Annotated in this window: 56 protein-coding genes and 2 tRNA genes (1 of these 58 running past the window's edge); 20 read left to right on the top strand and 38 right to left on the bottom strand. The window is 43.4% G+C overall.

Annotated elements, in window-relative coordinates; translation table 11 throughout:
• From Q0230_RS18030 to Q0230_RS18005, 6 genes are all read left to right on the top strand, one after another.
• A protein-coding gene (locus Q0230_RS18030) for a glycosyltransferase family 2 protein (RefSeq protein ID WP_298612611.1) crosses the window boundary here: on the top strand, positions 1–633 show its 3' portion. The gene continues 207 nt to the left of window position 1, outside the view; only the last 633 of its 840 coding nucleotides appear in the window; the start codon falls outside the window, past its left edge; its stop codon occupies positions 631–633.
• A gap of 294 nt (positions 634–927) precedes the next feature.
• Positions 928–2,313, top strand: a complete 1,386-nt coding sequence (locus Q0230_RS18025) for an undecaprenyl-phosphate glucose phosphotransferase (protein ID WP_298612609.1) — start codon at positions 928–930, stop codon at positions 2,311–2,313.
• 23 nt (positions 2,314–2,336) lie between these two features.
• Positions 2,337–3,434: an acyltransferase gene (locus tag Q0230_RS18020; protein WP_298612607.1), complete on the top strand. Its 1,098-nt coding sequence runs from the start codon at positions 2,337–2,339 to the stop codon at positions 3,432–3,434.
• Positions 3,435–3,544: 110 nt separating this feature from the next.
• Complete coding sequence (locus Q0230_RS18015) at positions 3,545–5,473, top strand: polysaccharide biosynthesis tyrosine autokinase (protein ID WP_298612605.1); 1,929 nt, start codon at positions 3,545–3,547, stop codon at positions 5,471–5,473.
• A gap of 27 nt (positions 5,474–5,500) precedes the next feature.
• Positions 5,501–5,959, top strand: a complete 459-nt coding sequence (locus Q0230_RS18010; protein WP_298612603.1) for a CopD family protein — start codon at positions 5,501–5,503, stop codon at positions 5,957–5,959.
• The gene (locus Q0230_RS18005; protein ID WP_298612600.1) at positions 5,956–6,456 is read left to right on the top strand and encodes a hypothetical protein; all 501 of its coding nucleotides are present in this window, start codon (positions 5,956–5,958) and stop codon (positions 6,454–6,456) included. The genes Q0230_RS18010 and Q0230_RS18005 overlap by 4 nt, the downstream gene beginning before the upstream one ends.
• A gap of 65 nt (positions 6,457–6,521) precedes the next feature.
• Here Q0230_RS18005 and ilvN read toward each other — a convergent pair whose 3' ends face one another.
• The 12 genes from ilvN to Q0230_RS17945 form a co-directional block, all read right to left on the bottom strand.
• Entirely contained in the window at positions 6,522–7,028 is a 507-nt protein-coding gene (gene ilvN, locus Q0230_RS18000) for an acetolactate synthase small subunit (RefSeq protein ID WP_298612597.1), read from the bottom strand.
• A 3-nt stretch (positions 7,029–7,031) separates the two neighbouring features.
• On the bottom strand, positions 7,032–8,726 hold the full coding sequence (gene ilvB, locus Q0230_RS17995) for a biosynthetic-type acetolactate synthase large subunit (protein ID WP_298612594.1): 1,695 nt from the start codon (positions 8,724–8,726) through the stop codon (positions 7,032–7,034).
• A 102-nt stretch (positions 8,727–8,828) separates the two neighbouring features.
• Positions 8,829–9,740, bottom strand: coding sequence for an AEC family transporter (locus Q0230_RS17990; protein WP_298612591.1), 912 nt, complete (start codon positions 9,738–9,740; stop codon positions 8,829–8,831).
• 53 nt (positions 9,741–9,793) lie between these two features.
• Positions 9,794–9,870, bottom strand: a tRNA-Met gene (locus tag Q0230_RS17985).
• Positions 9,871–9,918: 48 nt separating this feature from the next.
• Positions 9,919–11,010: a redox-regulated ATPase YchF gene (gene ychF / locus Q0230_RS17980; RefSeq protein ID WP_298612587.1), complete on the bottom strand. Its 1,092-nt coding sequence runs from the start codon at positions 11,008–11,010 to the stop codon at positions 9,919–9,921.
• A 20-nt stretch (positions 11,011–11,030) separates the two neighbouring features.
• A complete protein-coding gene (gene pth, locus Q0230_RS17975; protein WP_298612584.1) occupies positions 11,031–11,606 on the bottom strand; it encodes an aminoacyl-tRNA hydrolase in 576 nt (191 codons plus the stop codon).
• A 17-nt stretch (positions 11,607–11,623) separates the two neighbouring features.
• Positions 11,624–12,196, bottom strand: a complete 573-nt coding sequence (locus Q0230_RS17970) for a 50S ribosomal protein L25/general stress protein Ctc (RefSeq protein ID WP_298612581.1) — start codon at positions 12,194–12,196, stop codon at positions 11,624–11,626.
• Positions 12,197–12,266: 70 nt separating this feature from the next.
• Positions 12,267–13,208 (bottom strand): ribose-phosphate pyrophosphokinase, encoded by a 942-nt coding sequence (locus Q0230_RS17965; protein ID WP_298612741.1) that lies wholly within the window; start codon positions 13,206–13,208, stop codon positions 12,267–12,269.
• A 48-nt stretch (positions 13,209–13,256) separates the two neighbouring features.
• Positions 13,257–13,331, bottom strand: a tRNA-Gln gene (locus Q0230_RS17960).
• 12 nt (positions 13,332–13,343) lie between these two features.
• On the bottom strand, positions 13,344–14,201 hold the full coding sequence (ispE, locus tag Q0230_RS17955; RefSeq protein WP_298612578.1) for a 4-(cytidine 5'-diphospho)-2-C-methyl-D-erythritol kinase: 858 nt from the start codon (positions 14,199–14,201) through the stop codon (positions 13,344–13,346).
• On the bottom strand, positions 14,183–14,827 hold the full coding sequence (lolB, locus tag Q0230_RS17950; protein ID WP_298612575.1) for a lipoprotein insertase outer membrane protein LolB: 645 nt from the start codon (positions 14,825–14,827) through the stop codon (positions 14,183–14,185). The genes ispE and lolB overlap by 19 nt, the downstream gene beginning before the upstream one ends.
• Positions 14,828–14,845: 18 nt before the next feature.
• Positions 14,846–16,606 (bottom strand): tetratricopeptide repeat protein, encoded by a 1,761-nt coding sequence (locus tag Q0230_RS17945; RefSeq protein WP_298612572.1) that lies wholly within the window; start codon positions 16,604–16,606, stop codon positions 14,846–14,848.
• A gap of 149 nt (positions 16,607–16,755) precedes the next feature.
• Between Q0230_RS17945 and hemA the strand changes: the two genes are divergently transcribed.
• The 3 genes from hemA to prmC are packed head-to-tail and all read left to right on the top strand — an operon-like array spanning position 16,756 to position 19,940.
• Positions 16,756–18,009, top strand: coding sequence for a glutamyl-tRNA reductase (gene hemA / locus Q0230_RS17940; protein ID WP_298612569.1), 1,254 nt, complete (start codon positions 16,756–16,758; stop codon positions 18,007–18,009).
• A 3-nt stretch (positions 18,010–18,012) separates the two neighbouring features.
• Positions 18,013–19,092 carry a peptide chain release factor 1 gene (prfA, locus tag Q0230_RS17935; protein ID WP_298612567.1) on the top strand — a complete coding sequence of 360 codons (1,080 nt, stop codon included), beginning with the start codon at positions 18,013–18,015 and terminating at the stop codon, positions 19,090–19,092.
• An 8-nt stretch (positions 19,093–19,100) separates the two neighbouring features.
• A complete protein-coding gene (gene prmC, locus Q0230_RS17930) occupies positions 19,101–19,940 on the top strand; it encodes a peptide chain release factor N(5)-glutamine methyltransferase (protein WP_298612565.1) in 840 nt (279 codons plus the stop codon).
• Between the two features lie 5 nt (positions 19,941–19,945).
• On the opposite strand, the gene Q0230_RS17925 is transcribed toward prmC, so the two are convergent.
• The 10 genes from Q0230_RS17925 to Q0230_RS17880 form a co-directional block, all read right to left on the bottom strand.
• Positions 19,946–23,620, bottom strand: a complete 3,675-nt coding sequence (locus tag Q0230_RS17925; RefSeq protein WP_298612561.1) for a PilC/PilY family type IV pilus protein — start codon at positions 23,618–23,620, stop codon at positions 19,946–19,948.
• Positions 23,621–23,647: 27 nt separating this feature from the next.
• On the bottom strand, positions 23,648–24,160 hold the full coding sequence (locus Q0230_RS17920) for a hypothetical protein (RefSeq protein ID WP_298612557.1): 513 nt from the start codon (positions 24,158–24,160) through the stop codon (positions 23,648–23,650).
• Positions 24,161–24,163: 3 nt separating this feature from the next.
• The gene (locus tag Q0230_RS17915) at positions 24,164–25,030 is read right to left on the bottom strand and encodes a PilW family protein (protein ID WP_298612553.1); all 867 of its coding nucleotides are present in this window, start codon (positions 25,028–25,030) and stop codon (positions 24,164–24,166) included.
• An 11-nt stretch (positions 25,031–25,041) separates the two neighbouring features.
• A complete protein-coding gene (pilV, locus tag Q0230_RS17910) occupies positions 25,042–25,548 on the bottom strand; it encodes a type IV pilus modification protein PilV (RefSeq protein ID WP_298612550.1) in 507 nt (168 codons plus the stop codon).
• Positions 25,548–29,219, bottom strand: coding sequence for a PilC/PilY family type IV pilus protein (locus Q0230_RS17905; protein ID WP_298612548.1), 3,672 nt, complete (start codon positions 29,217–29,219; stop codon positions 25,548–25,550). The genes pilV (Q0230_RS17910) and Q0230_RS17905 overlap by 1 nt, the downstream gene beginning before the upstream one ends.
• 34 nt (positions 29,220–29,253) lie before the next feature.
• Complete coding sequence (locus tag Q0230_RS17900; protein ID WP_298612545.1) at positions 29,254–29,688, bottom strand: type IV pilin protein; 435 nt, start codon at positions 29,686–29,688, stop codon at positions 29,254–29,256.
• Positions 29,689–29,758: 70 nt separating this feature from the next.
• On the bottom strand, positions 29,759–30,298 hold the full coding sequence (locus Q0230_RS17895) for a PilX N-terminal domain-containing pilus assembly protein (RefSeq protein WP_298612542.1): 540 nt from the start codon (positions 30,296–30,298) through the stop codon (positions 29,759–29,761).
• A 2-nt stretch (positions 30,299–30,300) separates the two neighbouring features.
• On the bottom strand, positions 30,301–31,245 hold the full coding sequence (locus Q0230_RS17890; RefSeq protein WP_298612539.1) for a PilW family protein: 945 nt from the start codon (positions 31,243–31,245) through the stop codon (positions 30,301–30,303).
• A gap of 17 nt (positions 31,246–31,262) precedes the next feature.
• Positions 31,263–31,790 carry a type IV pilus modification protein PilV gene (gene pilV / locus Q0230_RS17885; RefSeq protein WP_298612536.1) on the bottom strand — a complete coding sequence of 176 codons (528 nt, stop codon included), beginning with the start codon at positions 31,788–31,790 and terminating at the stop codon, positions 31,263–31,265.
• Positions 31,791–31,907: 117 nt separating this feature from the next.
• Positions 31,908–32,099, bottom strand: coding sequence for a hypothetical protein (locus tag Q0230_RS17880; RefSeq protein WP_298612533.1), 192 nt, complete (start codon positions 32,097–32,099; stop codon positions 31,908–31,910).
• A gap of 120 nt (positions 32,100–32,219) precedes the next feature.
• On the opposite strand from Q0230_RS17880, the gene Q0230_RS17875 reads away from it, so the two are divergent.
• Complete coding sequence (locus Q0230_RS17875; protein WP_298612530.1) at positions 32,220–33,110, top strand: formylglycine-generating enzyme family protein; 891 nt, start codon at positions 32,220–32,222, stop codon at positions 33,108–33,110.
• A gap of 2 nt (positions 33,111–33,112) precedes the next feature.
• On the opposite strand, the gene Q0230_RS17870 is transcribed toward Q0230_RS17875, so the two are convergent.
• The 9 genes from Q0230_RS17870 to hisC all read right to left on the bottom strand — a co-directional run bounded on the left by Q0230_RS17870 (position 33,113) and on the right by hisC (position 41,025).
• Positions 33,113–34,450, bottom strand: coding sequence for a dihydroorotase (locus tag Q0230_RS17870; protein WP_298612527.1), 1,338 nt, complete (start codon positions 34,448–34,450; stop codon positions 33,113–33,115).
• Positions 34,447–34,932, bottom strand: coding sequence for a type 3 dihydrofolate reductase (folA, locus tag Q0230_RS17865; RefSeq protein ID WP_298612524.1), 486 nt, complete (start codon positions 34,930–34,932; stop codon positions 34,447–34,449). Before folA ends, Q0230_RS17870 begins: the two co-directional genes overlap by 4 nt.
• A gap of 14 nt (positions 34,933–34,946) precedes the next feature.
• Positions 34,947–35,435, bottom strand: coding sequence for a ClpXP protease specificity-enhancing factor (locus Q0230_RS17860; RefSeq protein ID WP_298612521.1), 489 nt, complete (start codon positions 35,433–35,435; stop codon positions 34,947–34,949).
• The gene (locus Q0230_RS17855) at positions 35,432–36,061 is read right to left on the bottom strand and encodes a glutathione S-transferase N-terminal domain-containing protein (RefSeq protein ID WP_298612518.1); all 630 of its coding nucleotides are present in this window, start codon (positions 36,059–36,061) and stop codon (positions 35,432–35,434) included. The genes Q0230_RS17860 and Q0230_RS17855 overlap by 4 nt, the downstream gene beginning before the upstream one ends.
• An 85-nt stretch (positions 36,062–36,146) precedes the next feature.
• Entirely contained in the window at positions 36,147–36,917 is a 771-nt protein-coding gene (locus Q0230_RS17850) for a cytochrome c1 (RefSeq protein WP_298612515.1), read from the bottom strand.
• A gap of 11 nt (positions 36,918–36,928) precedes the next feature.
• Complete coding sequence (locus Q0230_RS17845; protein WP_298612512.1) at positions 36,929–38,356, bottom strand: cytochrome b N-terminal domain-containing protein; 1,428 nt, start codon at positions 38,354–38,356, stop codon at positions 36,929–36,931.
• Positions 38,356–38,952: a ubiquinol-cytochrome c reductase iron-sulfur subunit gene (gene petA / locus Q0230_RS17840; RefSeq protein ID WP_298612509.1), complete on the bottom strand. Its 597-nt coding sequence runs from the start codon at positions 38,950–38,952 to the stop codon at positions 38,356–38,358. Before petA ends, Q0230_RS17845 begins: the two co-directional genes overlap by 1 nt.
• Positions 38,953–39,210: 258 nt before the next feature.
• The gene (locus Q0230_RS17835; RefSeq protein ID WP_298612506.1) at positions 39,211–39,960 is read right to left on the bottom strand and encodes a Nif3-like dinuclear metal center hexameric protein; all 750 of its coding nucleotides are present in this window, start codon (positions 39,958–39,960) and stop codon (positions 39,211–39,213) included.
• Positions 39,961–39,966: 6 nt separating this feature from the next.
• A complete protein-coding gene (gene hisC / locus Q0230_RS17830; RefSeq protein WP_298612503.1) occupies positions 39,967–41,025 on the bottom strand; it encodes a histidinol-phosphate transaminase in 1,059 nt (352 codons plus the stop codon).
• 218 nt (positions 41,026–41,243) lie between these two features.
• Between hisC and Q0230_RS17825 the strand changes: the two genes are divergently transcribed.
• The 10 genes from Q0230_RS17825 (at position 41,244) to Q0230_RS17780 (ending at position 51,048) form a co-directional block, all read left to right on the top strand.
• Entirely contained in the window at positions 41,244–41,612 is a 369-nt protein-coding gene (locus tag Q0230_RS17825) for a hypothetical protein (RefSeq protein WP_298612499.1), read from the top strand.
• Positions 41,613–41,836: 224 nt separating this feature from the next.
• Complete coding sequence (locus Q0230_RS17820) at positions 41,837–42,700, top strand: peptidoglycan-binding protein (RefSeq protein WP_298612496.1); 864 nt, start codon at positions 41,837–41,839, stop codon at positions 42,698–42,700.
• A 69-nt stretch (positions 42,701–42,769) separates the two neighbouring features.
• On the top strand, positions 42,770–44,260 hold the full coding sequence (locus tag Q0230_RS17815; protein WP_298612493.1) for a helicase HerA-like C-terminal domain-containing protein: 1,491 nt from the start codon (positions 42,770–42,772) through the stop codon (positions 44,258–44,260).
• 225 nt (positions 44,261–44,485) lie between these two features.
• Positions 44,486–44,953, top strand: a complete 468-nt coding sequence (accB, locus tag Q0230_RS17810) for an acetyl-CoA carboxylase biotin carboxyl carrier protein (RefSeq protein WP_298612736.1) — start codon at positions 44,486–44,488, stop codon at positions 44,951–44,953.
• 13 nt (positions 44,954–44,966) lie between these two features.
• Complete coding sequence (accC, locus tag Q0230_RS17805; protein ID WP_298612490.1) at positions 44,967–46,310, top strand: acetyl-CoA carboxylase biotin carboxylase subunit; 1,344 nt, start codon at positions 44,967–44,969, stop codon at positions 46,308–46,310.
• Positions 46,307–47,203, top strand: coding sequence for a 50S ribosomal protein L11 methyltransferase (gene prmA / locus Q0230_RS17800; protein WP_298612487.1), 897 nt, complete (start codon positions 46,307–46,309; stop codon positions 47,201–47,203). The genes accC and prmA overlap by 4 nt, the downstream gene beginning before the upstream one ends.
• Before the next feature lie 163 nt (positions 47,204–47,366).
• On the top strand, positions 47,367–48,116 hold the full coding sequence (locus tag Q0230_RS17795) for a zinc-ribbon and DUF3426 domain-containing protein (protein WP_298612484.1): 750 nt from the start codon (positions 47,367–47,369) through the stop codon (positions 48,114–48,116).
• A gap of 203 nt (positions 48,117–48,319) precedes the next feature.
• Complete coding sequence (gene dksA, locus Q0230_RS17790) at positions 48,320–48,775, top strand: RNA polymerase-binding protein DksA (protein ID WP_298612481.1); 456 nt, start codon at positions 48,320–48,322, stop codon at positions 48,773–48,775.
• A gap of 3 nt (positions 48,776–48,778) precedes the next feature.
• Positions 48,779–49,678, top strand: coding sequence for a tRNA glutamyl-Q(34) synthetase GluQRS (gene gluQRS / locus Q0230_RS17785; RefSeq protein WP_298612478.1), 900 nt, complete (start codon positions 48,779–48,781; stop codon positions 49,676–49,678).
• Positions 49,679–49,773: 95 nt separating this feature from the next.
• Entirely contained in the window at positions 49,774–51,048 is a 1,275-nt protein-coding gene (locus Q0230_RS17780) for a hypothetical protein (protein WP_298612475.1), read from the top strand.
• A 9-nt stretch (positions 51,049–51,057) separates the two neighbouring features.
• Here the strand turns inward: Q0230_RS17780 and ispF are convergent, their stop codons facing one another.
• From ispF to Q0230_RS17745, 7 genes are all read right to left on the bottom strand, one after another.
• The gene (gene ispF, locus Q0230_RS17775) at positions 51,058–51,531 is read right to left on the bottom strand and encodes a 2-C-methyl-D-erythritol 2,4-cyclodiphosphate synthase (protein WP_298612472.1); all 474 of its coding nucleotides are present in this window, start codon (positions 51,529–51,531) and stop codon (positions 51,058–51,060) included.
• Complete coding sequence (gene ispD / locus Q0230_RS17770; protein WP_298612469.1) at positions 51,531–52,232, bottom strand: 2-C-methyl-D-erythritol 4-phosphate cytidylyltransferase; 702 nt, start codon at positions 52,230–52,232, stop codon at positions 51,531–51,533. Before ispD ends, ispF begins: the two co-directional genes overlap by 1 nt.
• On the bottom strand, positions 52,222–52,587 hold the full coding sequence (locus Q0230_RS17765) for a septum formation initiator family protein (RefSeq protein WP_298612465.1): 366 nt from the start codon (positions 52,585–52,587) through the stop codon (positions 52,222–52,224). The genes ispD and Q0230_RS17765 overlap by 11 nt, the downstream gene beginning before the upstream one ends.
• 116 nt (positions 52,588–52,703) lie before the next feature.
• Positions 52,704–53,081 (bottom strand): hypothetical protein, encoded by a 378-nt coding sequence (locus Q0230_RS17760; RefSeq protein ID WP_298612462.1) that lies wholly within the window; start codon positions 53,079–53,081, stop codon positions 52,704–52,706.
• Positions 53,082–53,940: 859 nt separating this feature from the next.
• Positions 53,941–55,218 carry a phosphopyruvate hydratase gene (eno, locus tag Q0230_RS17755; protein ID WP_298612459.1) on the bottom strand — a complete coding sequence of 426 codons (1,278 nt, stop codon included), beginning with the start codon at positions 55,216–55,218 and terminating at the stop codon, positions 53,941–53,943.
• Positions 55,219–55,239: 21 nt separating this feature from the next.
• A complete protein-coding gene (gene kdsA, locus Q0230_RS17750) occupies positions 55,240–56,073 on the bottom strand; it encodes a 3-deoxy-8-phosphooctulonate synthase (RefSeq protein ID WP_298612455.1) in 834 nt (277 codons plus the stop codon).
• A 2-nt stretch (positions 56,074–56,075) separates the two neighbouring features.
• Positions 56,076–57,671, bottom strand: a 1,596-nt coding sequence (locus tag Q0230_RS17745; protein WP_298612452.1) for a CTP synthase, incomplete at its 5' end; no start/stop codon positions are given.

Raw genomic sequence — 57,671 nt, 5'->3', positions numbered from 1 at the left:
GCTGAAAAACATGTCCTTTCCTGGCCAGTTTTTTACATTGATGCAGATACAAAACTCTCAACTGGAGCGATTGAGAAAATTACTGAAGTCATGGCGCAAGGTAAGCTGCTCTTGGCTGCGCCTGAGCCAGTCATTGATACTTCACACTCCTCTTGGCTAGTTAAGCAATACTACAAAGTTTGGTTATCCTTACCTTACATTCGCGAAGGGGTAGTAGCGACTTGTAGCTTTGTAATTTCTGCTGAAGGCCGAAAGCGCTTTATTAATTTTCCTAATGTAATCAATGATGATGGCTTTGTTCGCTGCCAATTTTCGCCTGATGAGCGTGGTAACGTGCCAGGTACTCAAGTTTTTATTACTGCCCCAAAAAACATCAAATCCCTGATTAAAATTAAGACCCGTGCACGCTTAGGCAATATGCAATTAGCCGCCGCGAACTTATGTACTAAAGCGCAAGAAAAACCTTACTCACAAATCATGCGTGCTAAATTACTTAGCAAAGATTTTTTCTCAGTGAGTCTGTATATAGGGATCGCTACAGTCATCCGTCTACGGGCTAAGCAACAATTAAAACATTTAGCTAGCTATCGTTGGGAGACTGATCATAGCTCCCGTCAAACACAATCCCACTAAAACCTAACGATTGTCCTGAAAAATCTTACATTTGTATTTTTTTTACGACACAAGTTACTGAATTAAGCTATATTTAGTGGCAGAATAGCGGCCGATTTGAGTGTCTAGATGCCGCGAAAATCGAGTTTTGCTTACAGAACAGCTGTTTAAGAGAAACAGGCTAAAAATTCACATTTAGTTACAATGTGGGATTAGTGTTGTTTTTTTGTCAGAATAGCTAAAATATAAGCAATGTGACAATAAAGCCCTGCGCCCTACGGTATCAGGACAAGACTATGTGGATGGAATATATCGATGGTCGGTAAAAAAATCAGTTCTGAACTCGTCTACCGCAGTACAGATACCCTGGTTATTTTAAGCATTGTACTCATAGCCTCTGTTTATGATCCTAATTACGATTTCCTTAATGGCTATTTAGCAGCGGGCTTAGGCGCCTCTCTTATCTTTGGCTTAGTAGGGCGCTTTACCGATATTTATACCTCTTGGAGTGGCCGCCCTTTCTTCCGCGATGAGGCCATGCGTACTGTTGTTACCTGGCTCACCACCTTTTTCCTACTGGTTTTTATTATTTTCATTGCCAAAAGCTCTGAACAGTTTTCACGAGTGGTCTTAGTGGGTTGGTTAGTCACCACACCCTTTCTCCTAGTACTCACCCGCTATATCTTACGGGTTTTACTGTCGCATCTTAAGCGTATTGGGATTCGTAATCGGAACATTGCAATTGTAGGGATTACTGAAACCGGTTTACGCTTTGCAGACTCGATTAATACCCAGCCTGAGTCAGGTTTGCAAGTTGCTGGTTTTTATAGTGTTGACCTCGATACTGCAAACTTACCCAGTAATTATGCCAAGATTGGTAATACTGAAGATTTACTAGAGGCAGCACGTAATGGTACTTGGGATCAAATTTACCTTGCATTACCAACTCAAAATCAAAATCTCTCTAGCCAACTTATTAGTCAATTAGCTGACACTATTACTCCTGTACGCTTAATCCCTGATAACTTTACGCACGCACTTCTACATAATAAATACTTGGAAATTGCTGATACGCCAGTACTTTGTATCTATGATGCGCCACTGTCGGTACAACATGCGTTAGTTAAACGAGCTGAAGATTTAATTATTGGTAGCCTCATTCTCTTCTTAATTTTACCTATCATGGCGGTAATTGCTTTAGCCATTAAAATCAGCTCACCTGGCCCAGTGCTCTTTAAGCAAGCCCGTCACGGACTCAGGGGAGAGGAATTCCAAGTGTGGAAATTCCGTACTATGACGGTTTGTGAAAACGGGGATGTGATTAAGCAAGCAACGCGTAATGATGTACGTGTCACTAAAGTTGGTGCTTTTCTGCGTAAAACATCATTAGATGAATTACCACAGTTTTTTAATGTCATCCAAGGCCATATGTCAATTGTAGGTCCCCGCCCTCATGCTGTTGCCCACAATGAGGCTTATAAAGTGCTAATTCCAGGTTATATGCAACGCCATATGATGAAACCGGGTATCACAGGTTGGGCACAAGTTAATGGCTGGCGTGGTGAAACAGACACTTTATACAAAATGCAAAAGCGTGTTGAGTGCGATATGGAATATATTCGCTCATGGAGCTTATGGTTAGATTTACGGATTATAGTGGCAACTGCTTTTAAAACTTTATCAGACAAAAATGCTTACTAAATTAAACTTAGTTTTAGACAACCTTGAAACTTGATCAGCTAACCTTTACTCGCTACATTGCTGCCTTAACGGTTGTTTTTTTTCACTTCGGCCAACAGGCATTTCCTGCAACCAACATGTGGTGGCATCCAGTTGTCACTGCAGGCCCTATAGCGGTTAGCTTTTTCTTTGTACTTTCTGGTTTTATTATGGCGGTTGCCTATTATCAACCTGAACGCCCTAATCTTAATAAAGGAAAATACTGGCTAGCCCGCTTTGCACGTATTTATCCGGTTTATTTATTAGCCTTAGTACTAATGATTCTGGCTAATCTTAAAACCGATGGGCGCGATCCTACTGCTGTTGGACTAAGTTTAACAATGCTACAGGCTTGGCTACCAGGCTACGCCATGGTGCTCAACTCCCCTGGTTGGTCATTGTCAGTTGAGGCACTATTTTACCTGAGCTTTCCGTTTTTGCTATCTTTTGTCCATACCAAAAGCTTAAGAAAACTGGCACTCATTACTTTAGTCCTGTGGTTTAGTACACAGTTTTTCCAAATTATCTTACACAATTCTGCAAGTTATGAGGCAAAAGGCCTATTGCACCAGTTCATTTACTACCATCCTCTAATGCATATGAGTACCTTCATGTTAGGCTTGGTGGTAGGGATAGCTTTCTGCAAAGGCCAGTTTAATCAGTTTAATCAGCCTTGGAATGGCTTAGCTATTCTTGGTCTTACAGTCTTAGTAATTTTATTATTAGCTTATGAAGCAAGTTTTGAGAAAACGTTAGGGTTTTTAATTGACTATAATAATGGCTTAATAGCCCCTGTTTTTTTGGCCATTTTAGTGCTGTTAGCCGTCAATAACAGTTGGACTAAGCACTTCATGTCTTTACCTTTTTTAGTATTACTAGGCGAAGCGAGCTATTCATTGTATATTCTGCAGCGGCCAACTTATGGGATTTATGATCGAGTATTAGGCCATTGGTTACCTTTAGATGCCAATCTGCACTATTATCTATTTGCGATCTTGCTAACCGTAGCCTCTATTTTATCTTTTAAATACATGGAAACACCGTTACGGCGTTTGATCAACTCATTTTACGGTTCATCTGGGAAAGCTAGCTCAAGCCTTTAAGCCTATGCACACTCGCCTTCCACAAGATAAAATCTTGCGTCTCAGCCTAGACTGGTTAGCGCTATAATGCCGGAAATACTTTTAACCCCAAGAATTTACATATACCGACTATGAATCAGAACACTGCAAGTCAAGTAAATGGAACCAGTTATGTTCCAGCTTACGCCAAGGCTCAGGATACCCTCGATCTGCGTGAATTTTGGAAGACTCTGGTGCGTCAGAAGAAATTAGTGTTGGGTATTGTTGGGGCAACTCTATTGCTCGCCCTACTTTTAACTTTTTTAAGTAGCCCTGTGTATCGAGCTACCGCTACTTTACAAGTTGAGCGTGAGGCAACTAAGGTGGTTAATGTAGACTTTTTAAACAATGGCGACATCCGTGATACACGCGACTTTTATCAAACTCAATTTGAGTTAATTAGAAGTTATTCAGTGATTGAAAAAGTCATAGACAAATTACAATTGACTGAAGATGTTATTCGCCGTTCTTTATTTGGTAAACTTAAAAATCTATTTTCGCCAGACACTGCCGCCAATAGCAAAACGGCTTTAGCTAATGCCATTATGGAAAATTTGGATATTGAGCCAATTAAAAATTCGCGCTTAGTGGCTATCCATTTTGATGCATCCAGCCCAGAAAAAGCCGCAGAAGTTGCCAACGCTATTGTCGAAGAGTTTGTCAATAGCAATCGAACTCGCCGGTTAGAATTGACGGGTGGCGCACAAACTTTCTTACAGCAACAAATTCAAGAAGCCAAGGGCAAATTACAGGAAAGCGAAAAAGCCTTAAACGCTTACGCTAAAGAAAACACTATCATCAACTTAGATGATAAAGAATCCACCACTAGCTCACATAAAATTATGCGCCTCTCTGAAGAGCTAGTGAAGGCTGAAAGTGAAGCCATCATTGTAGAAACCGACCCAGCACGCCAAGGTGAGCTAGCATCAGCTAGAAAACGGGCTGAATTATTACGTGATGCTTTAAGTGAAGAAGAAAAGAAAGCTTTGATCTTCCAAGATAGCCGCGTAGCTTACAATACCTTAGAGCGTGAAGTTGAAACTAATCAAGCGCTTTACCAAGGTTTATTACAGCGCTTAAAAGAAATTAATGTTGCTGGCGAAGCGGGTAATAACAACTTAAGCATTATTGACAAAGCGCTAGCACCTTTACAAAAATTCAAACCTAATTTATCAACCAATCTGATTTTTGCAGGCTTATTAGGTTTATTTCTAGGGATTGCTGCTGCTTTCTTACGTGAATTTATGGATGATAGCGTTAAAGATATTAATGAATTAGAACGCCAAACTCGTTTACCCGTCCTAGGTTTAGTGCCAGCTGTCAACGAAAATGATCCAAAGAAAATTTCACAACTTGTTTTAAACTCGCCTAAATCACCCTTAGCAGAATCCTTCCGTTCTTTACGCACTACGATTCGCTTCAAACTACGTGAGCAAAATGAAAAGCCTGTGTTATTCATTACCAGTGCGCGTGCCAATGAAGGTAAAACTACCGTAGCTATGAACCTAGCCAGCGCGTTTGCCCATACGGGTAACAGAGTCTTATTAATTGATGCTGATTTACGCAATCCGTCTTTACACAAATTAATTGGTACGCGTAACCAGCAAAATCTGGTTGGTTATTTGTCTGGTGAATACCCCTTAGACCAACTATCTCAAGCCTCGAATGTACCCAATCTAGATATTATTGTGGCTGGTACACCACCAACTGATCCATCTGAACTCTTAGCCAATACTAAGATGGAAGCTCTACTCAAAACTGCAGGTCAGCATTATGATGTAGTGATTATGGATGGGCCGCCGATTTTAGGTTTAGCGGATGCCATGATTCTCAGCTCTTTAGCAAATATTACCTTGCTAACCGTGCATGCCAATGACACGAGCACCAGTACTATCAATAATGCATTGAAGCGCTTACAAGAAACCGGTGCACAAATCTCAGGTATTATTTTGAATCAGGTTAAAGATGCTGAGCGTTTAGGCTATGGTGATGATTATTATCACTATCCGAACAAAATTTAAGTAGTTATTAGCTAAAAGGAAGTCAGCATGTCAATTGCTTTAGCACTGCATGTCTTAGCGATTACAGTATGGGTTGGCGGAATGTTTTTCGCTTATATGGTGTTGCGGCCTATTGCTGCCAGCCAATTGCAGCCACCACAACGCTTACCCTTATGGCAAGGAGTGTTTAGTCGCTTCTTTCCTTGGGTATGGGCAGCAATTGCTTTAATTTTGGCTTCAGGCTATTGGATGCTGTTTGGCCCTTATGGTGGAATGAAAAATGCGCCGGTATTTATCCACATCATGCATACTCTTGGCTTGGTGATGATGGCAATTTTTCTGCATGTCTTCTTTGCACCTTATAAGCGCTTAACTCACTATGTACAACAATCCAATTGGCAGGAAGCAGGTAAAGCTTTAAACCAAATTCGATTTTTGGTGGGCCTCAATCTCGTGATTGGCTTGATTAATATTGTAATCGGTGCGGCTGGTAAGTATTGGGTGTGAGTGCTACAGAACAGGTGATGGCTGTTGCTGAATTGCCCCTCCAAGCTTTACAGCAACTGTTAGAGCGCTATGGTCTAACTTTAGCTCTAGTAGAATCTCAAGCCTCTATCCCAGGCAGTTATTGGGGTGAATCCGAAGCTGGAATGATCGGGTGCACTATCTATATCCGCCCTGATACCCCTATGCATTCATTTCTACATGAAACCTGCCATGTTATCTGTATGGATGAAGAGCGCCGCCAGCACTTACATACTGACGCAGGCGGAGAAACCGCTGAAGAAGATGCCGTATGTTATCTGCAGATTCTACTGGCTGAGCAGCTTCCAAGTTTTGGGAAAGCACGCGCCTTACTTGATATGGATCGTTGGGGTTACACGTTTCGCTTAGGATCTGCACAGCGCTGGTTTGAAGAAGATGCAGAAGATGCGCGTCTTTGGCTGATTCAGCATGGATTGCTGAATACGCAAAATCAGCTGATTTTTAAGCTACGTACTTAGCCAATAAAAAAGGGACAGTTTGCACTATCCCTTTGTGTCTTACCGATTTAGCCTTTAGATAGGTTTTACACAGTTAAAGCACTAGAGCCTCGTGCGATCCCCATACTACCGGAACGCACTACTTCCATAATCCGAGCTTCGCTTAGCGCCTGTAAGAAAGCATCTAGCTTAGTACGATTACCAGTGACCTCAATCGTATAAGTTTTGTCACTCACATCAATAATCCGTGCACGGAAAATATCAGTTAAACGCTTCACTTGATCACAAGAACCATGCTTTTGCACATCGACCTTAACCAACATCATTTCACGTTCAATATGTGGGTAATCGTTCAAATCCATCAGCTTCACTACATCAACGAGCTTATGTAGCTGCTTCATGATTTGCTCGACGATTTCTTCGCTACACAAGGTAACGAGGGTCAAACGTGATAAGGTAGCATCTTCAGTGGGTGCTACCGTAAGCGATTCAATGTTATAGCCGCGTGCTGAGAATAAGCCAGATACCCGCGACAAGGCACCTGCTTCGTTTTCCATTAAAATGGAAATTACATGCCGGGTTTCGTCACTCATCGCTTACACCAAGATCATTTCATTGTGACCAGCATTGGCTGGAACCATCGGATAAACATTGCTTTCACGCTTAGTGATGAAATCCATAAACACTAAACGATTCTTCATTGCCATCGCTTCTTTCAGTGCCCCCTCAACATCCGCAGGGCGCTCAATGCGCATACCTACATGCCCATAAGCCTCAGCCAGCTTGACGAAATCAGGCAGTGCATCCATATAGGACATGGAATACCGCTTCTGATAGAAGAACTCTTGCCACTGCCGCACCATCCCCAAATAGCCATTATTCAAGGTAATAATTTTGATCGGCAATTGATACTGCATACAAGTAGACAGCTCTTGAATATTCATTTGAATACTGCCGTCACCGGTAATACAAGCTACTGTGGCATCAGGATAAGCAATTTGCACACCCATCGCGGCTGGTAAACCGAAGCCCATCGTGCCCAAACCACCCGAATTAATCCAACGATTAGGCTTATCAAACTTGTAGAACTGAGCCGCCCACATTTGATGCTGACCTACATCCGAAGTCACATAAGCATCTCCATCTGTAACTTCCCAGAGCTTTTCCACTACAAACTGCGAGCGAATTGACTCATCGTCTTGCTCGTATTTAAGACAATCCGCTTTGCGCCACTCATTGATTTGTGACCACCACGCACTCGTATCGGCGGTTTGCCAGTCTTTGCGCGACTGTAACTCTTCTAACAGATCGACTAATACATGTTTCACATCACCCACAATCGGAATATCAACCTTCACATTCTTAGAAATGGAGGCTGGATCAATATCGACGTGAATAATTTTCGCATGCGGGCAGAATTTCTCAATATTCCCTGTAACGCGGTCATCAAAACGTGCACCAATGGCTATGACTAAGTCAGATTGGTGCATCGCATGGTTAGCTTCGTAAGTCCCGTGCATACCAAGCATACCGACGAACAAAGGATCAGTTGCAGGATAAGCACCTAACCCCATTAGGGTATTCGTGACCGGAAACTTCAGTTCGCGGGCTAATTGCGTTAATTCGGCCGCACCACCCGATAGAACCACCCCACCACCGGTATATAGAATTGGACGCTTGCTTTCCAACATTAGATCAATCGCACGGCGGATTTGGCGTTTATTGCCTTTAACCGTTGGATTGTAAGAGCGAATACTGATTTCTTTGGGATAATCGAACTCACAACGAGCAGCAGTAATATCCTTCGGAATATCGACTAATACAGGGCCGGGACGACCAGTACTGGCGATATAAAATGCCTTCTTAACAGTCGAAGCTAAATCTTTTACATCAGTCACCAAGAAGTTGTGCTTAACACAAGGGCGAGTAATTCCCACAATATCCACTTCTTGGAAAGCATCATTACCAATCAGATGGCGTGGAACTTGCCCTGTAAATACCACCAGCGGTACTGAATCCATGTACGCATCGGCAATCCCTGTCACGGCATTGGTCGCACCAGGGCCAGAAGTGACTAATACCACACCAGGTCTATTAGTAGCCTTAGCATAGCCTTCAGCTGCATGCACAGCTGCTTGTTCGTGTCGCACCAGAATGTGGTTGACATGCTCAGCTTCTTTGTAAAGCGCGTCGTAAATATGTAACACTGCTCCACCCGGATAGCCGAAGATGGTATCAACCCCTTCTGCCTTCAGACACTCAACGAATATCTCGGCACCGGTCAGTTCCACACTTAACTCCTGATTAAGGATTTATAAAGAAAAGAGCCGAATCATAATATGAATTCAGCGATAATTCACGTGACTCGATGGGTTATATAGATATTTTTTGCTTCAATGCAGCAAGAAGGACAAAACCAATGGCAAACTCACTAAAGCCAATAAAGTTTGCCCGGTAATCATCCCTGCCATCAACTCAGCATTGCCGCCTAGTTGGCGCGCTAAAATATAAGCCGAGGGTGCGGTTGGTAAAGCAGCAAAAATGATTAAAATCGCACTCGACACTGTATCTAAACCTAAAGCAAAGGCCACGCCAACCGCTAAGAGAGGCACTACCAATAATTTTAGAGCAGCACTCCAAAAAAATGGCGCATGCAAGCCCTTTAAAGCCGCTAAATTAAGCCCTGCTCCTACTGCTAACAACCCTGCTGGCAAAGCCATCTGCCCTAGTTGTTTGAATACATCAATAACAATAACTGGCAACTTCCAAGGCAAAATATTTAAGATCATGCCGATCACACAAGCCACTAGCAACGGATTAGTTGCAAGTGACTTAAATAAAACATCCAGCTTCAACTGCTTTTGTACCAACAGCGCAAAGACCAAGACACATAAGATATTCACGACTGGAATCATTACTGCTAAGACCAAAGCACCCAGAGTCGGTGCTGGTGCTGGAAAAACTGTAGACATCGCTAGGCCAATGTAGGTACTAAAACGTACTCCTCCTTGAAAAAAGGAAGTGTAATCCGCAGCATTTAAATTTAACAACGCTTTAAACGGCCAACTTATTAAGCCTGCTAAGATAGGTACTAAGATAATGCCAAGAACCAAAAGACTAGTTTCAGACCAATGAATCTGCGCTTGGCTTAAATTTAGGATCAGGAGTGCAGGTAATAGCACATAATAAGAGGCTTTTTCCACATAAGGCCAAAAATCAGCAGGTAAAAAACCGGTATGCTTAGCTAGATAGCCCAGCATCAACAAAATAAAAATTGGTGAAATAGTAGTAAGAATAAGCGTCATAGTTACGCATAGTAAAAAGCCCTTGTAGAACTAATCTACAAGGGCTTTGAAAATGGTGGCTACGGTGAGACTCGAACTTACGACCCCAGCATTATGAGTGCTGTGCTCTAACCAACTGAGCTACGTAGCCAAGAGGCTGCGAATCTTAGCCTTAAGCATGAATCCTGTCAACCCTGAACTATACATTAAAACGAAAATGAACCACATCGCCTTCTTGTAGGATGTAATCTTTACCTTCTAAGCGCCATTTACCCGCATCTTTCGCACCTTGCTCGCCTTTGTAGGTAATGAAGTCATTATAAGCAATCACTTCAGCACGAATAAAACCACGTTCAAAATCAGTATGAATCTTACCAGCACCGTTGGGGGCACTTGCGCCACGATTCACCGTCCAAGCTCGTACTTCTTTGACGCCTGCGGTAAAGAAAGTTTGTAAGCCTAACAATTCATAACCAGCCCGAATCACTCGATTTAAACCCGGTTCTTCTAGACCCATGCTGGCTAAAAATTCAGCTTGATCTGCTGTATCCAACAAAGATAGTTCAGCCTCCATAGCCGCACACACAGGTACTACTTGAGCCTTTTCATCTTGAGCTATTTTGGTCACTGCATCTAAATAATGATTATTTTCAAAACCATCTTCATTCACATTGGCAATGAATAATAAAGGTTTGATGGTGATTAAATGAAATTCACGAGCAAGCTTTTGTTCTTCAGGTGATAGCTCTAGTAAACGGGCTGCTTTACCTTCAGACAGATGGGCTAATAGGCGATCCGCTAGCTCTTTCTGCGCTAGCATTTCTTTATTACCTGATTTGGAGGCTTTAGCTAAACGCTGAACCGCGCGCTCCATACTTTCCATATCAGCTAGTACGAGCTCGGTGTTGATAATATCAATATCGTGAGCAGGATCTACCTTATTGTTCACATGAATAATGTCGTCATTATCAAAACAGCGAACCACTTGGGCAATCGCGTCAGTTTCACGGATATGTGCGAGGAATTTATTCCCTAAGCCTTCGCCCTTAGAGGCACCAGCAACTAAACCAGCAATATCGACGAACTCCATCGTCGTTGGTAACACCCGCTCAGGCTTTACAATGGCAGATAAGTCATCCAAGCGTAAGTCGGGTACTGGTACGATGCCCACATTTGGCTCAATCGTACAGAATGGGTAATTCTCTGCTTGAATGCCTGCTTTAGTCAGAGCATTGAATAAAGTTGACTTACCTACGTTGGGCAAGCCAACAATCCCGCATTTGAATCCCATAAGAGCTACCTTTTGTCGTACTATTTGCGATGCAATTCATTCATCGCTTTTTGCAAATCACCGGCCAGCACTAAAGCAATTTGATCAGCAGCTTTATCCACTGCAAGTCGAATCGCTATTTCCTCATCCCGCGTCGGTGGGGATAAAACATAGTCGACCACTTTATTTCGATCACCTGGATGCGCAATCCCTAAGCGTAAACGCCAATAGTCAGCACTCAGATGAGCATGTAAATCACGTAAGCCATTATGTCCACCATGTCCACCTGCTTGCTTGAGACGCACATCACCCACGGGTAAATCCAATTCGTCATGTGCGACTAAAACTTGTTGAACAGGGATACGGTAGAAATCAGCTAATTGGCGTGCGGCTAAACCGCTACGGTTCATAAAGGTCATTGGTTTCAATAACCAAACTGACTCAGAACCTACATTAATACGGCAAGCCTCGCCGGAGAAACGTTTTTCAGTTAAGAACTGACCGCTATAACGCTTTGCCAACTCTTCAACAAACCAAAACCCGGCATTGTGCCGGGTTTTGTCATACTGAGACCCCGGATTCCCCAAACCGACAATCAACCGAATAGGTTCAGCCATTGGAGAATCCTCAAGGTTTAGTGAATCGCTACAACCGCCTGATTGTGATCACTACCCAACGCAAGCTCAGGTATAGAAACACCTTCAGGTAATTTCAGATCAGATAAATGCAGAATTTGACCTTTATCTACATTCAACATATCGACTTCGATATACTCTGGAATATTTTTCGGCAAGCAGGCAACTACTACCTCGTTGAGGATTCGACTAACCGCACCACCATTCACTTTCACACCGACTGCATTTTCTTCATTAGTGAAGTGTAATGGGATATGGACTTCAATGACTTCGTCATCTTTAATCCGCTGTAAGTCAGCATGTAAAATGATGGGTTTAGCTGGATGACGTTGCAGAGCACGTAAAATCGCGATTTCTTTACGATCACCGAAATTAACAGAGATCAGCTGTGAGTAGAACGCTTCATCTTGCAGATTGCGAATTAACTCATTGTGCTTTAGAGAAATCGACTGAGCAGGAGTACCCGCACCATAAATAACTGCAGGCACCTTATTCTCACGACGCAGGCGGCGGCTCGCACCCTTTCCCTGCTCTGAGCGGGCTTCTGCCTGCAATGTAAATTCTTTAGACATAATTCATACTCCAAAATTAATAAAAACCACTTCATCCGCGACCAGATCAAGTAGCTAGCTCCTAAAGAGCTTATTCTTCCTCAAACAGAGAACTCACCGAATCATCTCGGTTAATCCGCAAAATAGTCTTAGCTAAAATGCCTGCCACAGAAAGCTGGCGGATTCTAGCACATTTCTTTGCGTTTGCACTCAATGGGATGGTGTCAGTCACCACGACTTCATCCAGTAAGGAAGCTTCAATATTCTCTACTGCCTTCCCAGAAAAGACCGCATGGGTGGCATAAGCACAAACACTTAAAGCACCGCGAGTTTTCAAAGCAGCAGCGGCATTACATAAAGTCCCACCGGTATCGATCAAATCATCAATCAATAAACAATGCCGGCCTTCGACATCACCGATAATGTTCATGATTTCGGCTTTGTTCGGCTCAGGGCGACGCTTATCAATAATCGCTAAATCGACATTCCCTAACGCTTTAGATAGCGCACGCGCACGCACTACACCACCCACATCGGGAGACACAACCATAATATGATCAAGATTCTTCGCAATGATATCTGCCTGCAGCACGCCTAAGGCATAAATATTATCAACTGGAACGTCAAAAAAACCTTGGACTTGATCAGAGTGCAAATCGATGGTCAGAACACGATCCACATGACCCGCAGCAACCATATCTGCCACCAACTTCGCAGAAATAGGTACACGACGCGAGCGCACACGCCGATCTTGTCGTGCATAGCCGTAGTAAGGAATAACCGCAGTGATACGACCAGCAGAAGCACGGTAGAGTGCATCTGTAATAACCAATAACTCCATTAAGTTATCGTTCGTGGGTGAGCAGGTGGGCTGAATTACAAAAACATCGCGACCTCGGACATTTTCTAAAATTTCTACATGCACTTCACCATCACTGAAGCGCTCTGCTTTAATTTTACCGAGGGAAATTCCAAGATGATCAGCGATTTTTAGGGCAAGTTCAGGATTGGCATTACCCGCGAATACCATCATTCTATCGTCAGACATGGGGTGTCTCGCATTGAATATAAGACAGGGGGATGGCTGGGCTGCTAGGATTCGAACCTAGGTATGGCGGAATCAAAATCCGCTGCCTTACCGCTTGGCGACAGCCCATCAAAGAACTTTCTAACTTAAGGTGTTTAGCTTTTCATACAAAGGTGATTTACATCGACCTTGTGCTACAAAACCTGACCATTGTTTTGGTAGATTTTTTGCTATTATTTGAGCTGACTTTTCATCGTCAAACTCTGCAAACAAACAAGCCCCAGAGCCTGTCAGTTTTGCTTTATTTCCTAGCCACTCAAACGCTTCTGCGACTTTAGGATAATTCTTTCTTACCACTGGCTCAAACACATTAGTTGTTTGCCCTGCAAGAAAGGCCGCCATTCTGCTGGGTTTGCAGTTTCTTGTCAAGCTCTCAGTTGCAAAAATTTCAGCAGTCGAAATATGCACATGAGGATGCAGGACAAAATACCATTTCTCAGGGATAGTAACAGGCTCTAGCACTTCCCCTACCCCTTCTGCCCAAGCAGACTCGCCACGTACAAAGACGGGTACATCAGCCCCCAAGCGTAAGCCCAGAGCGGCTAGGGCATCAATGGATAGCCCACAATGCCATAAACAATTAAGCCCCACCAACACGGTTGCAGCATCTGAACTACCCCCACCGAGGCCACCACCCATCGGCAATTTTTTGTTTACTTTTATATCAACACCAAGCTTACAAGCTGTTGTTTGCTGTAATAAACGTGCTGCCTTTACGACCAAGTCGTCATTTTCAGGCACAAGCGGCGAACCTAGCGAGCGGGTAATTTTGCCATCGGTGCGCAACTGCAAACTAATCTCATCGCTGTAATCTAAAAACTGAAACAGAGTCTGAAGCAGATGATAACCATCTGCTCGCCGACCGGTAATATGTAGGAAAAGATTGAGCTTAGCTGGAGCGGGCAAAACCAGCGAGTTGTTTAAAAACGCGTTTTCCATTCTTTCGCGACTAACTTGGCTTTAAGCTGCTCGGATGCTTTTTCTAATTGCACTTTGCTTGGCAAAGCCTGTGCACTACTCCCATCATAACTAGGATAATCAATCACCCAACCTGCTTGTTGTAAGTGTATAGGGCGTCCATAAGCATCTAGTTTTACAGCATCAACAGGCGCGGTAGGCGAAGGAATACCTCGTGCCCAATATTGCAAGTTCTTAAGCGGCAAATTCATTTTCAACTGTTTAGCCAATAAACGCTCTGCATCAGTATCCTGATAAGACTTACCATCAGATGCTTTCAGGGTCACTTGTGAACCAGTTTCCATCACAGTAGCCATTAAACCACCTGTGAGAGGATTCTTAATCTGCATTTCATACTGGCTATTGCCACGTTGCGCCCAGTCTAAGCCAAATGACCAACTTTGCTCACGCAATTGCAAGCCAACTCGTCCTTTCAACTGCCATTGCTGCATTTGCGCAAACACTCGCTGGCGCTCTTGCCAAGCAGCTTCTGCACCACCCGCTTTCGGATTAACGACTGCCTCCGGAGTTGCTGGCTTTGGTTGATTCGCACAACCAGCCAAACTTAGTACACCTGTACAAGCAAGTGCTAAGTAAAGTTGCTTCATAGATTCTTCCTTGAAAATTTAATTGGTTTTATCTGCTAAATCAGCAACACGCTGTTTGACATCTGCTAATTGTTTATCATTTGGATACTTAGCAATCATTTCTTTATATAGCTTACGCGCCTCTTCCAGCTTGCCATTCACAGCTAAGACCTCAACTAAATGTGCCCCAATCTCTGGATCAGGCATTTTAGCATAAGCCTTACGTAACCACTCTTCAGCACCTTTAGCATCACCTTTTTTGAAAGTTACCCAACCTATACTATCCATAACGGCTGGACTATCAGGACGAAGTTCCAAGGCTTGCTTAATGAGATCATAAGCATCTTGATAGCGCGTGGTGCTCACTACTAGCATATAGCCTAACGCATTTAAAGCATCAGCATCTTTGGGGTCAAGGCGAACCACTTCCCTTAAATCCTTTTCAGCCTGCTCAACATTACCCATACGGTCATAACTTAAAGAGCGGGCGTAGAGAATATCGCGTTTTTTGCTACCAAATTCTTCTGCTTTATTAAAGGTATCAATGGCTTTTTGATACTCCGCAGCATCATGAAATAATTGCCCCTTTGCCATTAAGGTTGCGACTTTTTGCTCAGGAATAGTAGCCTTTTCTAATAAGCCATCAAGCCAAGCCTCAGCAGCTGGCAAACCCTTTTCTTTATATAATAAAGCTGACTTTCGACCTATTGCATCCCGTGCAAAATCGCCATTTAAAGCTTCATCATAAGCTTTCAAAGCCTCATCCGTGCGCTTTTGGCCTTCATAGATCTGAGCCATGAAATAATTAGCTTCATATTTACGCTCAGGAATTTCTAGCAGCTTTTTCATGAGCGGCTCAGCAAAAGTAAACTCTTCCTGCTCTAAATATAATAAGCCCAAGGTATAAAGAATATCCGCATTCTCAGGCTGCTCAGCATAGAGTTGCTTATAAATCGGCTGTGCATCTTCACGACGATCCGCCATGATCAGCATGCGACCGTATTCGAGTTTTAACTCTTGATTTTTAGTACTTTTTGCATAGGGTTCTAAAGTATTCAGAGCCTCTGAAACGCGCTCCATACTTAATAAAGCTTTAGCCCGTAAGCGTGCAGCCTCTTCTTTTTGAGCGCCATCACCTGTTTTTTGAACCGCCTCTGTACCCTCTAATACTGCATCAGTTTTATTAGCACTTAAAGCAAACGTCGCCATAACTAACTGAACTTTCGGCGTATTTTCCACTTTAGTCGCATAGCGTTTAATGACTTCATACGCATTTGCGGGGCCTGCATCGAGTGCTAATAAAGAAACAACATACTCAAAACCATGCCCTTCTTTTTTCTCAATATAATCCCGTACCCAGACCGCATCTTCGACTGCAGTGTCATAGTTTCCAAGTTGAGCGTTGAGGAGTACACGATATTGGTGAACTTCAACGGTGTCTGGCTCTAAACTTGCCCACTGATCTAACGCTGCTTTGGCTAAGACTGGTTCTCCAGCTTGAATGGCAATTTCAGTAGCCCGTTTGGCTAAAGCCTTATCCTTGCTTTGCCCAACTGCCAATACGTAATGTTGCGCAGCTTGTTTAATTTTGCCTTGGCGAATCAACATTTCCGCAACAAGCGTATTATAAAGTTGGTAACTAGCCTCTGATTGAAAAGGCTCTTTAGGAAGTAAAGGCCCTGCTAAAGTAGCTAAAGCAGCAGGTGGTTCAGCAAAACTTTGAGTGCCAACTGTACAGCCTGCAATGACTACAGCAAGTGACAACCCTACAAAACGATGGGAAACATAAAAACGAGACATAGGCAGCTCCAGCATCCAAAGATGCCGTTAATAGTCGAATTGGCTTGGTTTTAAAGGTATATTCATCAGACCACCTTGTAATCCTGCATAACGTATCAGAAAATCCGCGGTTCTGAAAATAGAATGTATATGCGGTAATTACGCTCTGGATGTCGATTTTTGTTGTTGGTGTCAATCATAAAACAGCCCCTGTTGCCATTCGTGAACAGGTTGCTTTCTCGCCTGAGCGTTTATTAGAAGCATTACATGCGGCTAAACCGCTTGCTCAAGAACATCTTATTCTCTCTACCTGCAATCGTACCGAATTATATGTCACTTGCCATGAACCTGAACAACTTGAGCAACTGATTAGTTGGCTAGCACGTTTCCATAATCTTCCCCAACATAAATTACAGCCTTACTTATTTGTTTATCAGGAAGAACAAGCCATTCAACATGCTATGCGTGTAGCCTGCGGTTTAGATTCTTTAGTCTTGGGTGAGCCACAAATTTTGGGGCAACTCAAAACAGCGTTACAAACTGCAACTGAAGCGCAAACCACAGGGCATCAACTCACCCATTTAATGCAACATGCATTTAATACCGCTAAAAAAGTCCGTACTCAAACCAGTATTGGTGCTAATCCAGTGTCAGTCGCTTTTGCAGCCGTGAGCTTATCTAGGCAAATTTTTAGCCAATTAGAAAAACAAACCGCTTTATTAGTCGGTGCAGGCGAAACGATTGAATTAGTGGGTCGACATTTAAGTGCCAACAAAATTGGTCATATTATTGTCGCTAACCGAAATGTCGAACGCGCACGTAAAGTGGCTGAACACTATAATGGCTTAGCAATTGGCCTACCGGATATTGCTGATTACCTACCCAAGGCCGATATTGTTATTTCCTCCACAGCGGCTCCCTTACCCATTATTGGCAAAGGAATGGTAGAACGGGCTTTAAAAGCACGTAAACATCGCCCGATGTTTATGGTCGATATTGCTGTACCCCGCGATATTGAACCTGAAGTTGGCCAATTGGATGATGTCTATTTATACACTGTCGATGACTTACAATCAGTGATTGAAGAAAATCTCCAATCGCGCCGAGCCGCGGCTGAACAAGCCGAAAGCATGGTGTTGAATGAAGTGCAAAGCTTTATGGGCTGGCTACGTGCCCAAGAGCATCGCGATACTATTCGCCAATTCCGCCAGCAAAATGAGGCGATTCGCGATGAAGTACTCGCCCGTGCGCAAAAGATGTTGCAACATAAAGATGCTGCTGAAGTCCTTGAATTTCTAGCGAATACCCTCACGAATAAGCTCACACATGCACCGATTCAGAGCATGAATCAAGCGGCACAAAGCGGAAATGATGTATTATTGGCGAATGCCAAAACTCTCTTTAACCTCACTGATGAAGCCTAGACTGTGAAAGAATCCATCCTACAAAAACTAGAAAATCTGAATGAACGCTACGCCGAAATCGCGGCATTACTAGGCGAGAATGAGGTCATTGCTGATCAAGATCAATTCCGCAAATTGTCGATTGAATACAGCCAATTAGAACCCGTTGCCTTAGGCTTTCGTGCTTATCAGCAAATTCTGGACGATCTTGAAACCGCGCAAGAAATGCTGGCTGATCCTGAAATGCGTGATATGGCGGAAGAAGAATTATCAACCGCTAAACTACGGCGTGATGAGCAAGAAATCGAGCTGCAAAAACTCCTACTACCTAAAGATCCACATGATGGCAGTAATATCTTCCTCGAAGTACGCGCAGGTACGGGGGGTGATGAAGCAGCGATTTTTGCCGGTGACCTCTTCCGTATGTATGCCCGTTATGCCGAACAAAGACGTTGGCAAGTGGAAGTCGTGAGCCAAAATGATGGTGAACATGGTGGTTTTAAAGAAATCATCGCCCGCATTATTGGCAGTAATGTGTATTCACGTTTGAAATTCGAATCAGGTGCACATCGCGTACAACGTGTACCAGAAACTGAATCGCAAGGCCGCATTCATACTTCAGCCGCTACGGTCGCAGTCATGCCTGAAGTTGATGAAGTGGAAGCCCAAGCGATTAATCCAGCGGATTTACGCGTCGATACCTTCCGTGCTTCTGGTGCTGGTGGTCAGCATATCAATAAAACTGACTCCGCGATTCGAATCACTCACCTGCCCTCTGGTTTAGTGGTGGAATGCCAAGATGAACGTTCACAACATAAAAACCGCGCCCGTGCGATGTCTTTATTGCAGTCGCGCTTATTAGAAATTGAGCGCACTAAGCAGCAATCGGAGCAAGCTGAAACCCGCCGTAACTTAGTTGGTACCGGTGATCGGTCTGAACGGATTCGCACTTATAATTTCCCACAAGGCCGCGTCACAGATCACCGCATCAATCTTACGCTCTATAAGCTAGATGACATTATTGCGGGTAGCCTTGATCAAGTCATTGATCCTTTAGTCCATGAGTATCAAGCCGATCAATTAACAGCCTTAGCAGGCGAGTAGCACGATTGGTGCAGATTCGCTTTGCACTCCAACAAGCCGCTCAGGAGCTAAGCGCTAGCTCCGACACAGCACGTTTAGATGCGGAATTACTCCTGTGTAAAGTGCTAGCTAAAAATCGCAGCTATTTGTTTACTTGGCCGGAAAAAGAACTGCATTCAGAGCAACAAATTCAGCTTCACAATTTAGTGGCGCAACGCTTGCAGGGCATTCCCGTCGCTTATTTGCTAGGGTATCGAGAATTTTGGGGGATGGAGCTAGAGGTATCAGCAGCGACTTTAATTCCACGCCCTGACACTGAGCTACTTGTGCAATTAGCCTTAGATCATTTAACAAGCTATACAGCACCTAAAATTCTTGACTTAGGTACAGGTACTGGAGCGATTGCCTTAGCACTTGCTAAAGAACGGTCTGATGCTCAGATTATGGCAGTGGATAAATCAGCGGAAGCACTAGTAGTTGCCGAGCGTAATCAGCTCAAACTGGGGCTTAGTAATGTAAGCTTAATGCGCTCCGACTGGTTTAGTGCCTTAGATAAAACCACTTACTTCGATCTTATTGTTTCGAACCCACCCTATATAGCAGCATCAGATCCCCATTTAGCGCAAGGGGATCTTCGCTTTGAACCTCTATCAGCTTTAAGCTCGGGAAGAGATGGTTTAAGAGATATTACTTACTTGATTCAGGCTGCACCTAAATATTTGAAAGATCAGGGTTGGTTACTTTTAGAGCATGGTTATGATCAAGGTCTAGCGGTCACCCAGCTTTTAAAAAACACAGGCTACACTCAGGTAGCCTGTTATCAAGATTTAAGTGGGAATGACAGAGTCAGCGTCGGTCGTTCTCTTTAAGCAGTTTAGTCTGCATTATTGACATCACGATCTAACCAGAAAATCCGTGGCAGGATATTACCAATATCAATCCGCTCAGCTGCATTACTGCTATTATTATTCATATTGCTATCATCTAATAAAGCATGTTGCATTTTACCAATTCGCACTTCTAAACCCTGCACACAATCGCTTTCAGTACAAGCGCCACCACCTGCCGCCATGGGTTGCTTAAAGACTAGTTGTGGCGTATCTGGAATTTCATCTAAAGCAATAATTGTAGAACGCTCCTTTACACCTGGTTTCTCTGGATCCAAAGCGGCAACAGCAGCTCCACTAAATAAATCCATTACATAAGCACGCCCAACACTAGTAGACACATCACAAGTAGCGGTTGTGGTTTGCTCTTCAGCAACTGCAAAACTAGTAAAGACAATCTTATTCATAAAGGTAAGCGGACTAGCCAAAACTTTTTCAGCACGATTGGGTAAATCGTAATACCAGCCATTTAAACTAGGCTCAGTCAACAGATTCGTTGTGCTATCCAAAGTACTCACTTCAGCTAAGCTACCATCCTCTTTTAGAGGGAAGAGGGCAGTATCTGGCTCAGCAAAGGGATGACGATCCACTAGGACGTAGAAACGATCATCGATGCTATCAGACAACGGATGAGAGCGATAACCACTGCCAACAGCTAAAGTCAGTAAATCTTGGCCTTTAATGCGGGTTACTGCTACATCAGGCTCGTAATAGAACATACGCTTATCAATACCAGTCCCACCTAATTCAGCGAACTTACTCAAACGGGCTTTTGAATAATCGTACAAGGTACTCGCATCAGTATCTGTGACATCTACATCCATGTCGACTCGCCAAATGTTGCCGCCCGTATCACCAAAATAAAAGCGATCTAGCACCCCATTCCGGTCCATATCCATGACGCGAATATCCCCCGGAACACTATGCTTCAGATCTAATGAAGCAGAGGAGACGTTATTACGTAAAGACCAAATCAGCTCACCTGTATGAGCATCAACCATATATACATCATTACCTATTGAGTGAGTGAGACGTGTATTAGCATCTTGATTTTCTAGAATAGGATCAAAACCGCCACCAATCACTAAGACATCCTTCACTACGCTACCAGAACTAGCATTACTATCAGCAACTCTTAATTTTGCCATCACTGGTTTAGACCAAGACTCACCTAAATTATTAAAGCCTGCTGTCGTATGACTGAACTGCCATGCTAATTTAGGATAAGCAGTATCATTCATGTCAGTAATATCTAGAGCGTAGTAGGCACGCCCCCCACGACGTAAACCGAAATAGACGTAAATACCCTCACCTTCGTCTTTTTTAATCTGACCGTCATTATTTTTATCGTCATACCAAATAGTTAAGGGGCCATCTACGCCATATAAATGTTGTTGAGTAATACCATTATCCTTTAAAGCTTTCAGATTCTTTAATAAGACATTAGGCATAAAAGCCCACTTTTCTAAACCAGAATCTGCATCAAAGGCATGTAAATAACCATCATTACTCCCTGCTAACACATAAGATTTATTATTCACATCATGCATAATGACTGGCTTACTATTCATAATATCGCCTAAATAGTTCAAGGCTGAACCATCATCGTCATAGCCTTTAGCAAACTGAATCACCGCATCATGCTCTGCATCACTCATAGCTGCATCACCTAACTCTGCTTTGGTAATGGTGTTATCTAAAGGAATTAAGGAGCTAGTATTATTTGTTAAGGCAACACGATTAGCAGGTTCCAATAAACTGGCAGCTCCGCCTTCGGCGACATTAGAACCACTTGCAGTACTGCCCCAAAAATCCCAAGCGCTATCTAAAAACTGCCCTTTAGCATCCACCGCCGTTTGCGTAGGATTAGTATCACTCTTCCCTACAATCACACCATTTTCTAACTTAAATTTCTTTAGATTACCTTGCCAACGCGCATTAGGTGTACGCATAAATACAGGAAGAAAGATTTCATCAGAGTGTGCTAGATAACTACTAGGATCAACTTTATAGGTAGGCGAGGTAAAAGACGATGCTGAAGACTGCACCCGACCAATAATTGAAGTAAACGCTTCCGTTAAATCTTTCACATTATTTGCATGGAAGAAATTATTATTCGCAGCTGCCAAACTGGGAGTACTACCTGTAAACAGAGAAGGCTCAAATAAGTTCAACATTGCTTTGGCTAAATCAGGATTATTTAAGAAGCTTTTCCATAAAGCCCAAGTACTGACCAAAGGATTGGTCTCATCATTAGCCGCTTGCGCCACTAAAGTGGCTGTGCTTACTGGACGAGCCGCTGCATAAATTGGTTCAGCAGTCATAGGTTTATTAACACTAGTTGCTTGAGCTATGACTTGCTGCAATGCATTACGCAATTGATCCGCATTATCAGCAACTTTTAAATGCCCTGCCTCCGCTAAGCTTTTTAAATATTTCGTGCCATCTGGATCATTTAAGGCAAATGCAATAGTGAAGGTTTCGATAGTTTGTTTGCCGTCAATAGTTGGCATTTGATCCTCATTCGCTAAATATTCAGCAAGCTCTGGACCACAAGTGCCTGAAGGATAACCGGATGGGGAGTCAGCACAGGTTTTGCCGAGTTTACTCTCGATTATGCTGCGAGACATGGGATAATCATAAATCCTATTCCAACCTTCTGGACGTCCATCTGACATGAAGACTAAATAATTAGCTTGGCATTCTGAGGTAATCGGTGAAATATAACTTTTGCTTTTTACCTCACCAACACAAGCATGCTGCTTACAAACTTCAACTTCAATTTGACCATTAGGGCTTAGGCAATGGTTGTAATCAACTTCGGATTTTGAGCAAGTATAGTTATTATTTTCACAAACCCAGTCAGTGCCTTGGCCAAATTCATTGGTAGCGCTTGGTACCCAATTACAACATTGGTTAGTTTTGGTGATAGTGGCATATTCACTGCATTGATCCACCCATTGCTTAGCACAGCTTCCCGTCACGAGTTGTCCTGTACATTCGCTCGCACTGTTGTTGCAGTCGGTTGCTTGGGGCGCGTAACTCGCACAGTTGTCGTAACTAATGCTTCCTGAGTAAGTGGAAGGATGTGCAGCTCGAATTTGCTCAGGACTTAAGGCCGCAAACCAACTGACCTCCTCCCCCCGAAAATAGCGTGCAGCCTCGGTCATCGAATCAACAATCGGTGTTGACCCTTTTGCCTGCCAACCACTAACAATCTGGGGTAAAAACTCACGGACAGTTTGCCCAGCAACAGGATCAGGTAAATTATCTTTATCTAAAGCAATACTGCCTGTAATAACTGGTAAGACCTCTGCATCGATTGGTTTGATGGGAAAACTTACCCCACTAGCGTAGGCAGTTTCTTCACCACCATAACGCATGAGGCCAATATTGAGGTTAGGTGGAGCATTGGTAATGACATCGGTGAATACCTCTTGCAGGACTTGCATACGGGTGGGGGCATTACCAGCATTATCGTTGACTTTGTTTTGTTCCATACTGCCTGAATTATCGAGTAGGAACAGAATATTAGGATTAGCCGCAGGTTGGGCAGCAGAATAAATTTCTGCATCATCGGCCACTGCACTGAACTGCCAGCTCACAATGACTAGACCCAACAAGTAACTTAAATAACTTGAGCGTTGTTTATTGTTATTCATACTTCAGCTTCCAGTTTCAGTTAATAATTATTCAGCCGGAACAAACTTCAAAATACCCGCCATGTGCTGGCTTTCTGCAGAAGTACCTGGCACTTTACTATCTGCATTCACCGTAAATAAACGGCAGGAGACATTGCCACTTTTAGGGCTAGCAGAAGTGCTCATAGCGACTCCTTGGAGTACCGGTGGGCAAGTAATTTTAGTGCCCATTGAAATCGTTCCCGCTGAGCTAATTTCCTCACCACCATTGATAGCATCAAGATATGGCCCTACTTCTTTAGCAGTCTGGTTTGCTATCTCCTGCTTAGCCGTTTGCTCAACCAAATAAAGATTGGTAGAGCGACGTAAACTAGCTTCTGCACCTTGGTAAGAAAAATCATCAAACATGGCATTACCCACAATTTTCGTATCCATCGTTGCGATCCGCCCTGCAGCGATCCCTAAACCAGCCAGGACTAATAAACCGACTAAACCCCAAAGCAAGACGGCGCCTTGCTGATGCTTGAGTGTCACAGGGTGCTGATAAGTTGTTATGTGCATGGTCTAAGCGCCTCCCTCATGAACCGCCAAATTGCGTAGATAAATAACTGCGGTATGCACAGTACGTTGATAACGATCGTTACGGCTATAGGTAGTATCTAGTAAGGTGTAATCACGTGCCTCAGCAGAATTGAACACAGGCTCTCGTGAACGGACTAAAACTGAGGCCTTAATTGTGCGTACTTGATACCAAGCGTTTGCCGCTTTTACTGCAGTTGCATCCAGATAAGTGTCCACTGTCCCATCATCATTTTGATCTAGGCCGTAAGCAAACTGCATAGCCTCAACCCCCTCAGCAACCGGAATAGCAGCATTGCCTCTAGAGCCTGCACAGAATAAATTCGGCATGTCACCAACCGTTCCCACATAAAAACTGTTATAGATTCGGGAGTATTCGGGGTTAGGTGCTACATCAGCCTGACAACTCGGCGGGATAGCTTCATTGCCACAATCTATTCCTAAAGTAGAATCTGCATAGAACAACACACCAATAGTATCACCAGTTCCACTAGCCTCATTATGATCCGTCGTTTGCACTAAACTGGCAGGATTAATCACAATGCTGTTCGCTCCACCACCACAACTTTTAGCCGCTGGTACTGCATCACCATCTACATAAAATGCTTTAGTTAAAGGAAAGTGAGCAGCAGTCGTATAGCCTGCATGTTCTAAATGCTTAGTGAGTGCATTCAAAGCACTGCGTGCATTCTCTTGCATGGTAGAAAGTTCATCACGGGCGTTATACGTTTGACGACTTCCCATGTAAACTGTTGCAACCCCTGCTACTAACACTAAACTTAAGGCGCTTGCAGTAACTAGCTCTATTAAAGAGAAACCCTGTTGGGATTTGAAACACTGTTTAGTTTGCATCGACTTCACCTTTATAAAACAGTGTTGAGGACTAAGTTGAAAGGCTCTACATCAGCTTCGTTTTTAGAACCATTACGCTCATTCCATTGCAAACTTAACCGCACTCCCTTAGCACATTCAGCTGATGGATCAGGGCAATCTACTATCAACTGACCATTCAGTAATGCACCATTAATCCCTGTGCCTGCACCATACCCGCACATCACTCGATGCATATCATCAAGAGCCATTTGAGTAGAATTACAGGTATTGGTTTGGCAGCTGACTGCTAACGGATCAGCACAATAAGTGGCTGCAACCGCATTGACCTTATAGCTACCTGCTAGTACCGCCGTGCGATTCGAACGCATTCGCTCTAATAACTCATGGGCTAATTGAGTAGCTTGCTGCATTTGATAGGAGTTATGCGTGGCTCGAAAGCTTTTCACTTGTAAACCCGCCATGCCTAATAAACCTAAAGAGATTAAAAAGGCGGCTACTAAAACCTCAAGGAGATTAAGACCACGTTGTTTTTTCATTATTCGCTCTCGTCTTCTGTAGTGGAATCTAACCAATACATGCGTGGTAACAAACGCGTAATATCAATCATTTGGCCATAACCAGTGGATACCTGATGCTGCGTATTAGCCAAATCCAACAAGGGCAACTTTAACTTGCCAATCCTTACCATAATATTTTGCTGGCAATCGCCAAGTTGGCAACTTGAGTTACCATCTTTGCCTGTCAAACGTCCGAAAATGAGTTGTGGGGTATCTAAAAGCTCATTCGAACCTGCCACCACAAATTTGTCTGCGGAAGCGTCGACTGAGCGATCTAAATTCAATACCGCTTTACCCTGTAAAACATCTAAGACATAAGCACGTGAGGTGTTGGTCGCAGGTTGGCAAGCTTGCGCTATACTAGGATTACCCTCGGCATCAGATTGCGAGAAAGTCGTAAACATGACCTTATCGAGCAAGGTTAAAACCGGAGATAGCGCTTTCTCACCATGATGCTCAAACTCGTAATACCAACCTTTCATTTCGGGGTAATCGAGAATAGTTTTCCCTGCTTCAATGCTTTGCACATCCATAAGATTATTATCAGTAATTAAAGTGGGTGCCTCTGACATCTTATACACATCAGGGTCAATCAGCACATAAAGCCGATCAAGGGCGGTCGTGGTATTCAAAGGATGAGTACGGTAACCACTTCCTAAAGCAATCGTTAGAATCGGTTTGCCATTTTGCATACGGATAGCCGTATCAGGCTCATAAAAGAATTTACGATGATCTAGACTCTCTGTTCCCCCACCCAAGCTAGCTAATTGGGTAAGTTTAGCCTTGCTATAGTCATAGTAGGTACTAGCATCCTCATCACGGACATCAGCATCCATATCGACCCGCCAGACATTGCCACCCGTATCAGAAAAATACAGGCGATCTAAAGCACCATTACCATCCATATCTAGAATACGGATATCGCCGGGAATACTATGTCTTAGACTACTAGCACCAGCTACTGCTGTTTGCGCTCCCGCTGAGCCAAAACCACCTTTACGTAATGACCACAAGAGACCACCGGAATTTGCATCAACGATGAACACATCCCGTCCCCATTGATCAGGTAAGCGCTCAGTAATATCCTCTGCATCTTTACGCGGATCGTAACCACCACCAAAGACTAAGACTTGAACTAATTTAGACTGTTGTGGAGCACTCGCATCAGCTAAACGCAATCGAGATAAAGTCGGTTTAGACCAAGTCTCGCCTAATTCATCAAAGCCATCGGTAGCTCCATTCGTAGCAGTTTGTGGTGAAATTTTCCACATCACGCTTGGCGTGTCTGCCACACTAATATCCAAGCCATAATACATGCGCCCACCACGCCGTAGGCCAAAATATAGCTTTACACTATCAGCATCCTCGACATTGATTTGCCCATCATGGTTGTAATCTTGGCTAGGGGTAAGTTCGATAATCCCATTTAGATTATGATCAACCCGAGCCAGCATGGGCGTTCCATCAATCCCATAGATATGTTTATTATTATCCGGATTGTCTAAGAATGAATTAGCGTTCTTTAGTAAAAAAGCAGGCATAAAAGCCCATTTTTCTACACCACTATTAGCATCGAAGGAATGCAAAAAGCCTTCATTAGTGGCTAATAAAACCCGCACGACCCCATTACCATAATCGACCACTACTGCTTTGCTATTTAAACTATCCCCTAAATGATTACGCGCGCCCGCATTAGGATCACCGTCTTTATAGCCACGAATAAAATTTAGTAGTTGTGCGCGCTTTTCCTCTGAAATAGCTGGCGTAGGACAAGTTGTGACTTCAGCAATATTTACACAATTTCTACCGGTATTGGGATTGCCATTGACCGTATGTTGTACACCATTACAGTCTTTATAAGTGCCCCAGCAACTAGTACCAGCTGGCAAATTGGGATAGTTAGTACTAGTTGGCAGTAAATTATGCGCTGAACTAAGGGTATCGCTAGGTGACAATAAACTAGCTGTAATGCTCGTGGTAGCTGGGCTAATGTGGACAAGATTAGTACCGACTGCATCGGTATACAAAATGCGGTTAGCAGGTAGTGGTAATTTATTAGCAGCTCCACCAATGGTGACATCCGCACCATGTGAAGTAGTTGACCAAAGATCTTGGGCATCAATTTTTAAAGTTCCATCGGTATTTAAAACCGACGAACCATTTGCACCCAACATATCACCTGCATCATTTACGGTGAATTTGCGTAAATTGCCTGACCAAATAGCGGTTTGGCTCGGATCAAAGACCGGCATATAGACTTTGTTTTCATGCGAGAGCAGATTAGACTGATCCACTACAAAGCTTGGAGAACTAAAAGAAAGTGAGTTTTTCTGCACATCTGCCAAGATTTCACTAAATGCTGCCGCTAACTCTTGCGGATTATCTGCTGTATACGCACCATGCTCAGCGGTAGCGAGTTGAGCTAAATAATTAGTACCGACTGGTTCATCGTTCATGCCAAAAGCAACGGTAAAAGTATTCACTACTTGCTTACCAGCTACTGCAGTTGATTGATCTTGAGTCGCTAAAAAGCGAGTTAACTCTGGGCCACACTTGCCACTTTTATAACCTAAAGGTGCATCCACACAGTTAGCTGAAGCTAAATTAGGTACAGTGACCGGAAAATTAGCATTATTCATATCTGGTAACATTGGCGGAATGACATTCACATTATAAGTTTGGGAAGGTGCCACCGACTCTGGATAACGCGCGGTACCATCAGCGGTGACACCTTCCCAGAAAGGATATTCAGGCTTACCATCTGACATCAGCACTAAATAATTGGCTTGGCAACTGTGTTCAATCGGCGATTTATACACAGGATTGCCGCTGTAAGAGTCACAAATGGTGTGCTGACAAAATTTCACACTCACTTTGCAACTGTAGTTATTATTTTTGCAATACTGCTTGCCATTCGATGCTGTTTCCCATTTACAGCACTCACTATATTTGCGTGTGGTACAAGCACTTGAGCTTAAATTGGCAGTGGAATTACAAGTTCCCCAATCAGGGCTACACTCTTCTTGATGTTGACTAGTACAGGTTAAATTACCGGTATAGCTGGAGGGATGTGCTGCCCAACTATAAGCTGCTTTATGTTTGCCCCAAACTGGACTTTCACCACGAAAATAGCGGGCAGCTTCATATAACGAATCAACAATAGGCGTATAACCTGCTGGTTGCCAACCATCCACAATATCAGCTAGAAAGGATCTAACTGGCATACCGGCAGGTGGGTCAATTAAGTTATCGCTACTCGCTGCTGAGCCAATAATGCTAGAGGCTTGCTGATCAATAGGTGACACTGGAAAGTTGACACCTTTAATCGCACTCCAACTATAAGAGGGTAATAAATTAGCATTCGCATAATGCATCAAACCAATATTCACATTAGCAGGCGCATTATCGAGTACCTCGCGGAAGGTATCCTTTAAAACCTGCATCCGTGAGCGCCCACCACTATTGGATAGTGTTTGATTCATACTGCCAGAAGCATCAAGCAAGAACAGAATATTCGCATTGACCTTGGTAGCTTCATTTTGTGCAAAGATTTCCGTTTCATCTGCAAAACTCAGTGTCGAGCTAAGGCTAACAATGAGGCTGAACAGCAGCAGCTGCAAGAAACTGAGTACGCTGCTTAACTTGGGCATGTTTGCAGAACTTTTCATTATATTGATAATTAGCTTAACGCCAGCAAGTATCGGTTGTTACTGTACCTGAACTATCCTTAGCCATCTTACGCCCCATATGATCAAGGGTGAAAAGAGCGCATTTGGTATCTTTGGCTTGGGCTGAACTACTCGCTGGAGTTGCTTGAATAGTATAGCTAGTCGCTGTTGCAGCACTGATGGTGATACTGTAATCGTTTTCCTGACTAGGAATTGTATCCGCAGCAAAGCCTAACGTGGTTAATTTATCTGCATAAGTATAATTTTTAACAAAATGAGTTTCTTGACGTTGAGCGATTTGTTGTAAGGCTATTTTTGCATCAGAGCGTTTACTTTTTCTAATTTGCTCCACATAACTGGGATAAGCAAAGGCAGCAATAATGCCGACAATAGCAACCACAATCATGATTTCAGTTAAAGTAAAACCGCGTTGTAAGCGAATAGTAGACATAGCTCTAACCTAAGTTTTAATTATTATTCGTAGCGCCTTTAATACTACCTGATATGGAGTATTAATTAAATTAATTTATAGGTGAGGGCGCAGGCATAAAATGCACAATACCCATTTCATGAGAACTATACGAACCTGTACCTTGTAGACGACTACTAGCATCTACGATAAACATAGAACAACTATATTTATCACCATTCATTTCTAAACTCATTGAGGTCTCTAAAGGCGGACATTGATCAAGAAAGCCTGCATGTTGCACTCTTACACTGGCATTCACCTTATCACTTTGAAAAAGGGCACTTTTATTATCTGGTGGTACTACAAATTGCTTAGAAGATTGCTCCATTGTCGCTTTAATAAAAGCCAGCGAATTCGAAGGAGCCAACATCTCTAAAGGAGGCCGCACTAAATTGAGCTGTGATTCGGCAGCTTGATAAGTCAGCATACTCGACATTTCATTACCTACAATCCGAGTATCCGTGATCCCAATCCGAGCTGCAGTCACTCCAATTACAGACATCACCAGCAGAATAGCCATCCCCCACATCAACGTGGAGCCGCGTTGTTGATGCTTATTAGTGAGCAATAAATACGGATACTTGTTCATAGTCAGCGAGCAATATTTCTTAAATAAATAGTAGTGGTATACACAGCACGCTTATAACGATCATTAGTGGCGATGGATTGATCGAATAATTGATAGCTTTTAGCCTCAGCTTGCTTAAAGGCTGGCTCCATCGTCCGCACTAATAAAGCTACTTGAACTAAGGCTACTTTGTCCCAAGCCTTATTGGCAGTCACTTGCGTAGCATTCCAATATTGATCGACCTGCCATTGTTTTTTCTGACCATTAGGAATAGGGTCAGGCCAATTATCGATCCCATAGCGTAATTGCATGTTTTCGATACCTTGTGCCCAAGGCTGTGAATAGGTATTGAGTGAGCCACCACACACGAGTTCAGGAATACCCTCACCGGCTTTATTTTGCCGAGAAGCATTTTTCTGCACTCTAAACGAGCTGTATACATGCCGCACTAGCGGTGAGCTTAACTCCTGATTGGTGGAACTGTGCAAACTTAGAGCTGGATTGATCATACAACGATTTTTCCAAGAAGCTCCCGTACAGTCCTCCACTAGCTTGTCATCGGCTAAAAACGAAACACCAATACTATCCGCTCGTGCCATAATCTGATTAGTCGTTAAAGCATTTACACTAATCATTGCCCCATCAGCTGAGCTAGCAATGCGATTGACATTGATAATATTGGCCTGACCTGTCGGGCAAACTACTGGACTTGGTACAAAACCACTCGGTAATAAATAGTTTTCTAATTGAGTGTTAGCATCGGATGAATAGCCAGCTCTTTCGATATGGGTGCGTAAAGCCTTCATAGCAACCCGCGCACTTTCATCCATTTCGGAGATTTGATCACGCAAGTCATAGGTTTCCTTGCTACTCACATACACAGTAGCAATCCCAGCCATAATAAATAAGCCTAAGCCCATCGCGATCATGATTTCGACTAACGAGAAACCAACTTGTGAAAACTGCAACTTAATTTGCATAATAATTAGAGGATTGCATCCATTTCTAGGCTAATTGTTTCTTTTTCTTGCTCAACACTAGATTTGTTATTATCTGAGGCCTGTTGAATACCGCGTTGCGCTAAACGCTCATCCCAAGTCAATCGAAAATGCAAACCCAAGCCGCAATTACCACTATTAGGACAATGGATAGTCAATTGTGCGGCTGGTAATCGATTAGTTCCACTACGACATACCACTTGATATAACTCATAACTAGCTAGCTGCGCCGCTGAGCAATTGGCTGTCGTACAAACTTGTGGTGGCGCGCTAGTACAATGAGTCGTTTTACTATAACTACCTGCCAAAACTGCTTGCCGATTACTGCGCATTCGCTCCAAGAGATCATATAAAATGAAGGTAGCTTCTTGTTTTAGCGAAGCATTTTGCGTTGTTTTTAGGCTACTGACTTGTAAACCCGCCAAACCTAAAAGGCCTACCGATAAAACTAAAGTCGCAATTAAAACCTCAAGTAAGTTGAGGCCAGCTTGCAAGCGTCGGGCATTACGCTTCATTTATTATTTTTATAACCTTAAAAGAGAGCTTGCCTAAATTATGTGGTTAGGAGGCTTACGCTAAGATTAAACTACTTATAATACTTAAACCATTGTGATTGAGTTGAATTATAAAAATCAATGAATGCTTTTAGGGCAAGGCAAATCAGTGCTAGCTGCAACGCCACTATAGCGTAACAATAACTCTAAATGTCGCCCAGGCTCACCTAACTCAACACGATAAAGAATTAAACCATCCAGCAAGCGTTTAGCAGTCTCCAAATAAGAAGGCTGCTGTGTATTGCTTTGGTTGTCTAGATAAATTTCCATATTGAAGCCCACCCTTTTCACCCTTAATTTTTATTGTAGACCATATATTTACAAACAAACTTGCGAGTCAACAAAAATGAATGATAGATTGCAGTTAACTACATTAATGGTTGCTAATAAATGCGTATGGAAGCTTTGAAGTTAAACCCTTCTGCAGCGTCTGTCCTTGGCTCTCTTTCTGCAGACGAGTTAAAATTGCAACAAGAGCAAGCGGCTAGCTCTTACAGCCTAACACCTTTTTTTCAAGATAAACTTAAAAGTGGTTTAGCCGGGCCACAATTAGCAGTGATTCCTGCAGGAGAGTTTGAAATGGGGTCGCCCAATAATGAATTTGGGCACCGACGCGAAGAATACCCTCAACATACAGTCCGTTTAGACTACGATTTTGCGATGGGTGTATTCCCACTAATGGCTGAAGAGTTTGAACTCTTTCGCACTGCCACTGAATGGTATAAACGTCCTGAGTTAATCTGGCATAGTGGACGCTTTCCAGTCATCAATGTGCGCATGAGCGATATTAAACTCTATCTAGCTTGGCTCAGCGAACAAACGGGATATAACTATCGCCTACCGACTGAACCCGAGTGGGAATATGCTGCCCGTGCGGGTAGTACCGCCCCTTTTTGCTATGGCAGTAATGTGAGCTGTAAAGAAGTCAACTTTAACCCGATTTTTCCTTATCAAGAAGCGGCTGAGAAAAAACGCTGGTATTTGCCTCGCTGTATTCCTTCGGTGAGTGCAAGTGAAGTTGGCTTGCGTGCACCTAATCACTGGGGTTTATACGATGTACACGGCAATGTTTGGGAATTTACCAGCACCCATTGGACGACCTCACATTTAGGCGCTCATCGTGATGGCAGCCCTTCTCATACAGCTAATCCCTACTGGTATGTGACTAAAGGAGGGTCTTGGTTTGATCCAGCCGTATTAGCACGTAGTGCTGCGCGGAAAAAACGCTATTTAGATGAATTAGATACGAATTTAGGTTTTCGTGTAGTCCGTGAACTTTAAGTTCAGCGCATAAACTGAAGCGCTTGCCCGACAGGTGAGCGCTCTAAGCAGTGGCCTTGATGCCAAACTAGTTCACCATTAACAATCGTACTTAGGATTTTTGAACGGAATTTATAGCCATCATAAGGCGTCCAAGCACATTTAGCTAAAGCTAAAGCATCCGTTGCGCTCTGCTCCTGCTGCAAATCCACCAGTACTAAATCGGCCCAATAACCTTCGCGAATAAAACCACGCTCTTGAATACTAAATAATTGTGCGACTGCATGACTGGTTTTTTCTGCAATAAATTCTAGGCTAAAAATTCCATCATGATAGTTTTCTAATAGCGATAGCAAAGCATCCTGTACCATCGGCATGCCTGCAGGGGTGTTAAAATAAGTTTGCCCTTGCTTCTCTGCCAATAAATGTGGTGCATGGGCACTACCAATCACATCTAAGTGTCCATCCAACAAACCTTGAATTAAAGCAGCACGATCTTCAACCGATCTAATAGCCGGATTACATTTGAGCAATCCTTGCTTACTAGCATAATCCTCATCAGAAAAATGCAAATAGTGTGGACACACTTCAGCAGTAATCAATTTTTCTGCCAGACCTCCAGCAGCAAATAGCTCTAACTCTTTTGCTGAAGAAATATGCAAAATATGTACGCGAGCTTTACAGTCCTTAGCAACCTCAATTAAACGCTCAGCCGCAATATAACAGGCTTCATCACTACGAATAGCACCATGTAAATCAAAGGGTACTGCATCTCCATAGATGCTTCGATAGCTTTCCTCATTCTCCGCAATCAGGGGCATGTCTTCACAATGTGCGGTGACTAGAACTGGTGAGCTAGTTAGAATCTCGCGCAAAACCTCTGGGTCATCTACTAACTTGCTAGCACAGGATGAACCAACAAAAACATTCACCCCACATGCTAGTTGCTCATCGACTGACTTAATTAACTCTAAATTTTCACTGGAAGCACCGAGATAAAAACCATAATTCGCAAACGTTCGTCCTGCCGCTAACTGGTGTTTTTCAACTAATAGCTCATTTGAAAGTGTAGCGGGAATGGTATTGGGCATATCCATGAAACTGGTAATACCACCCGCAACGGCGGCACGCGTTTCAGTCCATAAATCGCCTTTGTTGGTCAAACCTGGCTCACGAAAATGCACCTGATCATCAATCATCCCTGGTAATACATAACGTCCCCGAGCATCTATTACCTGATCTACATTACGCCCTGCCAACTGACCAATAGCCTCAATCCGCCCCTGATTAATATAAATATCATTTTCAACAATTTTTCCCTCATTTACCAACTGAGCATTAACAATCAATAAGCTACTCATAAGCGCTCGTAGATAGTGAAGGAATAGTTATACGGATTTTTATGATCAGCTACAAAATGCTGTTCTTGTAGCAAATGCCAATCTTTGACATCGAAGTTTGGAAAGAAGGTATCAGCTACTAATTGGGCATCAATAAAGGTTAAATACATTCGTTGAATTTTTGGCAGGAAATACTGATACAGTTGCGCACCACCAATAACCATGATTTCTGGGCTATTGGCTACTAGATTTAGAGCTATTTCAGGAGTCGGTACAAAATCTACATTCGGTACTGAATTAATATAGTTACTAGATACCACAATATTGTGGCGATTGGGTAAAGCTCGGCCTAGTGATTGCCAAGTCTTACGCCCCATGATAATAGGCTTGCCTAATGTATTTTGTTTAAACCAAGCAAGATCAGCAGGTAAATACCAAGGCATAGAACCCTGGTAACCGATGGCATGATCAGCACGAGTCATAGCGGCGATCAAAGAGATCATGGAATTACCGCTAATTATTTAACAACACGCAAGAAAGGACGAGTTTTGGCGTCAGGCTTATTGGTTTTAGGCGGTGGAGAAGGCTCATCCGGAGGGGTATCTTCACTAGCCTCTAAAACGGCTTCCTCATTCTCATCTAGAGTCGATACTGCAATAAGATTGGGTGCTTTGACTACAGGTTTTAATTGAGCATATTCATCTGGTGGGAAAGAGGCTCCCTCTTGAGTCTCACGGGAATAAATAGCTAAGACTGAATAAATAGGGCAATACACATAAAACGCTGCCCCACTAAAACGTGCACTGAAACTAACTGCATCATTGTCCATGACGAAGTCGCGCACAGCGGTTGGACTAATGTTCAAGACAATCCGACCATCCTTCACATGCTGACGCGGCACAGACACTTCCTCTGCTGTCGCATCCACTGTGATATAGGGCGTCATATTGTTATCAACGATCCATTCGTAAAAAGCACGTAATAAGTAGGGGCGTTTTGGAGTCATGGTCTAATTGCCTTCTCAACCTTGCTCAGTGATTGTTGGAAACCATCACGTGAAAATACGCGCTCCATATATTTTAGTATAGGTTTACCCTGCTTAGCGGGCACATCAATACCATATTTGGGCAAGCGCCATAACACTGGAGCGATGGTGCAATCAACGAGCGTATATTCATCACTTAAGAAATACGGTTTGATTGCAAACACTTCAGCCGCTGATAGTACACTCTCGCGTAAAATTCGGCGGGCTTCAGTAGCAGACTTTTCATCACCACGTTCAATGTCATCCACCAAAGAGAACCAATCTTTCTCAATCCGGAACAAAGCCAAACGTGAATGTGCACGGGTCACAGGATCAACAGGCATTAAGGGTGGATGAGGAAAACGCTCATCTAAATACTCCATGATAATGCGTGCATCGTAGAGCACTAAATCACGATCAATGAGCGTTGGGGTGGTGTTATAAGGATTGAGTTCGGCCAGCTCCTCAGGCTTATCATCGGGGTTAATATTTAGCACATCGACGGTGATATCTTTTTCTGCTAAGACAATGCGTACACGATGGCTGTCAGCACAATCAGCAGCAGAAAATAAAGTCATAACAGAACGGCGGCTAGAAATCGATGCCATAGCTTGAAAAGCTCCTGTAGTCCAAATGAAAAGGCTACTCTAGTTATAAGCTAGAGTAGCCAATTTATGTTATACCAGTTGGTAATTAATGAACATCCTTCCAGTATTCTTTCTTCAGGAAGTATGCTACTACAATAAACACCAATAGGAACAATACCACCCAAATACCAACTGCTTGGCGATGCAGCTTGCCAGGCTCACTGACATAAACCAAGAAATTAGTAATATCTAATACCATACGGTCATATTCTGTCGGTGACAGTTTGCCCGGTTGGCTTAAGACTAATTTAGGTTCTGCATGAGCATTCGCTGCTGCATGCGCGCCTTCTGCAGGAGCTGCTTCATGTTGTAGCTCTTGCATACCTTGCAATTCCCACAAAATGTGCGGCATACCCACATTTGCAAAAACAGTATTATTGACACCTAACGGACGAGTTGGATCTTTATAAAAAGATTTTAAGAAAGTATAGATCCAATCAGCTCCCCGTAAGCGACCTTCCAAAGATAAATCTGGAGGTGCATTACCAAAAGCTTCAGCCCCATATTTGGTAGTCATCCCGTTCTTCATCAGCTCACCAACTTTAGCTGATTCACCATCAGTCCGGGTAAAAATCAAGTTCTTTTGGACTTGCTCTGGAGTCAAACCTAAGTCAGTCGCCACTCGATTATAACGACTCATACTTAAGGAGTGACAGCCCATACAATAGTTTACAAAGTACTTTGCACCCCGTTGTAAGCTTTGCTTATTGTGTAAGTCAATATTGGCTTTTTCAACCTTAATGACCTCTGAAGCTGAGCTAACTGTAGGGACAGCAATTGTTAACGCAAGCAATATACTGGTAATAAACTTTTTCATGTCTTTACTCCTTACCCAGTCACACGCTCAGGAACTGGCTTTTCCTGATTGAAGCTAGGCACCAAGGCTGGCAACAATAAAGTTGCAGCTAAGTAGATTACCGGCCAAATAAATTGTAGAACCATCTGCGTTGTAGCTGCACCATCGCCAAGATTGAGGCGGAAGATCAGGTCATACACCACAACAATGCCTAACAAAATACCAAACCATTTTTTGTAGTTCACTTTTGCGGGATAACTATGTAACCACAGAACCACAAAGAACAAGAAATAGATTTGTGTCATCCGTGTACCCAGTTCTTTATAAACTGTAGTCACTGCTTCAACACCCATCCAACCTAAGACCAAGAAAACTACTGCAAACAATAATAAGTTGATTTTGTGCGCTTGATTGCGATAACGCCAAGATTTGAGTGGATTTTTGTCTAACCAAGGCAACAGGAACAGCACAATAATAGCTGCAAACATCGCCAAAGTACCATACCAAGGATCAGGTACTGCACGTAATACGGTATAGAAAGGAGTGAAATACCATACTGGAGCAATATGCAAAGGTGTTTTTAATGAGTTTGCTGGTTCAAAGTTAGGTTGTTCAATGAAATAGCCACCCATCTCTGGCATGAAGAACAGAATTGCAAAGAAAATCAGCAAGAAAACTGCCACACCCAAAATATCTTTTACAGTGTAATAAGGATGGAAAGGAATACCATCTGTTGGTGCGTCAGGAGCCCAGCGATTGCCTTTTGGACCTTGCTTAATTTCTACACCATCTGGATTATTTGAGCCTACTGCATGCAAGGCAACAATATGCACGAACACTAAAGCTGGTAAGACGATGACAGGAACAAAGAAGTGTAAGGCAAAGAAGCGATTCAGAGCCGCATCACCTAAAACATAATCACCCCGCAACCATACAGATAAATCATGACCAATATAGGGAACTGTATTGAATAAGTTGATAATAACTTGTGCACCCCAGTAGGACATTTGCCCCCAAGGTAACAGATAACCCATAAAAGCAGTCGCCATCAAAGCAACATAGATCAACATACCGATCAGCCACAACAATTCACGCTTACCTTTGTAAGAGCCGTAAATCATGCCACGGAACATATGCAGGTAAACAACAATAAAGAAAGCTGAAGCACCTGTTGAGTGCATATAACGGATGAACCAACCACCAGGCACATCACGCATGATGTATTCAACAGAAGCGAAAGCTAAATCGGCGTCAGGTTTGTAGTGGAAAGCAAGGAATAAACCAGAGAAGATTTGGATAGCCAGTACTAACATGGCTAAGGAGCCAAAGTAGTACCAGAAGTTAAAGTTTTTCGGCGCATAATATTGCGCTAAGTGCTTATTCCAAGTTTCCATTAAGGGGAAACGATCTTCCACCCAACCTAGGAAACCTGTGTATTCATGAGCAGGACGTTCAGCCATTATGCAGCACCCCCATCTTCACCTACTAAAATCGTTGCTTCGCTCTTGAAATAGTAAGGAGGTACTTCAAGATTGCTACCAGCTGGAACGTTTTTAAACACACGACCTGCCAAATCAAAACGGGAACCATGACAAGGGCAATACCAGCCACCTTTCCAATCAGCGCCTAAATCAGCAGGACCCACTTCAGGGCGGAAAGTAGGAGAGCACCCCAAATGTGTACAAATACCAACTAATACTAAATACTTAGCTTCGCGTGAGCGATAACCATTTTTAGCATATTCAGGTTGTTGACTAATTACATCAGAGTTTGGATCTTTCAAACCAGAGTCTAAGCCGGGTAACGCAGCTAGCATCTCTTCAGTACGATTCACCACCCAAACAGGCTTACCACGCCATACCACCCGTAATAACTGACCGGGTTCAATTTTGCTTACATTCACTTCCACCGGCGCACCCGCAGCCAAAGCACGTGCACTGGGAGACATCGACCCTAGGAAAGGATATGCAAGCGCTGCCGTCCCTGCTGCCCCTACCACTGAAGTAGCTGCAATCAGGAAACGACGGCGATTCTTATCGACTCCAGAATTTGCCATCGTTAGCTCACTCCCAAATTATCAAAACCTGAACACCTCTTGCAGCCTTGCCTGCTCTACAAGAAGCAAAATACTCAATCGCTACTGGACTAATGCACTGCAATATTAGCAGCTGCTGAAAAACGCCATAGGATGTCTGACTTCACTAGTGAAATCAAGCGATTCCCCTTGCAAACATTAGGGAATTAACATCAAGCACCTTAAGGGCGACAAATCCGGTGGCGATGATAGCACAAAAAATAGCGAAATAACCTGACATTAAGCAGGATTATCAATCTCGACAAACTTACACTCAACTCCAAATTGCAACGCTAAATGTTCGCCTAAGGCCTGTATGCCATAACGCTCAGTGGCATGATGCCCTGCAGCAATATAATGCAGCTGATTTTCCCGAGCGCTATGTGTCGTGTGCTCAGAAATCTCCCCACTTAAATAGGCATCGACCCCAAAACCGCTAGCTTCTTGAATATAAGTTTGCGCACCACCAGTACACCAAGCGATTCGCCGAACCAGATGATCACCACCAGCAACTAATAAAGGTTTACGCTGTAATGCCTGCTCTACCTGAAGACCAAAAGCCTCTAAACTAATGGGTTCTGCCAATACCCCGACATTGCCAACCCCTTGTTCATTCAAGGCCGCTTCACTGGTTAAACCCAAACGCTTAGCCAATTGTGCGTTATTCCCTAACTCGGGGTGAGCATCTAAAGGCAGATGATAGGCAAACAGACTCAGCTCATGTTTCAACAAAGTTGCCAAACGGCGTTGATGCATCCCACGAACTACAGGATTATCCCCGCGCCAAAAATAGCCATGATGCACTAATATTGCATCTGCTCCCTGTTCGACAGCAGCATCTAAAAGCGCTTGGCAAGCAGTAACCCCAGCCACGATTTTGTGAATGAACTTACGCCCCTCAACTTGCAGGCCATTCGGGGCATAATCTTTAAACTTACTGATATTTAGTAAACTATTTAAATAGCGTTCTAACTCATCACGTTCAATCATAAATTATTAAGCTACCAAAGTTTTTAACTTAGTTAACAGAATTTGCATTTCTTCATCGGTACCAATCGTGATGCGCAAATACTCTTGAATGCGTGGCTTTTTGAAGTGTCGAACTAAAACACCCTGCTCTTTAAGCGCCAAATACAAAGCCTCTGCATTCCCAGTCGGTGGACGAGTAAACACAAAATTCGCTGCTGAGGGTAAAACTTGGAAACCTAATGCCTGCAAACTCGCAATCGTAGTCGTGCGTGTTTTAATAATTTTTTGGCATAGTTCCGTAAAGTAGGCTTGATCGTGCATAGCTGCTGCTGCACCTACAATAGCCAAGCGATCCAGTGGATAAGAATTGAAAGAGTTTTTTACTCGCTCTAAAGCCTCAATTAAATCGGGATGTCCCACCGCAAAACCTGCACGTAAACCGGCCAAGGAGCGTGACTTAGATAAGGTTTGTACAACCAATAAATGCGGATAACACTTAATTAAGGGAATAGCAGTTTCTGCACCGAAATCGATATAAGCTTCATCAATGACCACGACTGATTGTTGATTTGCCTGTAGAAGTGTTTCAATCTCAGCTAAACCGATAGCCGAACCTGTCGGTGCATTGGGATTCGGGAAAATAATTCCCCCATTGGGTTGGACATAAGCAGCTAAATCTACACTAAAATCATCCGCTAAAGGAATTTGCTGTAACGATAACTGGTAAAGATTAGCGTAAACAGGATAAAAGCTATAAGAAATATCCGGGAACAGTAACGGCTGATTCGGCTTAAATAAAGCGTGAAAAATATGCGCTAGAACTTCATCAGAGCCATTGCCAACAAAAACCTGCGGGCGCTCTAGATCATAGTATTGTGCAATGGCATCTTTAAATAAATCAGCATTAGGATCGGGATAGAGTCTTAAGGTGCTCGTCAACTCAGCTTGAATCGCCGCTAAAACTGTTGGTGAAGGTGGATAAGGGCACTCATTGGTATTAAGTTTAACATAGCGCTGATCCTTGGGTTGCTCACCTGGCACATAAGGCTCTAGCTGCTGCACTAAAGGATTCCAATACTGGCTCATGAAGCATTCCCGCGAAACCGCATAAAGTCCTGCATGATATAAGTAGGCTCACGCTTTTACTAGCCTTTTACTCGCTGACCTTTTGTCATCTAATCTCCTTGGCCTATCAAGCCTAGACCAGCAAAAACAAGAGCAATCAAGAATACTGGCAGGACATTTACTGCTTGCTTGTTGTTATGGCCTACTCAAACCTCCAAAGCTTCCACCGAGGCTTGAAGTTGCAAAATGCAACTGCTTTGCCTACTGATTATTATGTTGCTTTAAATAATGCAACTAGTGTGCACTCAATTTCGCGCTATGTGATGCCCGCAATTGCTTCAATTCACCCAAGCGTTCCAACCGTCACGGATAAAGTAGATTCCCAAGCGAGCACCTTAGGTTTGCAACAACTGCCAGAAAAACAAATTTCCCTACCAGTGGCTCCTGAACGTATTCCTACCGTATCTGAGCGCCTCCACCCCAGTGTTACGATTGAGACTGTTCCAGTGTTAGAGCAAGGTGGAAAACTTATTTGGAAACCTGGACATGGTCTAGTCGAAAAGGTCGACAAACTAACTGGAGAAATCGTACATTTAGCCGAAAAATAGGCAAATGTAATAAATGTAATTAAATCACTAAAGTTTCTCGACTCTAGCCTGCATTTACCGCAAGCTTTGCGGCTTCTAGCTAACCCTATATTTTATAAACCACACTGTTGATATGCTTCAAAAAAATGCAGAATACGATCACACTTATTTTAGGAATACTCACTAGCTCATTTTTAGTAGGCTGCCTTAACCAAGGTAATTCTTTCAAGCCTACCCACACTGTAGTGAGCGTATCTCAGTCAAGTCCATTCGACCCTACCAAAGCTATCCTTACACAATGTTCGGCTGAGCTATTCCGTCCGGCTGTATTTCGTGAAGAACCATTCAAGGTCTTGATTTATGATGGTTCTGCCAGTTACTCAAATATTCCCGCAGAAATGGCTCAAAGTGAAACGAAGATTCAAGTAGAGCCTTCACGCCATGCAGAAGAAACCGAGCCAGCCCAATATGCAGAAGTCGAAGAAACCATTGAAGTAGAACGTGCTCGCTCGGAGTTATATGCAACACCTGCTCAATATCAAAAAGTTATCCGTGAAATTCTTATAAAACCTGAGCATAAGCAGTGGAAATCAGCTTGCTTGGCCAGCAGTAACTCATCCAGTTGCCTAGAAACTATCCATGCTGAAAGAGTCAAAATTCCCACTCAGGTGATTATAGAGCCAGCACAAATCCATCAGCGTAGCCTGCCCGCAAAAACTATTAAAATTAAGCGTAAAAAGCTTATCAAAGCTGGCAAAGGTAGCGGCTCAACTCTTCCCGCCCGTTATACAACGGTAAAATTAATGCGGGTCATTAAACCTTGGAAAATTATTTCGAGTTTAGTCCCTACCCAATATGAAACGATCTCTATCCAACGTAAATTACGTGATGAGCAAGTATCAATGATGCCGATCGCTTGCACTGATACCTTAAAACCTGAACAGATCCGACTCATTCAACAAGCTTTGCTGCAAGCGGGTCAAAGTCTGAGTCTATCTGGGGTGTTGGATACTTCAACTATTGCGGCTTTACATACGTTTCAAGCGGCTAATCAGCTAGCGATTGGCGGCTTGAGCCTCGAAACTTTACGAAAGTTAGGTCTAACGTAGCGGTTACTGGGCATTTTAGTTAGACTGCTACCCACTAAGCCAAACATCAAAAATACAATAGGAGCAGTCATGAGTGAACAAGCTGGCATTCTCATTGGCAAAGGTGGCAATCAACAGGTGAGTCTGAATCTGCGCTTTGCTAATCGACATGGGCTAATTGCAGGTGCAACTGGAACAGGTAAAACGGTTTCTTTACAAGCTATTGCTGAAGGCTTTTCTCGTGCTGGTGTACCAGTCTTCATGGCAGATATTAAAGGCGACCTAACAGGTATCAGTCAAGCCGGAACCCCCAATCCTAAAATAGCAGAACGTATTCAGGCGATTGGCATTGATAACTTCAAGTTTGAAGGCTATCCAAGCATTCTCTGGGATTTAGCAGGTCAACAAGGCCATCCAATTCGCGCTACCGTGTCTGATATTGGCCCCCTTTTGTTGGCACGCCTTTTAGAACTGAATGACACGCAAGAAGGCTTATTAAACATTGCTTTTAAGTTTGCTGATGATGAAGGCATGCTACTGCTGGACTTCAAAGATCTACGCTCAATCCTGCAACATATGGGTGAAAATGCTCAAGACTTCCAAAATGCTTATGGCAATGTCAGCTCCTCTTCAATTGGAGCCATCCAGCGCCGCTTATTAGTGCTTGAACAGCAAGGCGCAGAAAGCTTCTTTGGCGAACCCGCTTTGGATTTATGGGACTTTATCCGCACCGCTCCGAATGGCTACGGCAATATCAATATTCTGATGGCCGATAAGCTGATGATGACACCACGCCTGTATGCTACTTTCTTGCTATGGCTCTTATCCGAACTGTTTGAAAATTTGCCTGAAGTAGGCGATTTAGATAAACCTCGCTTAGTCTTTTTCTTCGATGAGGCGCATTTACTTTTCAATGATGCCCCGAAAGCTTTAGTGGATAAAGTCGAACAAGTGGTACGTTTAATTCGCTCTAAAGGCGTGGGTGTTTATTTCATAACTCAAAATCCGCTCGATATTCCTGACAGTATTCTCGGTCAACTAGGCAATCGTATTCAGCATGCTTTGCGTGCCTTTACTCCACGTGATCAAAAGGCGGTGAAAGCCGCAGCTGATACCTTCCGTGCTAATCCTGAGTTAGATACGGCAGCAGTCATTATGGAACTTGGGGTGGGCGAAGCCTTAGTTTCTGTTTTAGAAGAAAAAGGTATCCCTAGTGTGGTACAACGCACAATGATTCGCCCTCCCCAATCGCGCATTGGGCCTGCTACTCCAGAAGAGCGGGCTAACTTAATTCGGCAAAGCCCCTTCGCTGGTCGCTATGACAAAATGATTGATCGCGAATCGGCGCATGAAATTTTGCAAGCGCGCGCAGAAAAAGCGGCAGCAGAAACGGCGGCTGCCAATCAGGCCAAAGAATTCGAAAAAGCAGCACGTCGTTTTGAGGCCTCTAATACCCCACGTCCAAGTAATCGACAAACTTTAGGGGAGGCAATTGTGAAAAGTGCAGCTCGCTCAATCACTTCTAATCTAGGTAAGCAAATTGTCCGTGGTATCTTAGGTTCAATTTTTAAAGGCCGCTAATCCGGCCTTTTCTTAGAGCATTCTTGCTGCAACTAAAGGATAAACGGTGTAAACTCGCGCCCATTCTGTTGGGATATGCCGAGAAAAAGGGCAGATTTGCAGACTTAAGCAATCTTTGAGGCATGACTGTTTAGAACATCAAATGCCTCTTCATCCTGATCGTTTTAAACACATCGGCACTCTAACAACATCAAGCCATATAAGACTTATAGGAATAGCTACATGATGGATGTTCGCAAAATCAAAAAACTGATCGATCTGTTAGAAGACAGCGATGTGGCCGAAATTGAAATCAAAGAAGGTGAAGATTCGGTACGAATTAGCCGTATCTCTACCACCGCAGCCCCTGCTATGCCGATGCAGCAATACTATGCGCCACAAGCTATGATGGCTCCTGCGGTTGCAACTCCTCAAGCAACTGCCCCTGCTGCCGCTAGCGAGAAACCTGCAGCACCGACTGGGCATGTTTTAGAGTCACCAATGGTGGGGACTTTTTATCGTTCGTCTTCACCTGGGGCGAAATCTTTTGTTGAAATTGGTCAATCCGTCAAAGTTGGCGATACGCTTTGCATTATCGAAGCGATGAAGATGCTTAACCAAATTCAAGCGGATAAAAGTGGTGTGATTAAGGCTATTTTGGTTGAAAACGAGCAACCTGTTGAGTTTGGTCAGCCTTTAATGATTATCGACTGATACGGAGGCTTATATGTTAAAAAAAGTCCTCATTGCTAATCGTGGTGAAATTGCCTTACGTATTTTGCGTGCTTGCCGTGAGCTAGGCATTAAAACCGTGGCAGTGCATTCGACTGCTGACCGTGATCTTAAGCATGTCCGTCTTGCGGATGAATCGGTCTGTATTGGCCCACCCCGCTCAATTGATAGTTACTTAAATATCCCCGCAATTATTAGCGCTGCTGAAGTCACTGGTGCCGATGCGATTCACCCCGGTTATGGCTTCTTATCTGAAAATGCCGACTTTGCTGAACGTGTTGAATCGAGCGGCTTTATATTCATTGGCCCACGAGCGGAGACCATTCGTCTAATGGGCGATAAGATTTCCGCTAAAGACGCCATGCAAAAAGCCAAAGTACCCTGTGTACCTGGTTCGGATGGCCCTGTGCCCGAAGATAAAAGCGAATGCTTAGCCATGGCTAAACGTATTGGTTATCCTATCATTATCAAAGCTACTGGTGGCGGTGGTGGTCGTGGGATGCGGGTGGTGCATCAAGCTGAAGACCTATTCCGCTCCATAGAAATGACTCGCTCCGAAGCTAAAGCAGCTTTCGGTAATGATGTTGTTTATATGGAAAAGTATTTGATCCATCCTCGGCATATTGAATTTCAAGTATTAGCTGATCAGCATGGCAATGCGATTCATTTATGTGAACGTGACTGCTCCATGCAGCGCCGCCATCAAAAAGTCGTTGAAGAAGCACCCGCACCCGGTATTACTGAAGAGCAGCGTGCACGCATTGGTAAGGTTGTTGCTGATGCTTGCCGTAAGATTAGCTATCGTGGTGCTGGTACCTTTGAATTCTTGTATGAAAACGGTGAGTTTTATTTCATTGAAATGAATACCCGTTTACAAGTTGAACATCCGGTGACTGAATTAATCACGGGTGTGGACTTAGTGAAGCAGCAACTGCTAGTAGCGGCTGGCGAAAAGCTGCAAATTAAGCAAGAAGATATTCGTCCACATGGACATGCGATTGAATGCCGGATCAATGCGGAAGATCCTGATACCTTTGCGCCCTCCCCTGGCAAAATTACTCGCTATCATGCACCTGGTGGCTTAGGGGTACGAGTGGACTCACACATTTATGCTGACTACACAGTACCACCTTATTATGACTCCATGATCGGTAAACTAATCGTACATGGTGAAGATCGCTTAACTGCCTTGAATCGTATGAATGGTGCTTTGACCGAAATGATTGTCGAAGGCATTAAAACCAATGTGCCATTGCAACGTCGGATCATGACTGATCCTGCATTCCGTCAAGGTGGGACTGATATTCACTATTTAGAGAAAAAGTTGGGTTTACAATGACTTGGCAACAGCTGATTTGTCATACCACGGTTGAGCATCAAGAAGCCATCAGCACAGTTCTAGAAGAAGCGGGTGCTGCTTCAGTCACCTTTGAAGATGCAGTAGACCAACCTATTCTTGAGCCTTTACCGGGTGAGACTCCTCTATGGGATCAGCTTGTGATTACGGGGCTTTATCCGGCAGACGATGACCTTACTGCTTTGCTCTTGGATTTAGAGTTGCATCGTAGTGAATGGGGCATTACTGAGCTTAAACTGGAGCAATTAGAAGATCGCCCTTGGGTGCGCGAATGGATGGACAACTTCCATCCCATGCAATTTGGTAAGCGTCTGTGGGTGTATCCTAGTTGGCGTGAGGTCCCCGAAGAAGCTACGGATGCAGTGAAGATTTTATTGGATCCGGGTTTAGCCTTCGGTACAGGCAACCATCCGACTACCGCTTTGTGCTTGGAATGGTTAGATGGTGAAGACTTAACCGGAAAAACGGTGTTGGACTATGGTTGTGGCAGTGGAATTCTAGCGATTGCCGCGGCTAAATTAGGTGCAAACACTATTGTTGCTACTGATATTGATCCTCAAGCTTTAGAAGCAACTCAAGAAAATGCGCGGCGAAATGCTTTAGCAGATACCAGAATTATGACCTGCCTGCCTGATGCAGTGCCTGAACAGCCATTCGATGTAGTCATTGCTAATATTCTTTCTGGCCCGTTAGTTAGTCTGGCTCCAACTATTTTACGCTATTTAAAGCCACAAGGGCGCATCGCACTCTCAGGCATTTTGGCTGATCAAGGTCAGGCAGTTGCTGCTGCCTACCAAAATAGACTTGAGCAGGTACAAATCACCGCTAAAGAAGATTGGCTACGTTTAGAAGGTACGGCGCACGCTAACCCCTAAACCGTTCCTACTAGATTTAACCCCGCTCATCAGCTCAATAATGTTAAAAGCGGGGTTCTCCCTTAGGATTAACGCTACTATTTTGTGCATCAAATCATGCAGCTGCCTGAAAAAAATAGGGCTACAATAAGAATGCTATGTCTAACCTAATTGCCTGAGCTAAATGTATACCCAGTGTAGTCATTGCCGCGCTGTTTTCCGCGTCACTATGAAAGAGCTAACTGCTGCTCAGGGCTTACTGCGCTGTGGTGAGTGCGATACTATCTTCGACGCGATGAAAGCACTCAGTACCACCTTGCCTGATGAGCGCTTAGGTGGTATGGGCAATGGGCGTGATTTACCCGGTGAGGCACGTATTCATGCGCTCCCTTTAAACGTTTTAGCAGAAAATGACCCGAGTAACTCAGCTAAACCCAGTAAAACCAATAGCTCCAATCGCCGCTCTACAAAATCCCGTAATTTTTTGTACTTAAGCCTGCTCGCGCTGTGTTTATTATTACTAATCCAACTATTCTACAGTTACCGTACTAAACTACTGGAGCATCCTAGTACTCGAGAGTGGACACAGACAGTTTGCACATGGATTACGTGTGGTTTGGATACCGTAAAGCATTTAGATCAAATTAAATTACTCAGTCACACAGTCTATACCCATCCGAATACACCTAATGTATTGATTATTAACACATCTATTCAGAATAATGCCAGTAATCCACAACCCTACCCTAGGTTAGAAGTAAGCTTCTTAAACCAAAAATCTGAACTAGTGGCTTTACGTAGTTTTACCCCTGAAGAATATCTCAGCAAGGAACAGCAAGGCCACTTGATGCCGCCTAAGATTCCTCAGGAAGTCTCGTTAACTATTGAAGATCCCGGCAAGGATGCAGTGCGCTTTCAATTACGTTTTTTATGAAACTACCGTTTGAACGAGGAGTCTTAGTAATAAAATTTATGCAAATTTACCTTTATCTATCAATAAAAAATGCGAAAAAAATTTTCATGGGCTATAATCGCGCGCCCATAAGTTATGCCGAAGAAACAAGGTAGGTAACTTTACTTACCACTCGATTTAACCTTTTGATTTTAATAAAAAATCAAAGCTGTTGGAGAAAAAGAATGGCAACTGAAAATGTAACCTATTTAGCAAGGAAAGCTGCGTTACCAGTTGATGGCATTAATCCGTATATCCCCGAAGCTGGCGAAGAATATATGAACGAAAAGCAATTACAGCATTTTCGGCATATTCTAACTGCTTGGAAAAAAGAGTTAATGGAAGAAGTTGATCGGACGGTCGATCATATGAAAGAAGAAGCTAGCAACTTCTCTGATCCTGCTGATCGTGCCACACAAGAAGAAGAATTTGCTTTAGAGTTACGTGCACGTGACCGTGAGCGTAAACTAATTCGCAAAATCGAGAAAACTATTGCCCGTGTCGATGAAGAGGATTATGGCTATTGTGATGCTTGTGGCGTAGAAATCGGTCTGCAACGCTTAGAAGTACGTCCTACTGCTGAGCTGTGCATCGATTGCAAAACCACACAAGAAATTAAAGAAAAACAACTCGCTTCTTAAGGTGTGACCTACATCGGGCGCTTTGCGCCCTCTCCCACAGGCCTATTGCATTTCGGCTCATTATTGGCTGCGACTGCGAGTTATTTACAAGCTCGCAGCCAACAAGGGCAATGGCTACTGCGTATTGAAGACTTAGATAAACCTCGTGAACCAGTTGGCGCTGCTGATGCTATCATCCAAACTTTAGGCTTATACGGTTTTGAATGGGATCAAACCATTGTTTATCAAAGCCAACGCATTGCTGCTTATACTGAAAGTTTAAATAGCTTAAAACCCTTTATTTATGGCTGTAATTGTTCACGCAAGCAGTTGCAAACTAGGGCTAATCAGGGAGATTTTGGTCTTATTTATCCCCGAATCTGCCGCGATAAATACTTAGCTTTAACTCCTTTAACAGCAATTCGAATTAAAACCCTCGATCAGTCTATTTGCTTTCATGATCAAATTCAGGGCTTTTATTGCCAAAACCTTGAGCGGGAATTAGGGGATTTTGTAATTCGGCGTGCAGATCAAATCTTTGCTTATCAATTAGCTGTGGTAGTGGATGATGCTTGGCAAGGCATTACAGAGATAGTGCGCGGATCAGATTTACTGGATAACACGCCCCGCCAAATCTATTTACAACAGCTTTTAGGCTATTCAACGCCCAGTTACGCCCATATCCCTATTGCAATCAATGCACTAGGCCAAAAGCTTAGTAAGCAAACCCTAGCCCCAGCTTTAACCACACAAGCTAATAAACCCTTAAAGCATTTAGTTAAAGCTTTGGAATTCTTAGGACAAAATCCAGCCAATGCTAATTCTTTTAGCAATCTTAAAGAATTTTGGGATTGGGCAATAGCAAACTGGGACTTAAATAAAATTCCTAAGCAATTAGCGTATGATCCGCTAATTACTACCTAAAATCAGGCTGTCGATAAAACTCCTCGAATCACTCTTTTAAGCTAAGCGTATTAGGGTCGGCAATTAAAATCCATGAAATTGATTAGGAGTTTTATATGAATAATATTGGATCTGCCGCTACACAAACCACAGCGGCCAAAAATAATACTAATTCGGCTCAAAGTTTGGCTAATTTAAGCAGCTTAGCCAGCAGCTTTACTAATTCAACAAGCTCAGCGGGTGGCCTGAACTTTAATAACTTAATCATGAACTTATTAATGCAAGTTATTCAAACTTTGTTGAAAAATATGCAAAATAAGTCTTGCTGCGATCAGTCTACCAAGCCCCAAACTTTAAGCCTAAGTGATGCTGAGAAAACTAAGCTCGCCGACGCCTTATCAACAGATGGCAAAGCAGTGACTATCGTATCTGCTGAGGATAGTGATAAAAGTGGAAAGCTTTCAGTGGGCGATAAAATTAATATACGACGCCCAACAGGACAACTAAATACTCAGGGCGAACCGATCCTTGAATCAGCTTCAGTTAAATTAACAGAAAAGCAGTTAGATGATTATCAATTACCTAACTTGGCAACAATAAACCTCTCTATCAGCGAACAAAATAAACTACTAAACGCTATTAGCCTAGGGCGTAATTTTATTAATACACCTAGCATAGTTAATGTGATTGACAGCGATAATAATGGTTCTTTATCAGTAGGGGATCAAATTAACTTAAAAGCCTTTAGTGGCCGCCATGATGAAATCACTGGAGAACCTGTTTTTAATTATAGTACTGAAACACTAACTGCTGAACAACTTAGCAGCTATCAAAACACCAGCAAAGATTTATCCCTGTCCACTGCCGAGAAAAATAAACTAATTGATATTTTAGCTATAGGAAGCACGGCAACTATTGGAAGTCCAACTGTTACAGGAGTCACCGATACGGATAATAATGGAGTTTTATCAGTGGGTGATGTCATCAATATTGCAAACGCTACAGGTGGTTACTATGAGGACACCAATGAACCAGTAATTACTTATAGCAAGACACCACTAACAGCTGAGCAATTTAGCAACTATCAAAATCTTACCAAGGAAGGAGAATTGTTAGATGTAAGTCAGCGAGAGCAAAACTGGTTACAGACCGCTTATAACAGCGCATTTTATGGAGCGTCTGGGGCGCCTACTGTAGTAGGAGTTGTTTACGATAATGATAATAGCGGAGATATATCAGTAGGTGACTCAATTGGCTTACGTCAATATGTGGGCGAAGGAGCACCTAAACCTGAAGGACCTTATCAAGTCAGTTTAGGAACGCTAGGTGAGCAGAGATTCGATGAATATCTAAAAGCTAAGGCAGCTGATCCAGGCCCCAAAGGATCATAGGAACGTGTATTAAACTGTTGTTAGCAACACCACCGCATGCGCCGCAATACCTTCCTTGCGACCTTCAAAGCCTAGCTTTTCGGTGGTAGTTGCTTTTACGCTAATGTGACTGATTTCACACTCTAAATCGGCGGCTAAATTAGCGCGCATGGCCTCAATATGCGGTGCCATTTTTGGTGCTTGAGCCACGATAATACTGTCAAGATTAACTAGCTGATAACCCTGATCTTTAATCAGCGCATAAACCCTTCTGAGCAAAATACGTGAATCAATTTTGGCGTAAGTGCTAGAAGTATCTGGAAAATGCTTGCCAATATCGCCCAGTGCCACCGCACCTAATAAAGCATCACAGATCGCGTGAATCAAGACATCCCCATCTGAATGGGCTGCAAAGGCCTGCGTATAGGGAATGTTAACTCCACCTAATACCAGATGATCACCCTCAGTAAAGGCATGTACATCATAGCCTTGTCCAATGCGCATTAAACATGCTCCTGCAAAAAGAACTCTGCCAAGGCTAAATCAGCTGGACGAGTGATTTTAATATTACTTGCATCCCCCTCAACCAATAAAGGTTGTAGCCCTAAATACTCTAAGGCAGAAGCTTCATCCGTAAGCGTCGCACCAGACTTTAAAGCTTGTTCTAAGGCTTGGATTAATAAACCTAAGCTTGCTAATTGTGGAGTCAAAGCATGCCATAAATCCGCCCGTTCTTCGGTATGGCTAATCAAACGTTGGCCTTTAAAAGCTCGCTTCATGGTATCGCGTACCGGAGTCGCTAGCAGAGCGCCTTGATCACTGTTGCTCGCCAATAGGCTACTTAAATCCTGTTGGGACAAACAAGGTCTTGCTGCATCATGTACTAAGACTTTAGCAGTTGATGCGATGTTTAAGTGTTGCTGCAAATATTTTAAACCACTCAACACTGAATCTGCCCGCTCTTGACCACCTACCGCACGATACACTGGCAAACCTTGATACTTAGACGCTATGTCGAGCCAGTAATCATCATGGGCACCGAGCACTACCACCACACCTTTAATTTTAGGGTGTTGTAAAAAGCAGCTTAGGCTGTGTTCTAAAACGGTTTTGCCATGTAAGCGCAAATATTGCTTAGGAATCGCCGAAAGCATACGTTTGCCCACCCCCGCAGCAGGAATCACGCACCAAACTTCATTCGACATGCGGCTGGGTACTCGGTTGTTGGGTAGGATTAGTGGGTACAGGAGGGGCTGGTGCTTGCGTCGGATCGCTATTCAAAATCACCTGATAGAAAGTTTCGCCTTGTTTAATCATGCCTAACTCGCCACGGGCACGATCTTCAATCGCGGCATCATCACGGCTAATGTCTAAAACCTCTGACTGTAAAGCTTCGTTACGCTTGGTTTGCTCTTCATTCAAACGCTTTTGCTCGGCAATTTGCCCTTGCAGATCCCAAATTTCCGGATAGCTCCCTGTACCTAGCCATAAACGCAGGAATAAGATTAGAGATAAGACACTGAAGGCTATTAATAAAATTTGCGTTAGAGTTAGTTTCATGCCTGAGGTTTTAGATCGCTCAAATTAAAGTGGCGGAGTTAAATCGCGCTACCAAGCATAGCAGATACTCACTTAGACTGCCTTAGGCATTTGTAAGTACCTAAGTTTAGACTCGCTCACATCGTGAACGTGAAGATATAAATCTGCCCAGTTTGCTGATTGATACCAATCCAACCATTGGGATTACCAGCTAACGGAGCTGGCTCAAAAAACTTCAAACCAGAAAACTCCGTTTGCTTCACCCACCACGCTTTTGCTGCTTGTGGCTCCAGATAACTCACAGGCTCTGTAAGTGGTACGAGCCGCTGCTTCCATTTTGGTATATCAGCTGGACTAATCGCTAGAAAATAAAACGAGCGAAAATCTGAAGGTCCAAAATTACTATCCCCTAGTTGCTCTTGGACGAATTGAGCATCAAGAATTGAGCTAGGTAAACTTGCTTGTTTGGTTAACAACGAGCTAATCGTATTAATGCGCTCCTCTGTACTACCCACAACCTCATATATCTTGGACTCTACGGGCAGGCTTTGCTTACTTTTATCATTGCAAGCTACACAAATCATTAGGCAACCGAATAAGACAGCCAATTTGCATAGAACACTAAGAGGTTTAACAAATACTAGTTTCACTTTTTAATAGGTACTTAAATTTTTATAAACAACTTTACGGTTATATATCAAATTTTGAGCTAAACCATAAAAACCTGCTAACTGTTCACTACCCTCTCTTGAAAGTATAGCACGTAACTATACACTTCCCGATTTCAACCACAGTTTGCTTTATTAAATGGTAATCATCGATAGACATTAACAGGTATTACATCCCTTCAAAGCTTAACATTTAAGCTCAAAGTTACAAAAACCTACTGAGATATTAGTTAGTTATATTCCCTAGCTAAACTCATCTTGATACTTATCTAAAACCCAAAAAGCAAAAAACTCACCAAGCACGAAGGGGGTGAAAATACCCAACATCATGAGCCAATCAGGTGATTGCCCATCAGGAGCAGCTGCATAATCCAAAGCGAAAAAAGGGTTAAAAGCTCCTCCTAACTCAAGTATCAATCCTGATGCAATGATAATTTTTGTGGTTTTTCTAGCAAATGAGTTTAAACACCATAGAAAAATGAGTTAGTAACTAAAAATAAAGCAATGACGCTACTAACTAAATTATTATTTCTAAACCCTGAAATACATAGCAGCAATACTAGAATTAAAGACAGCGCATTCAATGCAATAACAGTGAATTTTAGTAGTTTTTTATCAGTTTCTGGCATATCAATTATTATTTTTATTTACTAAGGCACCTACAATAGTAGGCGTCTTAGTACTTATTTTAAGACTAACTAATTACTTAACACTGCTTAAACGCCGATTTCCCTGCATAAATCCCACGGCTACCTAACTCACCTGAGATACGCAGTAATTGGTTGTATTTCGCAATACGGTCTGAACGTGATAATGAACCCGTTTTAATCTGGCCTGCACCTGTCGCTACTGCAATATCCGCAATCGTTGAGTCTTCGGTTTCACCAGAGCGGTGAGAAACCACTGCGGTATAACCTGCATCATGTGCCATTTGAATCGCTGCTAAAGTTTCGGTCAAAGTACCAATTTGATTGACTTTAATCAGAATCGAATTGGCAATACCTTTTTCAATCCCTTCTTTTAGGATTTTGGTATTGGTAACGAATAAATCATCGCCGACGATTTGGACTTTACCACCGAGTACTTCGGTCATATGTTTCCAACCCGCCCAATCGCCTTCTGCCATACCATCTTCAATACTTAAAATCGGATATTGGCGTACCCAATTATGTAAGTACTCGGTAAAATCTTCCGCGCTGAAGCTACGGTTTTCAGATTCTAAAACATATTTACCGTCTTTATAAAACTCAGAGCTGGCAACGTCTAAACCTAACCAAATATCTTGACCGACTTTAAAGCCAGCTTTATTGATGGCTTCTAAAATAACTTCAATCGCTTGCTCATTTGAGGATAAATCAGGTGCAAAACCACCTTCATCACCGACGGCGGTATTTAAACCACGCTTTTTCAATACTGACTTCAAATTATGGAAGACTTCCGCACCATAACGAATCGCCTCTTCCATAGAAGGAGCGGTCACTGGCAGAATCATAAACTCTTGTAAATCCACACTATTATCCGCATGTGCACCACCATTGATGATATTCATCATTGGTACTGGCAATTTATAAGTGTCGGATTTCTTTAGGTATTGATAAAGCGGTAAGCCTTGTTCTTTTGCGCCTGCATGAGCGGCTGCCATCGATACGGCTAATAAAGCATTTGCACCTAAACGCGCTTTATTTTCAGTGCCATCTAGCTCTAACATGATTTGATCAATGCCAGCTTGATCAGTGACTTCATGTCCCTTTAAAGCAGTGGCAATTTCACCATTCACATTAGCAACGGCTTTTTGCACGCCTTTACCTAAATAGCGCGCACCACCATCGCGTAATTCAATTGCCTCGCGTGAACCCGTTGAAGCACCCGACGGCACAGCAGCCCGCCCGATTGCACCACTGGCTAATTTAACATCGGCTTCGACAGTCGGATTGCCACGAGAATCAATCACCTCGCGAGCGAGTATAGATACAATTTCAGACATAGGTTTAATCTCTAAAATAATTTATAAAGTTTGCTCAATCAGTGGGCTAGCCTTGACCACACGATCTAAAGCCACTAGCGACTCCAGCAATGCCTCCATTTTATCCAGAGGCCAAGAGTTCGGGCCATCGCTCCAAGCCTTCGCTGGGTCTGGATGCGACTCCATAAATAAACCAGCAATCCCTACCGCAACTGCAGCCCGTGCTAACACCGGCACATGTTGACGCTCACCACCGGAAACGCTTCCCTGCCCACCTGGTAACTGCACCGAATGCGTGGCATCAAAAACCACAGGGCAATTCGTATCGCGCATAATAGAGAGGCTACGCATATCCGAGACTAAATTATTGTAGCCAAAGGTGTAACCGCGTTCACAAACCATAATCTGCTGATTACCGACTGCGTGCGCTTTCTCAACTACATTGCCCATATCCCAAGGTGCTAAAAACTGCCCCTTTTTAATATTCACAGGCTTACCCGCGCGTGCCACGTTTTGAATAAAATTAGTTTGGCGACAGAGAAATGCCGGCGTTTGTAAAACATCGACGACACTAGCTACTTCATCCATCGGTGTATCTTCATGTACATCGGTTAGTACTGGCACGCCAATTTCACGTTTGACTCGCTCCAAAATCCGCAAGCCCTCTTCAATCCCTACGCCGCGCCGACTGGTATGCGAAGAACGGTTCGCTTTATCAAACGACGATTTATAGATAAAGGGGATATGTAACCGTGCAGTGATTTCTTTGAGTTTCTGCGCGGTTTCTAACGCTAGGCCATCGCCTTCAATCGAACAAGGGCCAGAGATTAGAAAGAAAGGTTGATCTAAACCGACTTCAAATCCACAGAGTTGCATAGTTAAGCTCCTTTAGCTTCGTGCTGAGCACGGGCTGCGCGAATAAAGCTACTAAACAGCGGATGACCTTGACGTGGACGGGAAGTAAACTCGGGATGGAATTGGCAAGCCAAAAACCAAGGATGATCCTTAAGTTCAATCATTTCCACTAAGCTACTATCCGCCGACATAGCTGAGAAAGTCAAACCATGCTCTTCGAGAACCTTACGATAATTATTATTAAACTCATAGCGATGGCGATGACGCTCAACAATATCCTTTGAACCATACGCTCTTTGCGCTAATGAACCATCAGCTAAATGGCACACTTGACCACCCAGGCGCATCGTTCCACCCATATCAGAGCTTTCAGTGCGTGTCTCAACTGAGCCGTCTTGATTTTGCCATTCAGTAATTAAGCCAATCACCGGATGTGCGGTATCTTTCACAAATTCGGTACTATGCGCGCCCGCTAGATTCGCACAATGACGTGCATATTCAATGACCGCGACCTGCATGCCTAAGCAAATACCTAAATAAGGTACTTTATGCTCACGGGCATATTGAACCGCACGAATCTTGCCTTCCACGCCACGCTTGCCAAAACCACCAGGGACTAAAATTGCATCGGCGGCACGGACAATATCCATTTCTGGAGAATCTTCATCCGATTCGAGCTTTTCTGAATCGATGTAATTAATTTTAACTTTCGTATGGGTTTGAATGCCTGCATGTCGCAAAGCTTCATTCAAAGACTTGTAGGATTCGGTGAGATCGACATATTTACCCACCATTGCGATGCTTACTTCAGCTTCTGGAAACTCCATCGCATTCACGACATTTTTCCAATCAGTCAAATCGGCATCGGGCAGATTAGTTAAGCCAAAACGTTCGACGACAATCCGATCCAGCTTTTGCGCATGTAACCACAAAGGCATTTTGTAGATATTATCCACATCAATCGCCGAAATAACCGCGCGCTCTTCCACATTGGTGAATAAAGCAATTTTGCGGCGCTCATTTTCGGGCAAGGCTTTTTCACTACGACACAGTAAAATGTCAGGCTGAATTCCAATCGAACGTAGTTCTTTTACCGAGTGCTGAGTGGGCTTAGTTTTAAGCTCACCTGCTGCTGCAACATAGGGTAACAGTGTTAAATGGATGTATAAGGCATTGTTACGCCCTTCTTCCACCCCCATTTGCCGAATCGCTTCCATAAAGGGTAAGGATTCAATATCGCCCACCGTACCACCGATCTCGACCATCGCAATATCGGCATCGCCGGCACCTGCACGCACGCTGCTTTTAATCTCATCAGTAATATGCGGGATGACTTGTACGGTCGCGCCTAAGTATTCACCTTGACGCTCTTTACGAATTACACTTTCGTAAATACGTCCCGTCGTGAAATTGTTATAGCGGGTCGCGGTAAAACCCACAAACCGCTCATAATGCCCTAAGTCTAGATCGGTTTCAGCGCCATCATTGGTGACGAACACCTCGCCATGTTGGAAGGGACTCATCGTACCAGGGTCGACGTTAATATAGGGGTCTAGTTTCATCATGGTGACCTTAAGGCCACGTGCTTCAAGGATTGCACCAAGAGAGGCGGCTGCGAT

Source organism: uncultured Thiothrix sp. (assembly GCF_937876535.1).
In the GTDB taxonomy this organism is placed as follows: Bacteria; Pseudomonadota; Gammaproteobacteria; order Thiotrichales; family Thiotrichaceae; genus Thiolinea.
Note: the sequence above shows the minus strand (reverse complement) of the source record. Positions and strands in the feature narration are given on the sequence as shown.

Coding starts and splice junctions, on each gene's coding strand:
- Q0230_RS17850 (WP_298612515.1), bottom strand. CDS start 36,917: ATGAAAAAGTTTATTACCAGTATATTGCTTGCGTTAACAATTGCTGTC.
- Q0230_RS17815 (WP_298612493.1), top strand. CDS start 42,770: ATGAGTGAACAAGCTGGCATTCTCATTGGCAAAGGTGGCAATCAACAG.
- lolB (WP_298612575.1), bottom strand. CDS start 14,827: ATGAAGCAACTTTACTTAGCACTTGCTTGTACAGGTGTACTAAGTTTG.
- pth (WP_298612584.1), bottom strand. CDS start 11,606: ATGGCTGAACCTATTCGGTTGATTGTCGGTTTGGGGAATCCGGGGTCT.
- ilvN (WP_298612597.1), bottom strand. CDS start 7,028: ATGAGTGACGAAACCCGGCATGTAATTTCCATTTTAATGGAAAACGAA.
- accC (WP_298612490.1), top strand. CDS start 44,967: ATGTTAAAAAAAGTCCTCATTGCTAATCGTGGTGAAATTGCCTTACGT.
- prmA (WP_298612487.1), top strand. CDS start 46,307: ATGACTTGGCAACAGCTGATTTGTCATACCACGGTTGAGCATCAAGAA.
- Q0230_RS17765 (WP_298612465.1), bottom strand. CDS start 52,587: ATGAAACTAACTCTAACGCAAATTTTATTAATAGCCTTCAGTGTCTTA.
- Q0230_RS18015 (WP_298612605.1), top strand. CDS start 3,545: ATGAATCAGAACACTGCAAGTCAAGTAAATGGAACCAGTTATGTTCCA.
- Q0230_RS17860 (WP_298612521.1), bottom strand. CDS start 35,435: ATGACTCCAAAACGCCCCTACTTATTACGTGCTTTTTACGAATGGATC.
- Q0230_RS17920 (WP_298612557.1), bottom strand. CDS start 24,160: ATGCACATAACAACTTATCAGCACCCTGTGACACTCAAGCATCAGCAA.
- folA (WP_298612524.1), bottom strand. CDS start 34,932: ATGATCTCTTTGATCGCCGCTATGACTCGTGCTGATCATGCCATCGGT.
- Q0230_RS18010 (WP_298612603.1), top strand. CDS start 5,501: ATGTCAATTGCTTTAGCACTGCATGTCTTAGCGATTACAGTATGGGTT.
- hisC (WP_298612503.1), bottom strand. CDS start 41,025: ATGAGCCAGTATTGGAATCCTTTAGTGCAGCAGCTAGAGCCTTATGTG.
- Q0230_RS17795 (WP_298612484.1), top strand. CDS start 47,367: ATGTATACCCAGTGTAGTCATTGCCGCGCTGTTTTCCGCGTCACTATG.
- hemA (WP_298612569.1), top strand. CDS start 16,756: ATGTCGATTTTTGTTGTTGGTGTCAATCATAAAACAGCCCCTGTTGCC.
- pilV (WP_298612536.1), bottom strand. CDS start 31,790: ATGAAGCGTAATGCCCGACGCTTGCAAGCTGGCCTCAACTTACTTGAG.
- ispD (WP_298612469.1), bottom strand. CDS start 52,232: ATGTCGAATGAAGTTTGGTGCGTGATTCCTGCTGCGGGGGTGGGCAAA.
- Q0230_RS17965 (WP_298612741.1), bottom strand. CDS start 13,208: ATGATGGTATTCGCGGGTAATGCCAATCCTGAACTTGCCCTAAAAATC.
- ispE (WP_298612578.1), bottom strand. CDS start 14,201: ATGGAAAACGCGTTTTTAAACAACTCGCTGGTTTTGCCCGCTCCAGCT.
- ispF (WP_298612472.1), bottom strand. CDS start 51,531: ATGCGCATTGGACAAGGCTATGATGTACATGCCTTTACTGAGGGTGAT.
- ychF (WP_298612587.1), bottom strand. CDS start 11,010: ATGGGATTCAAATGCGGGATTGTTGGCTTGCCCAACGTAGGTAAGTCA.
- Q0230_RS18025 (WP_298612609.1), top strand. CDS start 928: ATGGTCGGTAAAAAAATCAGTTCTGAACTCGTCTACCGCAGTACAGAT.
- Q0230_RS17845 (WP_298612512.1), bottom strand. CDS start 38,356: ATGGCTGAACGTCCTGCTCATGAATACACAGGTTTCCTAGGTTGGGTG.
- accB (WP_298612736.1), top strand. CDS start 44,486: ATGGATGTTCGCAAAATCAAAAAACTGATCGATCTGTTAGAAGACAGC.
- Q0230_RS17875 (WP_298612530.1), top strand. CDS start 32,220: ATGCGTATGGAAGCTTTGAAGTTAAACCCTTCTGCAGCGTCTGTCCTT.
- Q0230_RS17870 (WP_298612527.1), bottom strand. CDS start 34,450: ATGAGTAGCTTATTGATTGTTAATGCTCAGTTGGTAAATGAGGGAAAA.
- kdsA (WP_298612455.1), bottom strand. CDS start 56,073: ATGCAACTCTGTGGATTTGAAGTCGGTTTAGATCAACCTTTCTTTCTA.
- dksA (WP_298612481.1), top strand. CDS start 48,320: ATGGCAACTGAAAATGTAACCTATTTAGCAAGGAAAGCTGCGTTACCA.
- Q0230_RS17945 (WP_298612572.1), bottom strand. CDS start 16,606: ATGTCTCGTTTTTATGTTTCCCATCGTTTTGTAGGGTTGTCACTTGCT.
- petA (WP_298612509.1), bottom strand. CDS start 38,952: ATGGCAAATTCTGGAGTCGATAAGAATCGCCGTCGTTTCCTGATTGCA.
- Q0230_RS17855 (WP_298612518.1), bottom strand. CDS start 36,061: ATGGCATCGATTTCTAGCCGCCGTTCTGTTATGACTTTATTTTCTGCT.
- Q0230_RS17925 (WP_298612561.1), bottom strand. CDS start 23,620: ATGAATAACAATAAACAACGCTCAAGTTATTTAAGTTACTTGTTGGGT.
- Q0230_RS17880 (WP_298612533.1), bottom strand. CDS start 32,099: ATGGAAATTTATCTAGACAACCAAAGCAATACACAGCAGCCTTCTTAT.
- Q0230_RS17915 (WP_298612553.1), bottom strand. CDS start 25,030: ATGCAAACTAAACAGTGTTTCAAATCCCAACAGGGTTTCTCTTTAATA.
- Q0230_RS17905 (WP_298612548.1), bottom strand. CDS start 29,219: ATGCCCAAGTTAAGCAGCGTACTCAGTTTCTTGCAGCTGCTGCTGTTC.
- eno (WP_298612459.1), bottom strand. CDS start 55,218: ATGTCTGAAATTGTATCTATACTCGCTCGCGAGGTGATTGATTCTCGT.
- Q0230_RS17990 (WP_298612591.1), bottom strand. CDS start 9,740: ATGACGCTTATTCTTACTACTATTTCACCAATTTTTATTTTGTTGATG.
- Q0230_RS17970 (WP_298612581.1), bottom strand. CDS start 12,196: ATGTCTAAAGAATTTACATTGCAGGCAGAAGCCCGCTCAGAGCAGGGA.
- pilV (WP_298612550.1), bottom strand. CDS start 25,548: ATGAAAAAACAACGTGGTCTTAATCTCCTTGAGGTTTTAGTAGCCGCC.
- Q0230_RS17900 (WP_298612545.1), bottom strand. CDS start 29,688: ATGTCTACTATTCGCTTACAACGCGGTTTTACTTTAACTGAAATCATG.
- Q0230_RS17780 (WP_298612475.1), top strand. CDS start 49,774: ATGAATAATATTGGATCTGCCGCTACACAAACCACAGCGGCCAAAAAT.
- Q0230_RS17835 (WP_298612506.1), bottom strand. CDS start 39,960: ATGATTGAACGTGATGAGTTAGAACGCTATTTAAATAGTTTACTAAAT.
- Q0230_RS17895 (WP_298612542.1), bottom strand. CDS start 30,298: ATGAACAAGTATCCGTATTTATTGCTCACTAATAAGCATCAACAACGC.